A 56,642-nucleotide genomic window follows, 5' to 3' on the forward strand; every position below is an offset into this window, starting at 1 on the left:
CGCCGCCCGCGTCTGCACTACTGCGTTATGCCCGTCACTGATTGCGTGAGAAGAGGCTGCGAATCAGGTTCCAGATCTTGGGGTCCCCGTCAATGGCCTGGCCGACGGCCACGCCCACGAGTACGAAGGCGGCGATGACCGCGGTGTACCAGACGCCCAGGACCAAAAAGACGATGGCTGCCACGAGGCCCACGATGCCACCCCAGAAGGCGCCCTCGCCGCCCGGGAAGGCGCGACGCACCCAGTCGCGCACGCGGCCCAGGCCGTCGCTCGCGGGCTCGCCGGAAGCGGCCCCGTCGCCGGGGGCGTCGGCGGACGGCCGCTGCCCCGCGTCCTTCTCGACCGCGTCCTCGAGCTCCACCTTGAACTCCACCTTGGGCTTGGCGCCCCTCTCGTCTGCCATGGCTCCTACGCCTCCCTCTCGGACTCGCGCGCGGCGCCCATCGACACCGTGATCTCGCTCGTGGAGTCGGGCTCGGCCGCCGCGAGGCCGCCATCGGCGGCAGGCTCGTCGACCTCCGCCAGCGAGACCGTGACCGACTCGGGCTCCACGAACTCCAGACTCACGTCCTCAACCTTGTCGCCGCAGACCTTGGCGAGCCCGTGCAGGAGGTCCTCGTGGAGCTCGGCCCCCTTGGCGACCACGTCCACGCTCTCGTGCGGGAGCACGCGCACGTGGACGCGCACGTGGCCGCGGGCCCTGGCGTCAACGATGACGCGCGCCGCCGAGCACGTGCCGTCGGCCTCCACGATGTGGGAGGCCTGGGCCGCGATGGCGTCACGCGTGACGGAGATGACGCCGCCGTCGACGGAGGCCACCTCGATCGTGCGCACCTTGCGGACCACGAGCGCGCGGACGAGAAGGACCACGAGGCCGAAGGCGCTCACGGCGAGGCACGCCAGAATGGCGATGGAATACGGCTCGAGGTTGAGCAGCGCCGACGCCTCCAGCGTCCACGGGCCGTACCACGTGAGCGCGAGGGCGGCCAGGACGAAGAGGTTCGCCAGCGTGAAGAGGACCATGCAGAGGCGCTTGAAACCGTTCATGCGAGACTCCTAACGGGTGCGAGCGTGCGCATGCACCCTAGGATACCCCTTGCCCCGGACGGTTTGCCCCGTGAGGGCGAGACTTCCTCCCGTGCCCGCCTCCGCGCTCGCGAACGGCCAGCCGCACGAAGGCGTAGCCGAGAAGGGCCGAGGTCACCGACCCCAGCAGGATGGCGCACTTTGCCGCGATGGCGTCGGCCGGGTCCGCGAAGGCGAGGCCGGAGATGAGGATGGACATGGTGAAGCCCACGCCGCCGAGGATGCCCACGGCCACGACCTGGCCCCAGTCCATCCCGCGTGGCAGCCGCGCAAAGCCGAGGCGCACGAGCAGGACGGTCACGAGGATGATGCCCACGGGCTTGCCGACGACGGCGCCGAGGTAGGTGCCGAGCGCCGCCGGGTTGGTGAGGATGGCGCCGAAGTTCTCCCCCACGAGGTGCAGCTCCGCGTTCACGAAGGCGAAGAGCGGCAGCACGAGGAAGTTCACGAAGACGGACACGTAGCGCTCCATGCGCTGCAGCGGCGGGGTCACGTGGTGCATGACGCGCTCCACGCGCCAGGCGCCCTCGGTGAAGTCGTGCTGGCCGAGGACGTGATGCTCGTCATCATAGGCGTCGTCGAGGTCGTGAGCCTGGCGCGAGAGCCAGTCGGAGAGCTCGGGGAGGCGCACGTCGGAGCGGCTCGGCAGCGCGAAGGCGAGAATGACGCCCGCGAGCGTGGCGTGTATGCCCGAGTTGAACATGCACGCCCAGAGCACGACACCCACCGCCACGTACGGCGCCACGGAGTAGACCCGCGCCCGGTTGAGCGCCACGAGGCAGAGGGCGGCCACGAGCGAGGCGGCGCACCAGGCGAGGTCCGGCACCTGCCCGTAGAAGAGGGCGATGACCACGATGGCGAGGATGTCGTCGGCGATGGCGAGCGTCTGGAAGAAGACCTTTGCCTCGGGGGAGATGCGGTCGCCGAGGAGCGACACCACGCCAAGCGCGAAGGCGATGTCGGTGGCGATGGGGACCGCCCAGCCGCTCGCAGTGGGCTGGCCGGCGTTGACGGCGAGGTAGATGAGGGCGGGCGCGGTGACGCCGCCCACCGCCGCGAGCATGGGGAGGATGGCCTGGCGCGGGCGGCGGAGCTGCCCCACCGTGGTCTCGTACTTGAGCTCGATCCCCACGAGCAGGAAGAAGACCGCCATGAGGAAGTCGTTCACGAAGGCCTCGACGGTGAGCGAGACCGCGAACGGCCCCACGCCCACCTCGAGGGGCAGCGCGAGCAGCCGCTCGACGCCCTCGTAGAGCGGGGTGTTGGCAATCACGAGCGCGAGGAGGGCGGCGGCCACCATGACGCCCGCGGCGACGGTGCCGCTGCCGGTCACGGAGGCGAGCGCGCCGCGCCGCTCGAGGCGACGCACGACGGCAGGCTCGCCGTAGATGCTCTTGGCCATGCCTCACGCCTCCCGCTCGCCGAGGAGGAGCACCTGCTCCACCGCGACCTTGTCCGCGAGGGCGTCCATGGCGGCCTGGAGCAGCCACGCGAGCCCCGTCTCGGCAGGGCCTCCGTCCTTGTCGAGAAGAACGAGCGAGGACTCCTGGCCGGCAGGCTCGCCACCGGGCGAGAAGCGCCGCGCAAGCGCTGCCTCGAGCGCCGCGCACGAGCTGTCGTAGAGCGCCTCGAGGTCGAGCTCGGAGGACCAGATGAGGGCGGCGAGCTGACTCACCTGCGAGATGGAGAACACGCGCTTCAGAGCGCACACGAAGAGCAGCGACGCCACGTGCCGGCGCGTGTAGCGCTTCTTGCGCGGCGCGGGGATCACGCCCTGCTTGACGTAGTTGTTGACCATCGACCCCGTGACGAGGGTCTCGCCCGGGACCTGCATGAACTCGAGCTCCTGCGAGACGAGCGTGAGCAGCTGGTCGAGGTAGAGCTCGATGCGCGGCATCTCGCGGATGCGCGAGATGTGCACGGAGCGCATCCGCTCCGCGAGCGACCTGAGGTCCTCCTCGCTTGCCGACGCGGCGCGGAGCTCACGGTTCTTCTCGCCCATGGCACTCCTTTGTTTTTCTCGTAAACAGATAATCTAGTATTCAAGACCATGTGAAAGGGATATAGTCTAGCTAGCATCATACCGGCCAGCGGGGACCTCGTCACGCACCAGGGGGAGAAACCATGAACGAGCAGCGCATCGCCGTCATCACCGACTCCGGCACCGACACGCCCGCCGACTTCGTCGCCGCCCACGACGTGCGCGTCATCCCGCTGCGCATCAACTACTCCGACGGGTCGAGCTACGAGAACGGCGTCGACATCACCACGGAGGACGTGGTCCGCCGCTTTGACGAGGAGATTCCCTCGACCTCGCTCCCCTCGCCCATGAAGATCCGCGACACCTTCGAGCAGGCGCGGCGTGACGGCTACGTTGGCGCCGTCGTGGTGACCATCTCGTCGGGGCTCTCCGCCACCAACGAGACCATGAACATGGTCGCGCGCCAGATGGAGGACTTCCCCATCGTGGTGGTGGACACCAAGAGTATCGGCGTCGCGGCGGGCCTCGTCGTCATGGAGGCCGTGCGCCAGGTTGAGGCGGGCATGCCGCTTGACAGGATCGGCAGCGTGCTGGGCGCCCTCTCTGAGCGCACGCGCGTGTACTTCTCAGTCCAGAAGCTCGACTTCCTGCGCAAGGGCGGCCGTATCAGCGAGGCCGTCTACCGCGTGGGATCCGTCCTCAACATCAAGCCCGTCCTCATGTGCGACGAGCGCGAGGGCAAGTACGTCATCGCCAAGAAGGCGCGCGGGTGGTCTCGCGCGCTCGACGCGCAGGTCAGGCTCGTCGTGGAGAACGCGCGGCAGTGGGGCCGCGTGCGCCTGGCCGTGTGCACGTACGACCCCGCGCTGAGAGACGAGCTCGTGGCGCGCGTCCGCGAGCACGTGGGCGCCGTGGCGGAGATCGTGGAGCTTGTGAGCTGCGGCATCTCCGCCGACCTGCTCGTCCACACCGGCCCCACGCTCGTCGGCATGGCGGTGCAGGGAGTCTAGGCGCGCGCCACCGCGTCGCCGTGCCACTGGCGTCATGCCACTGGCGTCAGGTTTGTTTGGCATGCTAGTGACGTCAGGTTTATTTGGCACACGGCCATCACGCGCGGCCAAGGATTTCCGGACATCCCGGTTTACGCGTGCCGAGAAGGACGCGGAAACCGGGATTTTGTTCATTTTGGACGCGAAATCACAGGCTACGCATCCGAAGGTTTCATCTTTTGCACGCGTGAACGGGGATGTCCGCATATCCCCGTTCACGCGTGCCGCGTACGTTAGAGCGCGGCCACCATGTGCTCGACGATTCTGGCGCAGCGCTCCGCGGAGGCGCGCTCGAAGGTGGCGTAGTCCATGGCCTGACCCTCGGTGCCGGGCTTGTCGGAGATGGCGCGCACCACGACGAAGGGAACCCCGTTGGCCTCGGCCGCCTGGGCAATGGCCGCGCCCTCCATCTCGCAGCAGAGCGCCTCGAAGGTCCCCACGATGCGGCGGCGGTCCTCCTCCGCGGAGATGAACTGGTCACCGGAGGCAACGCGGCCGGACAGCGCGCGCACCTCGGGGGCAACGGCCGCGGCGGCGGCAAGCGCTGCGTCGCGCAGCGCGGCGTCAGCCACGTACTCGGGACGCTCGCGGCCGGGGACGAGGCCGGGCGCGTAGCCGAGCGCGCCCACGGAAAAGTCGTGCTGTACGCAGTCCGTGGAGACCACGAGGTCGCCGATGTCAAGGCGCGCGGCGTCGAGCGAGCCCGCAACGCCCGTGTTGATGAGGTGCGTGCAGCCGAAGTGGTCTGCCAGGACCTGCGCGCAGATGCCGGCGTTCACCTTCCCGATGCCGCACTTGACCACGACCACGTCCTTCTCGCCCAGGCGCCCCGCGCAGAAGTTCGTGCCGGCCACGCGCTCCGAGCGCGCGTCCGCGAGCTCCGCCTTGAGGCGCTCCACCTCGACGTCCATCGCGCCGATGATTCCAATCTTCATTATGTCCCCCTACTCCTGCGGATAGGCGAGATGCGCCTCGTCGATGTTCTCCAACGTGTTCTCCAGGTAGCGGCGCGCCCACCAGCGGGCCTGCGCGAGGTCGGCGTCATGCCAGTTGCCGCACTCCTCCGGGCGCGCGCCGGGAATCTCGCCCGTAAAGTCACGGATGAACTCAAAGGTCTCCCGCACGAGCGGCGCCACCTCGGCGGAGGTGTGCTCGCCAAAGAGGATGAGGTAGAAGCCCGTGCGGCAGCCCATCGGGCCAAAGTAGACCACGCGGTCACGCCAGGCGGGGCTGTTGCGCAGGTAGGTGGCGCCCAGGTGCTCGATGGCGTGGACGGCCGCCGTGTCCATCACGGGCTCGCGGTTGGGCGCGGTGAGGCGCAGGTCAAACGTGGTGACCACGGCGCCGGTGGCGGGATCGGCATCCACGCGACTCACGTAGACGCCCGGCTCGAGCGTGAGGTGGTTGACGGTGAAGCTGGCGATCTTCTCCATGGGACTCCCTGGGGTCGAGGCTCTTCTCGGCAGTTCTTCTCGCCACCAGTGTAGCCGTCTGGGACTCAGACCCGCGACGCGAAAGCGTCGCCAAGCCCCCGCGGAGCCGATGTGCGGGGGCGAGGCGACGCTTTGGCGAGAAGAACCGTCGCCAATCCCCCGCACGGCCGGCCCGCGGGGGATTGGCGACGCTCCGCCCGAGAACGGCGGGCCGCCCGTCACCGCTCCCGCAAGATTGTCTGGGACAAACTGAGTCCTGCCCCGTGTTATAGGCAGAGCCCCCGAGCGAAAGGAGACGCGATGACCCCGAGGGTGGTGAGAGACGACGCCTTCCTGCGGCAAGCGATGCGCGCGCACGGTGCGAGCGTGCTGCGCCTGGCGATTACGCAGACCGGGTCGCGCGCGGACGCCGAGGACGTCTACCAGGACGTCTTTGTGGCGCTTGCCTGCTGTGACACCGCTTTTGGCGACGAGGGGCACCTGCGGGCCTGGCTCCTGCGCACGACGCTCAACCGCTGCCGGGACCTCGCGCGCTCGTGGTGGCGCCGCCACGCGCAGTCCTTCGACGCGCTCGGCCTGGAGGTGGCGGACGCCGAGAAGGACGAGGACCCCTGGACCCCCGCCGAGCTCTGGGCGGCCGTCCAGCGCCTGCCCGAGCGCTACCGCGCCGTCATCCACCTGCGCTACGTGGAGCAGATGCCCGCAGACGCCATCGCCGCGGCGTGCGGCATCTCCGAGTCGGCCGTGCGCACGCGCCTCTCGCGCGCCACGCAGAAGCTGCGATTCTACCTGGGAGGTACGTCATGAGCGAGAAGAACCCTGCTGAGAAGCACCTGCACCGCCTCTACGAGGGCGTCCGGCACAGCGAGGAGCTCGACGACGCCGTGATCGCGCGCGTGAAGGCACTCCGGGAGGAGGAGGCCGCGCCGCGAGCCCTCGTCACGCGGCGCGTGGCGCTCGTGGGGGCGGCGGGCTGCGCCGTCGCGGCCGGGCTCGCCCTGGGGCTGCCCGTCCTCCTAGGCCCTGACTCCGGCGGCAACGCCTTCGGGCTTGTCATCGCCCGGGCCGCGGAGGGGGGCGACGCCGTGGCCGTGAGCGCAGGGTCCAACGGGCTCATGCCCTGCGACGGCACGTACGGAAGCTACATCAGGCTCTCCCTCAACCTCAGCGTCACCGGCGGCGGCGTGGAGTCGGTCACGTACCGGGTGACGGACAGCCCCATGGCAACGATCGACCGCCCCTCCATCCACGAGCCGATGACCGAGCACGCCGTCGTCTCGCTCTACACGGAGGCACCGGACGACTATGGCGACGAGATGCCCCCGGGAGAGATTCCCGAGACGGTGACCATCGACCCGGCGGCATCGGACGCCCCTCCGTGCCTCGACGTCAACGGCAACGTACCCTACCTCACGGTCAACAACCGCGACGCCTTCTGGGCAAGCGACGAGACCATCCAGCTGCTCGGGGCGTGGCTGGACCTGGAGTCACGGCCGTGGAGCGACACGAGCGAGTACGCCTGGCAGGAGGGCGAGACGGACGAGGAGCACATCGACCGCGTGGAGCGCCTCACCGAGGAGGCGTGGGCGGAGTACGACGCGCTGCAGCCCCAGATCCAGGCCGCGCGCGAGGCCTACCTCGAGAGCTTCCACGCGCACGCGGCGACGCAGGAGTCCTTCGAGGAATGGCAGCGCTCGCTCTACGTGAGCGGGTTCGTCTGCGCCGCGGACGCGCTCGGCGAGGCCCGGCTCGAGGCCACGGCCACGTTCTCTGACGGCAGCACGCAGACGCGCCGCTACCGCATCTCGTTCGTGGACGGCTGCGAGCAGGTGCTCTCCGAGCGCTTTGACGCGCTGCTCGCCCTGGATGACGACTTCTCCCAGTGCCTCGAGGAGGAGCTCCCCTGGCACCGCTACCCCACCCCCACGGAGGAGGAGATAGCCGCGGACCCGCGCCTCTCCGCACCGATCTTCCAGATCGAGGACGTGACGGGGGCGTAGGGAGGTTCTTCTCGCCCGTTTTTCTCGCCCGCCCTGCGCGGGCCGGAAGCGTCGCCTCACCTCCGCACGGCCACTCCGCGGGGGCAAGGAGACGCTTTGGCGAGAAGAACCGTCGCCAATCCCCCGCACAACCGGTCCGCGGGGGATTCGCGACGCTCCGTCCGGGCAGCGCCGGGGCGCCCTACAGCGCGCTCGCGAGCCAGGGCCGCCCGGAGAGCGCGCGGGCCAGGCGGTCCTGCGCCGCGGAGAAGACCACCTCGGGCCTGACGTGCAGGCGGACCTCGCCCTGCGTGCCGTAGGCGGTGAAGGCCGTGAAGATGACGTCCGTCTCGAAGGCGGGGTCGAGCAGGTCCGCGAGCTCGCGCGCCGCGATCAGGCAGCACTCGTCCGCCACGGCGGAGAGGTCCGCCCCCGGCACCACGGCGATGGGCACGCCGCAGTAGCCCGCAGTCCAGGGCGTGATGCGCGTGAGGGCCGTCTTGGAGAGCACCGAGTTGGGGATGACCTCCACCGCGCCGCCGCGCATCAGCACGGAGGTGCTGCGCCACGTGACGTCGGTCACCTCGCCGGTGACGCCGCCCACCGTGATGTAGTCCCCGGGCTGGACGGCCTTACTCACCATGAGGCTGATGCCGCCGATGATGTTTGAGATCGTGTCCTGCATGCCGAGGGAGACGGCAAGCGAGACAACGCCGAGGGCGGCCACGAAGCCCGCCGGGTCAACGCCAAAGACCGGCTTCAGAACGCCGAGCAGCGCGAGCACCCAGATGAGCGCGCGGGCGATGTTGATGAAGAGCGACGCGCTCGGCAGCTCCGAGGCGTCGAGCAGCCTGTGCATGAGCCGCACCACCACGCGCTCGATCAGTGCCGCAATGACCACCGCGATGACGAGCGTCACGCTCTTGTCCAGCCAGCCGCCCGCGTCGATGCCCAAAAGTTGTTCCATCACGTCCCCTCCCCCTTCTGTTACGAGCTTGATTTATGCGTTCGCATAAATCAACGGCTGGTGACGCAGAGTTTATGCGAACGCATATGTGACGCGAAGGGACTGCCCCTGCCTCACCCCTCGATCTTGACGAGCGGGGCAAAGCCCTTGAGGAGCTTCTTGGTCTTGCCGGTGCGCGTGAACCTGACCTCGATCGTGTCCCCCGAGACGGCAAGGACCGTGCCAGGGCCGAAGGTCTTGTGGGAAACCTTGTCGCCTGCCGAGAAGGACGTGGAGGGCGCAGGGCGCGCCGGTGCCTGCCGTGCGGGCGCCACCTCGGACGCGCGCGGGGCCACGCCCGTGGAGCGCGTGCGCGAGCCGAAGACGTTGCCGCCGTAGACCGAGGAGCCGCGGCCGCTACCGAAGGTGCCGCGACGGTCCCCGCGCTTCTCCCAGCCCACGCCCGTGAAGCCCGAGGAGCCCACGCCCGTGCGTTCCACGTCGGCGGCGGGAATCTCGTTCAGGAAGCGGCTCGGCGGGTTGGCCTGGGTGGAGCCGTACGTGCGCCGTGTGGCGGCATGCGTGAGGTAGAGCTTCTTGCGGGCGCGCGTGATGGCCACGTAGGCCAGGCGGCGCTCCTCCTCCACAGCGGCCGGGTCGCCCTCGTAGGAGGTGTGCGGGAAGATGCCCTCCTCCATGCCGGCGACAAACACGACCGGGAACTCCAGACCCTTGGCCGAGTGGATCGTCATCATCGTGACCGCGTGCGTCTGTCCCGCGAGCGAGTCCAGGTCAGAGCGCAGCGCCAGCCACTCGATCAGCGCCGGGAGCTTCTCGGAGGCGACGGGGGGCCTGACGCCCGGGGCGGTGCCCCCGAGCTCAGCGCTCGTTCGCTGCGCGAAGTCGCTCGGGGGCACCGCCCCGGGCGTCAGGCCTGCGGGCGCGAAAACCCCCTCGCCCGCGGGCTGGCCCTGCGCGCCGGCCTCGGCTACGCCGACAGCCGCCACGCTGGCGGAAGGGCTCGGCTCGAGGGCGCCTGCCGCTCGCAGCTGGGCCAGGGACTCGAGGGTCTCCACGGCGTCGTGCGTCTCGTCGAACTCGGCGGCGACGCCCATGAACTCGCGGATGTTCTCGATGCGGCCGTCCGCCTCCACGGAGTGCTCGGCCTCGAGGGCGCGGATGAGGCCGGAGCGGTCCACGATCGCGTCCACCACGTCGGCGAGCTCGCCCGTGAAGTGCCGACCCGCCTCGATGACGCCCGTGAACTCCGCCAGCGCCGAGCGCACCTTCGCGCCCAGAAGTCCCGTCTCGGCGATCGCCAGCTCGCAGGCCGAGAAGAACGAGATGCCCTCGTCAACCGCAAGCTCGCGGATCTTGTTGATGGAGGTGGTGCCGATGCCGCGCCTCGGCGTGTTGACCACGCGCAGGGCGGCCACGTCATCATCCGGGTTCACGACGAGCTTGAGGTAGGCCATGACGTCGCGGACCTCGGCGCGGTCGAAGAAGCGCGTGCCGCCCACGATCTTGTACGGCACGCCCGCGCGCAGGAACATGTCCTCGAGGATGCGCGACTGCGCGTTGGTGCGGTAGAAGACGGCCATGTCGTCGTAGCTCGTGCCGCCATCGTGGAGCTTCTCGATCTCGGAGCCGATCCATCGGCCCTCGTCACGCTCGTCGGAAGCCTGGAACACGCGGATCTTCTCGCCGTCCCCGGCATCGGTGAACAGGCGCTTGGGCTTGCGGCGGGAGTTGTTGGCCACCACGGCGTTGGCGGCGGCCAGGATGTGGCCCGTCGAGCGGTAGTTCTGCTCGAGGCGCACCACGTGGGCGTCCGGGTAGTCCTTCTCGAAGTCCAGGATGTTCTGGATGTCAGCGCCACGCCAGGAGTAGATGGACTGGTCGTCGTCGCCCACGACCATGAGGTTTCTGTAGCGCGCGGCCAGGAGGTTGGTGATCGCGTACTGGACGTGGTTGGTGTCCTGGTACTCGTCCACGCTGATCTGGCGGAAGCGGTCCTGGTAGCGCTCAAGCACCTCCGGGCGCTTGGAGAGCAGCTCGAAGGTCTTGACGAGCAGGTCATCGAAGTCCATCGCGTTGGCCTTGGCGAGGCGGTGGTCCAGCTCGCGGTACACGCGCGCCGCGGCGCGGTCCGCCGGGTTGGAGGAGCTCGCCATCTCGTCCGGCCCCACCATCGCGTTCTTGGCCGAGGAAATCTTGGCGCGGATCGAGTTCATCGGGAACTGCTTCTGGTCGATGTCCAGGTCCGCCATGATGGTCTTGACCAGGCGGCGCGAGTCGTCGTCATCGTAGATGGTGAAGTTGGGGCGGTAGCCCACGAGCTCCGGGTCCTCGCGCAGCATCCGCACGCACATGGCGTGGAACGTGCAGACCCACATGCCGCGCGTGCCGCCGGGCAGAAGGGCGTCCAGGCGCTCGCGCATCTCGGCGGCGGCCTTGTTGGTGAACGTGATGGCCAGGACCTGCCAGGGGCGCACGCCCTCGTCCGCGATCATGTGCGCGATGCGCACCGTGAGCACGCGCGTCTTGCCCGAGCCCGCGCCCGCGAGCACGAGCAGCGGGCCGCGCGTGCACTCCACCGCCTCACGCTGGGCCGGGTTGAGGCCGTCGAGGTCGATGACGGGCGCCGGGGCCGGGATGGGCGTCGGCGAAAAGAGGGTCTGCTGGTTCTGGGTCATGAAGCCCCCACGTTCTTCTCGGTGACTGCGTGCCCTACGAGTGTAGCGGCATGACCGGACAGCAATTGCCGGGATCTGGCGACCCGACAAATGCTGACAAAGGTGTCAGGGCAGTTTGTCATGAAAAACATGACGAACTGCCCTGACACCTTTGTCAGCATCCGGCAGGTCGGCTACTTGTGCTTCTTGACGCCGCCGAGGATGTCGTCCTTGTCATAGGTGAGGCTGTAGGCAATCTCGAGGCCGCGCAGCAGCTCGCGTGCATCGTGCTCCCCCATCTTGCTCAGCGTGGCGGCAAGGCTCGAGACCCCGTCGGAGCTGTGGTCGTTGGCATGGCGGCGGCCCTCGTCGGTGCAGTAGACGAGCACGCGGCGCCGGTCCTCCTTGTCCTGCTCGCGGACCACGTAGCCCTTCTCCTCGAGCGAGTCGATGATGCGGGTCATGCGCGGCCGCGTGTACCCGAGCGTCTTGGCAAGCTCGGAGGGCGTCATCGCCTCGTCCTGGCGCGAGATGTACTCGAGCACCGGGTCCTCGCCCATCGACATGCCGTATGCCGTCCCGATGGAGCCCTTGGCGACCCCCCCGGGAGTACATGATGAGCTTCTTTGCAGCGTCCTCGTAGTCCATCTGCCTGCAGCGGGCCCCTTCATCGAAGCGCGGCGCTACGGCCACGCCAAACACGTCCTCTGACTGGTTAATAGTAGCAACTTTCCCCGCGCCCCGCATTTTATTCACCTCTTTCAAATAAGTGAGAAGATTGTCTCGGCGAGGCCGTCGTGGTCGTTGTCGAGCGCCGTCACCCGCGACGCGGCGTCGCGCACCTCGGCGGGCGCGTTTGCCATGGCCCAGCTCTCCCCCACCGCGCGCAGCATGTCGATGTCATTGCGGCCGTCGCCAAAGGCGGCCGCGTCCGCGGCGCTCACCCCCAGATGCCGGCAGACGGCCTCGACCCCCTCGGCCTTGCTCACGCGGCCGTCCATCACCTCGCAGAGGATGGGTGACGAGCGCACCACGGCGAGGTTGGGGAACGCCGCGCCCAGCTCGCGCTCCGCCCGCTCCACCGAGGCCGGCTCCCCCACGAGGAGGAACTTGTGGAGGCCCCGCTCCGAGAAGTGCTCCTCGAGCGTCCCCTCGACGGACTCCACGCCCACGATGCGCTCCTCGCGCGCCACGCGCGGGTCCGAGCGGTCCGACGTCACCCACGTGTGATAGCCATACGCCATGCAGCAGACGTCCGGCAGGGCGCAGACCACGTAGTCACGCACCTCGAGCGCGCACCCGAGCGCGATGGGCCTGCTCAGGAGCTCCGCCCCGGCGGCATCGAGCACGTAGGCGCCCCCGTAGCACACGACGGGCCCCGCGTTGCCGAGCTCGCGGCGGATCTGGTCGAGCGCCTCGGGCATGCGCGCCGAGACGAGCACGAACGGGACGCCGCGCGCCCCGAGCCCGCGCACCGCCGCGGCCGTGCGCGGGCTCACGCGATGCGAGCCGTCGAGCAGCGTCCCGTCAACGTCGCTGAACACCACCGCGGGCAGGCTGCCCCCACGCTCTTCTCGCCCGCCGTCAGCCCTCTTCGTCATGGTGACCACCTTCCGTCCCGCGCACGCTCGCGCGCACGAACATGATTGGACCCTCGCAGCCGGCCGCGGGCCTGACCTCGTAGGCCCCCACGGCGGCCGGCACGATGAAGGTCTCAGCATAGTGCACCGTCAGGGGCTCAAAGGCGCCCCCGGGGCTTCTGACCACCGCCTCCGCGCCCGCCACCAGGTTGAGCACGTTGAGCGTCCCACGCGTGTCCAGGCGCGCCGACCCGCCGGGCGCCACCGTGTAGCGCCGGCACAGGATGGGCTCGAGCTCATGCAGGCCCGTCACCTCCACGCGGTCCGCGCCGCAGGGCTCGTCGACGTCATGCGCGCGGTTAATGAGGTTCTTCTCCACCCACTCCGTCGTGCGGTCCCAGCGGATGACCTCGCGGCCACGCGCGAGGTGCACCGGGCGGGGACGCCCGTCGAGGCCGAGCCGCCCCCAGTCCCAGAGCTTGAACGTGAAGAGGTACGGCGTGGCGCTGATCTCCAGCACCATCGTCCCCGCCCCCGAGCAGTGGGGCGTGCCCGCCGGGATGAGGACGTGGTCGTGCGGCCGCACCGGGACGCGGTTGGCGTAGCGCCCGGCATCGAAGGGAACGCCGCCGGCGTTGGCGCCCTCGAGCGCGGCCATCATCTCCCCTGGGTCCACCCCCTCGCGAAGGCCCAGGTAGACGCAGGCACCCTCCTCGGCATCCAGGATGTAGTAGCTCTCGTCCTGCGTGTAGGCCATGCCGAACTCCCGGCGGATGTAGTCCGTCGTGGGGTGGACCTGCAGGCTCAGGTTCTGCCCGCCCATGGTGTCGAGCAGATCAAAGCGAATGGGGAACTCCGCCCCGTAGCGCGCGTAGACGCCCTCGCCAAGAAGGGCGCGCGGGCGCAGGAGCGTGAGGTCCATGGCGGGCAGGCGCACGACGCCGCCGTCCAGCTCAAAGGCGAGCGCGTTCTCCTCCGGCACGCCGTCGAAGGACCAGGCGTAGTTGGGCGCGTCCGCGGGCAGCCCAAAGTGCTCGCGCATCCACTGGCCGCCCCAGACGCCCGGGTCGAAGTAGGGCTCGGTCCTGAAGGGACGGCTGGACGCCACGTCGAGGGCGGCTCGGAAGGCCTCCCCGTCCATGGCGCGCGGCAGGTCGCGCTCATCGGTCCCCACCACATAGTCCGCCCGCTCGAGCAGGCGCGCCTTGTGCCGGTCCGCGAGGCGCCACTCCACGAAGTAGCCGCGCTTGACCTTGCGCAGCACGTCCTCATCCCCGTTGTCGCAGCCGTAGTTGGGCATGCCGGCTCGATAGCGCAGCTGAATCTCCCAGCGTGTCGCGTCCAGGTAGACGAGCACGTCACCGGGGTGCACGAGCGCCGCCCCGAAGCCGCAGACGAGCACGAGGCCGCTCACGCCCTCGACGCACCAGCGCGCGGCGAGAAGGGCGCGGGCGTCCATGAACTCCTCGAGCTCGCCGAAGCACATGCGACCGAAGACCCGGTCGTCCGTCAGGAAGGGCACCATGCGGCGCGTGAGCTCGGCGGGCTCGGGAAAGAGCGTCCGCGTGTCCACCATCACGTCCGGGTGCAGGCGCCCCATCTGCGAGATGACCTCGTCATCCCAGACGCCGGGATAGGAGTCGCACACCAGGACGCAGCTCCCGCCATTCTGCGCGCGGACCTCCCCCACGCGCGCCGAGAGCTCGGCGAGAAGGGCGTCGTAGCCCACGATCGCCCGGTGCCCGGGCACGCGGATGGTCGGATGCCTGTCGTATGCCATGATCTCCTCCTTGCCGTGGTGCCCTTCGGCCACGCCCGCGTCCGGGCGCCGCATGGGCGCCCAGGCGCGGGCCGGCCGCGGCGCGCGGGCATCAGTCCCGCGCGCCAGCCGGCAGGTCGGGACGCCCCAGAAGGACGCCCCGACCTCGCTACTTCCTCTTGGACCTGCCGAGAAGGACGCCCGCGCCCGCGGTCACGGCGCCGAGCGCCGCGATGCCGCCCACGGCGACCGTGGCGTCACCGGTGTCGGGGACCCTGCCGGAGCCGCCGGACGCCTGGTGGGTGCCGCCCTTGTCCTCGGAGCCCGTGCCGCCAGGCCGCTGGCCCTCATCGCCGCCGGGCCGCTGGTCGCCGCCGGGCAGCTGGTCGTCGCCGGGCTGCTGGTCGTCGTCGCCGGGTTCCTCACCCGTATCGGCCCGCTCCAGCGCCGCGAAGGCGTCCCGGACGGACTGTGCCGCCGCTGCCATGTCCGCGGAGGTCGCGTTCTTGTCCGCCAGCAGAGCCCGGGCCTCCGCCAGCGCGTCCTGGAGCGCCGCCCACGAGTCGGCGGTGTAGTCGGAGGCGTCGAGCCCCTCGACCTTCTCGCTCACCTCGTCGATGGCGCCCTGGAGGTCCTGGGCGGGTCCCTCGGTCGCCGATCCGCCCACGTAGAAGTTCTCGAAGGTGGTCTGGTCGGAGTCCCACATGCCAATGGCAACGTAGCCCTCGGTATCGGTGTAGTCGGGATCGCCTTCCTGGAGGGTGTAATCAAGGTACTGCTTACCGTTGATCTCGACCTTGATGGTCTTGCCCTCCACCGAGATCTTCACGTGGTAGTTGCCCTCGGGGTCAACCGCAACCGCGTGGTCGTCCTGGTAGAGCGTCTTGTCGCCCTTGAAATCGAACAGGCGAATCTTGCCCGCGCCGTCGAGCTGGATGGCATAGCAGCCCTGGTAGGCATCCTGCACCTGGCTGCCGAAGATGAGGTTCTCCAGGCCGGTCTTGTGGTGGACGTCAATCTCGTACGTCAGGCCGTCCACCGGGTACTTCTCGCTCGAGAACAGGAAGCTGTTGGCGCCCACGCCGTCCACGTGGAGCACCGGGCCATCGACATAGAACGATCCCGTCGGCCGAGAGACGCCTGCGACGTTGGTCTGGAGCTCGCCCTCGTACACGCTCACCGTAATGTCCCGGCTCACGTTCGGGTCGCTCTCGCTCGCCACGGTGATCGTGGCGGTGCCGCGGGTGTTGCACGTCACGCGCAGCCCGCCCTCGGTCTGCTCGGCAGATGCGACGGAAGGATCGCTCGAGGTGATCGTCAGGTCCTGCGGAGCGGCGGCGGGAGACACCCACGCGCTGATGTCCGCCGTGGTGCCCGCATAGCCCGTCACCGTGTCGCGAGAAAGACCGATGCTCTGGGCAGCGGAGCTCGGGTTGCCCGTCTGCTCGTCGTCCCAGATGGTCTCGAGCGGGTACACCGTCGCATCGAGTGTGGCGGTGCCGTTCTCGCTGAACGCCTGCAACCCGTCAGCAAGCGGCGACGGGAAGATCTGGTTGGCTCCGGCGGCAACGTAGTCGCCGGTGAAGACCTCGACGCTCATGCGGTCCACGTACACGTGCAGGGTCACGGACCCGTCCTCGTTGTGGTCGACGTTTGCCTGGGAGCGCGGCTGGGCGAACGCGTCGTTCAGGATGGAGCCGGACTTGCTGCGGTCGAGCGTGATGGTGTCCGTGGCAAAGTCGTAGGAAACCCGCGTCTTCTGGCCTGCACCCACGCGCACGTCAAAGCCCACGGTAGGCTGCTCGCCCTTCCCAGGCGTGAACGTAGCCTCGATCTCGTAGGAGGTTCCGTTGAAGTCGATCGGGGTCACCGCATCGTCTCCGCCGAGCTTCAGCCCGTCAACGGTCACCTTGCCGCTCTCGTCGCGCAGGTCATCGAGCTTGTCGACCGGATCTTGCGTGAGCCGGTACGCGCCGTCTGAGTCCCGGGTGAGACCCAGCTTGACGGGAAGGTTGTAAGTGCCGTTGAAGCGCCAGTTGCCGGTGTTCTGAACGAGCTTGTTGTAGTCCCAGGTGTTCATCCAGTTCATGGCAACAAGCTCCGGACAGTTGACGCTGCCCGACGTGCCGAAGTCGCTGCCCGCGTTGAAGTAGGTCATTGCGGCGTAGGCGTCGCGCCCGAAGTTCATCGTGTAGTCGGGCGTACCCTCGTCCTGCACGAAGGCGTACTGGCCGCCCTCGACGTTGGTGAAGTCCACGTTCTTGAACTCGCCGACCTTGTAGCTCGTACCGCCGCGGGAGAGAATCCACTTGACGGCGCCGTCCTCGGCCTTAACAGGGTAGAGATCGGGGCACTCGGTGTACACGTGGTTCTCGGTCCCCGGCTCGTTGAGATAGCTCTCGCCCTTCCAGTGAACGAGGTCGTCGGAGGAGTAGAAGCGCACGGGGCCGCCGGCAACGATAAGGAACCACTTGTCGTCGAAGCGGAAGACCTTTGGGTCGCGGAAGGCGCCGTCGGCGGGCTCGATGATGTCGTCGGTGCTGTAGTCGAGAAGGACGTCGTCGTACTTCTGGTAAGCGCCCATGGTCTTGGTGGCAGGGTCGTAGGTGGCATAGGCGAGCGTCAGGCGCTGCTTGCCGTCCTGCCCCGCCCGTCCGTTGGCCGTGACGATGAAGACCATGCCCTCCTCGCCCTCGGCAAAGATCTCAGGCGCCGTAGTGTGGTCGGCGTACACGCCGCAGCCGGAGAACTGCGCGCCGTACTCGTCCGGGTAGAGGGCGATCGGCTGCTCCTTCCAGTGCACGAGGTCGGTGCTCGTGGCGTAGCCCCAGTGCATGGGACCCCAGTCGGTGTCGGTGTAGGCCTGGTAGTAGAAGTGGTACACGCCGTCCGAGGTCCTCACGAGACCGCACGGGTCATTGCCCCAGCCGTTCTTGACGCTGTAATGGAACTGACTGCGCTGATCCTCGTAGTAATACGTGTCGTCCGGCCCCTCGCAGAAGACGCGCAGCTGGTAGACGGCAACGGCGCCCGTATCGGGATCCTCGACGGTAAGCGAGTACTGGTTGAGGCCCTCGTTGCGCGCGTCGGTTCCGCGATTGGCTACGGGAACGCTCACGACCCCGCCCTTGGGTTCGTAAACGTTTCCCGCCTCGTCGGCCACGCTCACGCGCGCATCCGCGTTGGTCGTCTCATACGCGATGTTCACGCTATCGGCCGAGTTCCGCACGTATCCCACGTACACGTAGGCCGTGTCCTGGAACGCAAAGGGCATGTCAACCGCATCGCCCGTGATGTTGAGGCTCGTGAGCTGCGGGGTGTTGCCCTCGGTGAGCGGCGTGGCCGTCACGTTCTGATAGGTTACGGCAGCGTTGAACGAGAGCAGGCCGCAGTACCCCTCGCGCAGGGCGGTGTTCTGCCCATAATGCGCGTAGACCTCTTCGTTGTTGGCCTCGGTACCCAGGGTGTAGTCCGCCGTGCTCGCCGTCTTGGTAACGGCGTTGCCCTCGGCGTCCTCGTAGGACACCGAGAAGACCATGTGCTTGCCGATGGTCGTGACGCTCAGGTGGAAGGCGTCAGAGACGCTCGCGCCAAGCTGGATGGGGGACAGCATGTCGTATGCGATGCGCCCCTCGTTGGCGGTCTGCTCGAACTTGAACAGGCGGCACTCGCCCGTCTTGGGGTTGATGTTGGCCACGTAGGACTGCATGGCACCGAGGTCGCCCTCGTCGCTGTGAAGCACGAGCGACGCGGCGCCGTCCACGTCGGCGCTCTCGAAGGACACGTCCGCTGAGTAGACCATGTCACCAAGGGATGCCGCCTCGCCCTGCCAGCGAACCATGTAGTCGCCACCCGAGGATGCGACCCACAGCCCATCCGCCGTCTCGACCGTCTGGCCGTTGCCGAACTTCGTGCAGTCACCCGAGAGACTGGTCACGAAGCCGTCTCCCTCCTCGGGGACGCCCGGGTCGGGCAGCTCGAGTCCGGCGTCCTCGCTGATGGTCACGTTGGAGAACGTCGCCGCGGAATTGAAGGTGAGAAGCCCCACGCAGCCTCCCTGCCAGCCCTGGATGGTGGCCGATCCGCTGACCTCGTGGCCCGCGGCATCGGATGCCGTCACCCTGCAGAGGCCCGTCTCGTCGATCTGGACCCTCAGGTGGACCGTGCCCGTCGTGTCAAGGCCCGCGGAATCGACCTGATCTTGCGAGACCGTTATCAGGTCCATGCTATCATTCACGCGGAAGAGGCGTACACGCTGGTCGGTGCTCTCGTTGTTGAAGTTGAAGCCGTACCACGTGCCGCTTCCCGGCTCCGCCGCGTTTGTCGCCCCCACGACGAGCGCGGCGGATATGCCGTCGGTCACCTGCACGTCGGCCTGGTAGTCAAGGCTCTTGTACGCCTGCCCGCCCTCGAGCATGGCAAAGTGGTCGCCGTCGCGACGCGAGACGTCCACCGTCCCGTCCTCGCAGGTGACCGTGCCCCCGCTTGCGCTCACGAACTGCGTGAGCGTCGTCAAGTCGGACGCCCCGGCATCCTGCCGCGCAACGACGGGAGCCGGCGACTCCGCCGCAAGGGCGATCGCCGGTGCGCCGGCGCCTAGGGCACAGACCGTCCCCAGAATCACCGCCAACCGTGCGGGCCGCATTGCTGAATCCATGTCAAGCATCTCCTTTCCAGTGTTTCGCCAAATTAGTGGGCCAGGCAACAACCGCCGTGGTTACCTGGCCTTCCCGCTGTTCTTCTCGCCTTTCGCGTTCTTCTCGCCGCCCTTGCCCCTCCCGTGCTCGCGCGCCCACTCGTCGAGGTCCACGCCGGCAGCCGCAAGGATGTTCCTCACGTTCTTCTTGGCGTTGGTCGTCCCCACCTTGAGGACCACCGAGACGAGCGCCCCCACGACGAGAAGGGCAATGCCCAGCACGCCGAAGCCCGTCCCTCCTCCGCCATAGAAGCCCCAGTAGCCGACGATGAAGCCGGCGGCGACGAGCGAGTAGCCGATGCGCAGCCACACGTTCAGGCGCTGGATGGCGTCGGTCTGGAGCCTGGCCTCGCGGATGAGGTCGTCGCGGGTCCAGTTGGAGGTGTTGAGTGCCATGAGGGTTCCTCATCTCTAGAGACGCGCCCGGGCCGCAGGGGAGATTCCGCGGCCCGGGCTTTGAAGGAGGGAAACTATCTTGCGTGCGGTCGCGCGGGCCTTACGCGGCCGTGGCGATCGTGGCGGCACCGAAGAAGCCGCAGCACGCGCCGATGAAGGCGATGGCAAGCAGGATCAGCATCGTGATGATGGGGCTGACCTTCTTCTTGGCCATGAGCCACCAGCAGAAGACCGTGAAGATCAGCGGCAGGAGCTTGGGGTAGATGCCGTCGAGCGTGCCCTGCAGGGTTCCGCCGCCCGGGAGCGTGAGGGCCGTGGTGATGGAGACCCACGTGGCGTCAACCGCGCCGATGACGATCGTGCCGACCATCACGATGGCCTCGCGCAGGGCCTGGGCGTTGGGGCCCACGAGGGCCTCCACGGCGTCGCCGCCGAGCTTGTAGCCCTGGTAGTAGGCGAAGCGCATGCCGAAGTAGGCGAGCAGGTTCCAGACCACGATGTAGAAGATCGGGCCGAGCACGGAGCCGCCCTCGGAGAGGCCCATGGCGATGCCGAGCAGGATCGGGATCAGCGTGCCCACGATCAGGGAGTCGCCGATGCCGGCGAGCGGGCCCATGAGGCCGGCGCGGATGCCGTTGATGGTGTCGTCGTCGACGGGCTGGCCGTTGGCGCGCGCCTCCTCGAGGCCCACGGTGACGCCGACGATCATGGTGCCGATCTGCGGCTCGGTGTTGAAGAACGCGGAGTAGGTCTGGAGGGCCTTGGTCTGGTCGTCCTTGTTGTCGTAGAGGTCCTCGACGATCGGCAGCATGGAGACCAGGTAGCCGAAGGTCTGCATGTGCTCCTGCGAGAAGCACGTGAGATTGCCGTAGTACCAGTTGCGGAAGGACTTGGCGAGGGCCTTCTTGGAGACCTTGCGGCCGTCCTTGGCGGTGACGGTGTTCTCTGCCATTAGATGTCCTCCTCATCCTCGTCGTCAATGGTGGAGGCGCTGAGCGCACCTGCGGCGCCCACGCGCTCGACCTTCAGGCGCAGCGTGGTGATCTCGTAGTTGATGAGCGCGAAGAAGCAGGCGATCGCGGAGGCGGCGATGAGGTTGCAGCCCATGACCGCGGCGAGCGTGAAGCCGAAGAAGAACGGCAGGAAGTCGGTGGCCTTGGTGATGACCTGCTTGAGCAGGATGGCGATACCGACGCAGGGGAGGAGCGAGCCCACGGCGAACAGGGTCTTCATGGGGATGCCGTCCATGGGCAGGCTCGCCAGCAGGTTGTTCACCGCGTCGCCACCAAAGTAGACGAGCAGGAACGTGGGCAGGAAGGAGCAGATGATGTGGGAGATCCAGGGCAGGACCATGTCAACGAGGTAGAGCTTGTGGGTGTCGCCCTTCTCGAGCCACTTCCAGCCCATGGCCTGCCAGGCCAGGTTGATCGTCGCGGTGCCGTAGAACAGGATGGCGCCCAGGGTGCCGCACGTGGCGCCGAGCGAGGTCGCGAGGGCCGCAGCCTCCGCGCTGCCGGCGTCGAGCCCCTGGGCCTTGACGGCGATGAGGGCGAGCGGGATGCCGATGTAGCAGGCCGCGCGGACGTCGGCCGAGACGGTGCCGCCGGGGGTGACGAGGGCGATGTAGACCACCTGGATGGCCATGCCGACGAGGATGCCGTCGGTGATGTCGCCCAGGATGATGCCAACCACAAGGCCGGCGACGAGCGGGCGGCCGAGCGTGTAGTTGCCGATGGACGTGCCGCCGAGGCCGGGCATCGAGGCTAGGCAGGCGAACAGTCCGAGCAATGCGGCCTGGAACGCGTTGATTACCATACGTACCACCTTTCTAGTGCGTGGGCCCGTAAGGGCTCTTGCAGCCTGTCACCAGGCGCCCTCCCGGGCGGGCGCCTGGTGTCGTGCACGAAGCGGGGCTAGTCGGTGTAGCCGAACTGGCCGCGGAACTTGTCCCAGGTGCCCGTCTCCTTGTCGGGGATCAGGCGGAAGTCCACGGTGTAGCCCTTCTTGGAGATGGCCTCCAGGGCGTCGGCTTCCTCCTGGGTGATGGACTGGTTGTTGCCGATCTTGGTGGTGCCGGGGCGGTCGTTGCAGGGGCCCACGATGACGGTCTTGACGTCATCGGGCACAAAGCCGAAGTTCACGAGGATCTCGGCCATGTCCACCGGGTTCTTGGTGATGAGGAAGTAGCGGGTCTTGGAGTCGCGGACGGTCTGGGCCTTCTCCTTGAAGTGCTCCATCGTCCAGACGAAGGTCTTCTTATCCGGCGCGGCGCTCTTGTAGGCGCTCTTGAGCACCGAGTTGGTGGCCGCGGCGTCGTTGACGGCGATGATGCCGTCGCAGGGGTACTCGACCGCCCAGCGGGTGACGGTCTGGCCGTGGATCATGCGGTCGTCGATGCGGACAAACGAAACTGCCATGTTCTTCTCCTTCTCTCAGGCGGCGGACATCCCGCCGCGCTTCTTGCTAGAGCTCCTCGTCCTCATCATCATCGTCGAGGTCGAGCTCGACCTCGCGCATGGCCGCCTGGCCCTCGGAGACCGCGGAGGCGCAGAGGGCGGCCGGGTCGTCCGCCTGGAGGTCGAAGGCCGCGGTGAGGGCCATCGGCAGGCTCACGCCGCCGAAGGCGCGCGTCCGGGCGAGAAGCCCGCGGCCGGCGAGCACGTTGAGCGCGTTGGTGAGGGGCGACCCGCCGATGATGTCGCCCATGACGATGACCTCGTCGTCCTCGGCGATGGGGGCGACGACCTTCTCCAGCTCGGAGACGTACTCGTCGGCACCCTCGCCGTCGCGCAGGCTGCAGCTCAGGATGTCCTCGCGCTTGCCCACCAGCATGTCGAGCACGCTGTGCAGGCCCGGAGCAAACGTCCCGTGGCTGACCAGAAGCAGGTACCTCATGTGTCTTCCTCTCTCTCCTCGGCCGGACGCCCCGGGCCTCCGCCCCCGCCGGCCCCTTCCGTCGAAATTGATTGTCGTTATTAACTATTAAGGTAGCAATCAGATAGTTGTCAGCGGTAACTATTCATCGGTTAACGGTAGCAACTATTGCCGAGCGCAACTATCACCGAGGCCCCCGCTGACGGATGCCGGCAAATGCTGACAGAGGTGACAGGGGCGTTTGTCATGAAAAAACATGACAAACGCCCCTGTCACCTCTGTCAGCATTTGCCGGTGGGCGGCCCCGACGAGCCAAATCGCGTACACTGTCCCAGGCATTCTTGATAGAAGGAGCGTCATCCCATGTCACAGGTCTTGGAACTCGTCCGCCGCGACCCGGTGCTCGCGGCGGCAACCGTGCTCGCCGTCGCGTCCTGCGCGCTCGTGCCGCCCGACGCCGGCTACCTCGCCTACGTGGACGTCCGGACGCTCGGGCTGCTCTTCTGCCTCATGGCCACGATGGCGGGGCTCTCCCGCGCCGGGGTCTTCCAGGCCGCAGGCCGCGCGCTCGTGGCACGCCTGCGCTCGGGCACGAGCGTCGTGATGGGGCTCGTCCTGCTCCCCTTCCTCGCGAGCATGCTCGTCACCAACGACGTCTCCCTTATCGCCTTCGTGCCGTTTGCCCTGCTCGTCCTGCGCATGCTCGGCATTGCCGACGCCTCGGTCTTCACCGTGGTCATGATGACGGTCGCGGCAAACCTCGGCAGCATGCTCACGCCCATCGGCAACCCGCAGAACCTCTACCTCTACTCCGCCTCCGGAATGGGCGTCGGCGAGTTCGTGGGGCTCATGCTCCCGTACGCGCTGCTCTCCGCCGTGCTGCTCGTGGCCTGCGTCCTCGCCTACGGCGCGCACCGCCGCGGCCTGCCCGTCCGCCGCGGCGACCACGACCTCCCCGCGGCGGACGGGCTCGAGCCGGGCCGCGTGCGCAGGCGCGCCGTCGCCCCCTGGGCGGCGCTCTTCCTGCTGAGCCTGCTCGCCGTCGCGCGCGTGCTCCCCGTGCCGGCGCTTCTCGCCATCGTGGTGGCCGTGGCGCTGGTGGCGGACCGAGGCGCCCTGCGCGAGGTGGACTACGGGCTGCTGCTCACCTTCGTGGCGTTCTTCGTCTTCGTGGGCAACGTCGGGCGCGTGGGCGCGGTGGACAGCCTGCTCTCGTCACTCGTTTCCGGAAACGAGCTTCTCGCCTCCGTTGCGGCGAGCCAGGTGGTCTCCAACGTACCGGCGGCCCTTTTGCTCTCCGGCTTCAGCTCCGCCTGGCCCGCCCTCATCGTGGGGACCAACATCGGGGGCCTGGGCACGCTCATCGCGTCGATGGCGAGCCTCATCTCCTACAAGCAGGTCATCGCCGAGGGGGCGGGCACCGCGGGCGCGTACCTGCTGCGGTTCACGGTCGTGAACGTGGCGTTCCTCGCGGCGCTCGTGGGGCTGGCGGTTCTTCTGGGGTAGACGCCCTCCGGCGCGCGGCGGGATGATGACAAAGGTGTCAGGGTCGTTTGTCATGTTTTTTCATGACAAACGACCCTGACACCTTTGTCATCAATGCGCGGCAGCGCTACATCCAGCGCCCGAGGAACTCGAGCACGCAGCCCCAGTAACGCTCCGGGTCGGCAAAGACGGCGCAGCAGTGGCCGGCGCCGGGGAAGACCTCCAGCTGGTGTCCGCCGCCCGCCGCGGAGAGCTCGCGGGCCATGTAGGCGGGCACCACGCGGTCGACCTCGCCGTGGATGATCAAGACCGGCACCCGCGTGCGGGCGAGCGCGTCCACCGGCCGCGCGAACCGGAGGTCATAGCCGCCCGGCTCCCTCATGAGCCTCCGGCGCGCCACGTCCACGAGCGGGTGCGCGGCGACAGGGGGCGTGCCGAGCGAGCCCGACTCCACGACGTTTTCCGCCGTGCGCCAGAAGTCCGTGTAGCCGGAGTCCGCCACGCAGGCGCGGACCTGGGGCGGCAGGTCCTTCTCGCCGCAGGCCATGAGGCACGAGGCGGCCCCCATCGAGATGCCGGCGAGCGCCACGCGCGCGCCCTCCCCCGCCCGGGCCACCACCCAGCGGCACCACGCCACGAGGTCGCGGCGGTCGAGCCAGCCGGCGCCCACCCACTCGCCGCCGGACTCGCCGTGCGCGCGCAGGTCCACGAAGAGCAGGTTGAACCCGGCCTCCGCGTAGCGACGCGCATAGGTGAGGCCGGTGCGCCAGTTGTCGTGGTAGCCATGGACAAAGACGAGCCAGCGCGGCGAGTCCGGGCGGCACGCGAGGGCGTGCCCCACGAGCCGCGTGCCGTCGTCCGAGGCGGCCTCCACGCGCTCGAAGCCCTGCGGCTGCGCCTGGAGCCAGCGCCACGTGCGGTTGGCCTCCTCGGCGCGGTCCCATTCGAGCACCTCGCCCTCGTGGGCGCTCACGCCGGGGGACATCTCACGCACGCGCGCGTCTCCCCCGCCGCCCAGGTATGGGCCCAGCTCCTCGTGGCCCGCATCGGGCTGATGGCCCAGGACGGCCGGCAGCAGCCTCGACACGAGCACCGAGGCGGCAAGGCCGCGCACCACGGACAGGCCCCGACATCCTGCCATTGCGTCACCCTCCCGTCGCTTTTCACGAGTCGCCGAACGGCCCCTGCAGGCGACTGCATCCCAACTCGTAGAATCGCAAGGTCGCATAACCTGACAAATTTGCGAGAAAACCGGCAAAAATGTCGGGTTATGCGGCATCAGGATTCCGCCTACGCGCCCCTCATCCCCTACAACGCGGCCAGCAGGGCCTCACAGCCCTCCAGGACGTCACGATACGTGGCGTCAAAGTCCCCGGTATACCAGGGGTCGGCCACGTCGCCGGGCCGCGAGGTCCAGTCGAGCAGGCGGCTCACCTTGCCGTCCGGGTCCCCACCAAGAATGCGCGAGAGCCCTCGGGCGTTCTCCGCATCCATATATATGATGTGGTCCCAGCCGGCATACTCGTCGCGGGTCACGCGCCGGGCGCGGTGGCGGCCCACGGGCACGCCCTCCGCGCGCAGCTTGGCCACCGTCCCGCGGTGCGGCGGGTTCCCCAGCTCCTCCGAGCTCGTCGCGGCGGAGTCAACGAGAAACTCGCCCTCTCGCCCGGAGCGCCGGACGAGCTCCTCCATCACGAACTGTGCCATCGTCGAGCGGCAGATGTTGCCGTGGCAGACGAAGAGTATGCGGGTCATGGCCCCTCCTGCCCCGTCACTTGAAGTGCTTGCCGCTCTTTGCCGAGGGCGGCTTCAGGCGCTGGCCGCCCGGGCCGGGAGTGATGGTGCGCCGCTCGCCCACCGCGATGGTGAACTGCTCGTGCCGGCGGCGCCTCCTGCCCGCCGCGGCCGAGACAAGCCCGATCACCACGAAGACCGCCACGACGACGCCCGCCACGATGCCCATGTGGACGGGGTCCGACGTCACCCACCAGAGGGCATAGTCCACGAGCGAGAGCTCCATCGTACTCGCCGCGGAGACGCCCACCGTGCCGAGGGCGCGGCCGTCGAGCGAGATGGCGGCCTCTCCGAGGGCGTCCCCCTCCTCGATGGGCGCCTGGAACGCCCCCTCCCAGGAGGGCTCCACGGTGAGGTCCGCGATCGTCGTCCCGCGGGGGAACGTCGTGACAATCGCGTCGTCCGAGCGCGCGTCTACCGCGTCGCCGTCGGAGGAGAGCGTCACCTCAGCGGAGGCGACCACGTCCCCGGCGGACACGACCTCGCCCGTCTCCCACGCGCCGAAGCCCCACGCAAGCAGCGAGCGCATGTCGTAGTAGTTGGGCGTCACGCCGTCGGCGTCCTCCTCGTCCGAGCCGCCGAGGATGACGGCGACGAGGCGCATGCCGTCCTTCTCGGCGGCCACGATGAGGCACTTGCCGGCGTCATAGGTAAATCCGGTCTTGCCCGCCACGATCTCGTCGCCCATGTAGACGGGGCTCTCGGGGTCGAGCAGCAGGTCCGTGGTCGTGATCGTGCGCGCGGGGTTGTCCCCCGTGGCAGGCATCTGCCACGTGGAACTTCCCGCGATCTCCTGGAACGCGGGGTAGGCCAGCGCCGCCTCGAAGATGGTCACGAGGTCGCGCGCCGTGGTGTAGTGGTTCTCCTCGGCAAGGCCGCACGGGTCGGAGAAGTGCGTCGAGGTGCACCCCAGCTCGGCGGCGCGCTCGTTCATCATCCCCACGAAGGTCTGCCAGTCGCCGCCCACCGCCCGGGCGAGCACGTAGGCCGCGTCGTTGCCGGAGGGCAGGAGCAGCCCGGCCAAGAGGTCACGCACCGTGAGCACGTCCCCGGCCTTGAGCCCCGCCGTCGTACTCTCGGCGGTCACGTGCTCGAAGTCGCCCTCCTCGACCGTCACCACGTCGTCGAGGTCCATGTTCTCGAGGACGAGAAGCGCCGTGAGGATCTTGGTGATCGAGGCCGGGGTGCGCTGCTCGTCTGCCTCCTGCTCAAAGAGCACGTAGCCCGTGTCGCGGTCCACGAGCAGGGCCACCGGGGACGAGAGCGCGGGCGGCTCGTCGGCGGAGTAGGCCGGTGCGTCGGCCGCCGGGGCCTCGGTCGCGGCCCCCGTCGCCGGGGCCTCCGCGGACGTGGTCGCGGGCTCGACGCCGTCCTGCGCCCAGGCGGCACGCGGTACGCCCGCCACGCCAACGGCCAATGCGAGCGCCAGCGCGAGCGCGAGCGCCCTTCTCGCCATGCGGTCCTCCCTCATGCGCCCCCCTATCCCACGAGCGCGAACCATGCGATCACGGCCGCGCCAAGCACGATGCGGTACCAGCCGAAGGGCTTGAAGTCGTGCCGGCGCACGAAGCCCATGAGGAAGCGGATGACCGCTATGGAGACCGCGAATGCCACGACGCAGCCCACGCCGAGGACCGCCGCCTCGGTGCCGGAGAACACGTTGCCGGAAAGGAAGTACTTCACGAGGCGCAGCGCGCTCGCTCCGAACATCACGGGGATGGCGAGGAAGAACGTGAACTCCGCCACCGCGGTGCGCGAGCAGCCGAGCAGGAGGCCGCCGATGATCGTGGAGCCGGAGCGCGAGGTGCCGGGCACGATGGAGAGCACCTGGAAGAGGCCGATGCCGATGGCGGTCTTCCAGTCGATGTCGTCGACGGTCTGGACGCGCGCCTCGGCGTCCGCGAGGGCAGACGCGCCGGCGCCCTCGGGCAGCTCGGGCTCGGCGAAGTGCCTGCCGCCGCGCGGGCCTCGCGCGGCGAGCTCGGAGGCGCGGCGCTCGCGCACGGTCTCGATCGCGATGAACGCGATTCCGTACACGATGAGCGCGGCCGCGATCACGAACGGGCTCCCGAGGTTGGCCTCCATCCAGTCGTCGATGGGGATGCCGATGGCGGCCGCCGGAACGCACGCCACGACCGTCTTGGCCCAGAGCGTCCAGGTGGCGCGGCGCTCGAGGGCGTCCTTCTTCCGAGAGAACGGGTTCAGCTTCCCGAAAAAGACCACGCAGACGGCAAGGATGGCGCCGAGCTGGATGACCACGAGGAACATGTTCCAGAAGTCCTCGGAGACGTCCAGCGTGAGGAACTGGTTGAGCAGCAGCATGTGACCGGTCGAGGAGATGGGCAGCCACTCGGTCACGCCCTCCACGAAGCCGAAGACCGCCGCCTTGACGAGCTCGATAAGATCCACGGTTTAACCTTCCCACTCGATTCAGACCGGACCTATTTTCGCCCGAGGGCGCCCATCGGGGCGGGGCAACATGGCCGCCACCGAAAAACTACGCCGTTTGGCGAGAAGAACCTCACGCCTGCGGAACATCGGGCATAAGAGAGGCAACCCGCAGCACAGAGCCCGCGGAAAAGGAAAGGAACCACCATGGCCGACACCGCAGCCCAAACCTATGAAGACCTCGGCTACGACAGGATCTTCGTCTCCCTGGACGGCTCCGACCAGCAGGACAAGGTGCTCGACCGCGCCATCCTGCTCGCGGCGAACGACAACGCGGAGCTCTACATCGGCCACGTCATCGACTCGACGGCGCTCGAGGCCGCGGGCACCTTCCCGGTGGACGTCGTGCCCTCGCTCGAGAAGGCGTTCCGCGAGTCGATCGACGCCAAGGTGCGCGCCGCCGAGGCCAACCCGAGCATCAAGAAGGTTGAGGTCATCGTCCGCGCCGGCAGGATCCGCGAGACCATCAAGGACGAGATGCTCGACGTCATCAACCCCGACCTCGTGATCTGCGGGGCGCGCGGCCTCTCCTCGATCAAGTACGCGATCCTCGGCTCCATCTCCACCTTCCTCACGCGCAACACCGAGTGCGACACCCTCGTCATCAAGTAGTCACGCCGCCGCGGCCGCACCCCCCGGCCGCGGCGCGCCCATGAGCCTCCCTCGCCCCGCAGGCCCCCGACCCGCGGGGCGAGCCGTGTCACGAGGCGCCGCGTCCCGAAACGACGGCCCAAACCCTCAACCAAGTCATGAAGGTTCAGTGATATGCGTAAGCGCACCGTAAAATAGGAGCGTTTCATTGTGTGAAGCCCGCCGCGCGGGACCCTACTGAGGGGGATTCTGCCCTTGTCGTCCGAGACACGCATCCGTCAGCACGTCCGCACCGCCCTCGTCGCCGGAGCGCTGGGCGCCGCCCTCGCCATCCCGCTCGCCGCCTGGCCCACCGTGGCCCGAGCCGACGCGACCAGCGAGCTCCAGAGCGTCCAGCAGCAGATCCAGGAGGGCAACCAGGCCTACGAGGAGGCCACGGCGCGCGTCGAGGAGCTCCAGGCCCAGATCGACGAGAACGAGGCCCGCATCGCGGAGCTCGAGGCGGAGCTGCCCACGCAGCAGGCGCGCGCAGAGGACTCCCTGCGTGCCCTCTACAAGATGCAGCAGGGCACCGGCAGCCTGGTCGACCTGCTTCTCTCCGCCAGCGACTTCTATGAGCTTCTCTCCACCATCCAGTACCTCGACGTCATCCAGTCCAGCAACAACGACGCCATCGAGGAGCTCCAGGCCTCCATGAAGGAGCTCGATCAGACGCGCTTCTCGCTCAACTCCCAGATGGAGGAGGCGGAGCAGGAGCAGCAGCGCGCCGAGGACGCTCTCGCGCAGGCGAACGAGGCCCGCGCGGAGCTCGAGGCGCAGATCGCCGCTCAGGCGGCGGCCGAGGAGGCCGAGCGCCTCGCCGCGATCGAGGCCGCCCAGCGCGCCGCAGAGGAGGCCGCCGCGCAGGCCGCGGCAGCCGCCGAGGACGAGCAGGACGCGACCTTCACCACCGAGTCCGGCTCACAGGCCCCCATCGAGGTGCCCTCCTCCCCCGACGCGGGCAACGTCGACTGGAGCAGCGACAAGGCCGCCTTCGTCGCCGAGTGGTCCGCCCGCATCGACGCCTACCTTGCGGGCTCCCCGCTCGCCGGCCAGGGCACCACCTTTGCCGAGGCTGCCTGGGAGTACGGCGTGGACCCGCGCTTCTCGCCCGCCATCTCCATGATCGAGAGCACCCAGGGTCGCTACTGCTTCCTCCCCCACAACGCCTGGGGCTGGGGCAGCTCGAGCTGGGACAGCTGGGAGGAGGCCATCTGGGACCACGTGGAGGGCCTCGCCATCGGGTACGGTGGCCAGCTCACCTACGCGGGCGCCAAGAAGTACTGCCCGCCCAACGCCGACTACTGGTACGCGGGCGTCCTCGCCAACATGGAGCGGATCTAGGGACCCGCCGTTCTTCTCGCCCTAAACGGCACGGCTCAGCATGCCCCCGCGCACGGAACCCGCCCCCTCGGGCCACAGATCCGTGCGCGGGGGCATGCTCGTCACCGCATGATGACGTGACGCCGGAACCACCCGCTAGGCCGTGAGATACACCATCGCGATAATGAGGCCAAAGCCCACGATCTCCGCGGGAGAGAAGGACGTGCCCAGCCACGCGACGGTGGCCACCGTCGCCGTGACCGGCTCGATGGTCCCGAGCAGGCTCGCGCGCATGGAGCCCGCGTCGTGCACCCCCTGCAGGTAGAGCGCATACGCCCCGAACGTGCCCACCACGACGCAGCCCACGAGCACCGCCACCGCGAGCGCGTCGAGCTCCGGCATGTGCTCCCAGGGCCGGTACGCCGCGGAGAGGATGAGCCCCGAGACGAGGAACGCGAGCCCGTTGACCGTGAAGTTTCCCCATCGCGCCATCGGGCGCGCCGGCAGGATGGAGAGGCACGCCGCGGCCCCCGCGCAGGCGAGGCCCCAGAAGAGCCCCTCGGGCGGCAGGCTCAGCGAGCCGGGGTTGCCGCCCGTCGCCACGAGGTAGGTCCCCACCAGGGCAAGGGCCACGCCGAGCGCCTCGCGGCGGCGGGGGCGGCGGCGCGTGCTCACGCACACGAACGCGAGCACGAGCACCATGCCCAGGCTCTGCATGATCGTGGCCGTGGCGGAGTTGGTCCAGTCGATGGCCTCGAGGTAGGCCACCTGCGAGAAGAGGATGGCCCCCAGGCTCACGCCCAGGATGGCGAGCAGGTCGCGCGGGTGGCGCCACACGCCCGCAAGCTGCTCCCGACCACGTGAGGTGACGGCCGCGGCCGCGAGGAAGAGCCAGCACGCGGAGAGCTCGCGCACGCAGACGAGCCAGAGCGGGTCGATGGCGTAGGCGTCCATGAGCCACTTGGAGACGGTGCCGTTGAGGCCCCAGAAGGTCCCTCCCACGAGCGTCGCCACGATGCCGCGGCGCACGCGCCGACGGCGCTCGAGGTCTCTCTCAGACAGCTGGTTCTTCTCGGCCACGCGCCCTCCCCTTGCTCGAAACGGCCCGCGATAGCCTACCATCTTCCGACCCGACTCAGCACATCAAATCTCTCCGCGGTTCTTGGCGGCCTCGGGCTGTCGGGCGCGCCCGCCTGCGCTATGCTCAGCTGAGAGAAAACGACAAGGGAGGAACCATGAGCGAGAAGGACTTTCTCGCGGCGGACCCCGCGCTCGCCGTCGGCACGCGCCACGCGGGGTTCACCGTCACCGGCGTCGAGCGCCTGCCCGAGATCTCCGGCCACGCCTACCTCATGCGCCACGACGCCTCCGGCGCGCGGGCGCTCTGGCTCGCCTGCGCGGACGTGAATCGCGCCTTCGCCATCGGCTTCAGGACGCCCCCGGTCGACGACACGGGCGTCTTCCACATCATCGAGCACTCGGTGCTCTGCGGGTCGGATCGCTACCCGGTCAAGGAGCCCTTCGTCAACCTGCTCAAGACGAGCATGCAGACCTTCCTCAACGCCATGACCTTCCCTGACAAGACGGTCTACCCGGTGGCCTCCACCAACGTGGCCGACCTCGAGAACCTCATGGGCGTCTACCTGGACGCGGTGCTGCACCCGGCCATCTACCGTCGCCCGCGCATCTTCGAGCAGGAGGGCTGGCACCTCGAGGCGGCCGACGACGGCTCGCTCAGCTACAACGGCGTGGTCTTCAACGAGATGAAGGGCGCGCTCTCCGACCCCGACGACGCCCTCTACCAGGCCGTCGGCCGCGCGCTCTTCCCCGACACGTGCTACGGGCACGAGTCCGGCGGAAACCCGCGCGCCATCCCCTCGCTTACCTACGAGGCCTTCCTCGACGCGCACGCGCGCCACTACGCCCTTCCCAACAGCTACACGGTGCTCTACGGCGACCTCGACATCGACCGCGAGCTCGCCTTCATCGACGAGCGCTTCCGCGGGGCCGATCGGCGCGGGGCCGGCGCTCCCAACCCGCTCGAGCTCCAGGCCCCGGTGCGCGCCGAGCGCACGACCCTCGAGATGGCGACCGCCCCCTCCAACTCCTCGGTCGGGCTCGCCTACGTCGTGGGCACCGCGGCGGAGCGCACGCGCGTCCTCGGCGCGGACATCCTGCTCGACGCGCTCTGCGGCTCCAACGAGGCGCCGCTCAAGCGTCGGGTGCTGGACGCCGGGCTCGCCGACGACTTCTCCGCCATCCTCGTGGACGGCGTGCTCCAGCCGCACGCGCTCCTCATCCTCCGGGGCCTTCGCGATGGCGCGGGCGAGAGGTTCCGCGCGCTCGTGGAGGAGACGTGCGCCGAGCTCGCCGAGGGCGGCATCCCTCGCGACAAGCTCGAGGCCTCGCTCGCCCAGGCGGAGTTCAACCTGCGCGAGGGCGACTTCGGGGGCTACCCCGACGGCGTGGCGCTCTCGATTGCCGCGCTCTCCGGCTGGCTCTACGACGACGAGTGCGCCCTCGACTACCTGCGCTACGAGGACGCGCTCGCCGAGCTCAAGCGCGGGCTCGACGAGGGCTACTTCGAGCGGCTCCTGCGCGAGCTCGTCTGCGAGAGCAAGCACGCCGCCGAGGTCGAGCTCATCCCGGTGGAGGAGGGCGACGATGCGGAGGAGGCCGCGGAGCTCGCGCGCCTGCGCGCGGGGATGGGCGAGAAGGACCTGGAGGCCGTGCGCGCTGAGGTCGCGGCGCTGCGCGCCGAGCAGGAGGCGCCGGACGCTCCCGAGGCGCTCGCCGCGCTCCCGCAGCTCACGCCCGCCGACATAGAGCCGCCGGCGCCCGAGCCCGCCCCGCTCGAGGTGGAAGCGCCCCTGCCCTGCGTGGCCCACGAGCTGGACACCCACGGCATCGACTATGTCTACCACTACTTTGACCTGCGCCGCCTCTCCCTGGAGGAGCTCTCGTGGGCGGGCGTGCTCACCGACCTCCTGGGCCGGCTCGACACGGCGCGCCACACGGCCTCGGACCTCGACACCCTCGTGGAGACGAACCTCGGGAGCCTCGACTTCTTCTGCGAGACCGCCACGCGCGACGACGACCTCTCCTTCGCCGCCCCACGCCTCGTGGTGGGCGCCTCGGCGCTCTCCGAGAAGGTGGGGTCGCTCGCCACGCTCCCCTCGGAGGTCTGGGGCGAGACGAGCTTCGGGGACCTCGGGCGCATCCGGGACGTCCTCACGCAGCGCAAGGTGTCCCTCGAGCAGTACTTCGTGGGCTCGGGGCACGCGGCGGCGAGCCAGCGCGCCAACACGTACTTCTCGGCCGCCGCCGTGGCGTCGAGCCGGATGGGCGGCCTGGACTACTACCTCTTCCTGCGCGAGCTCCTCGCACGCTGGGACGAGCTCTCGCCCGAGCTGCCGGGGCGCCTCTCGGCGCTGGCGGCGCGCGTCTTCACGGCGGACGAGGTGACCGTGAGCTTCACGGGCTCGGCCGCCGACCGCGCGCGCTTCTGGGAGACGGGCGGGACGCTCGGCCTCGCGCACGCGGGGAGCGTGGCCCACGCCCTCGAGATCCCGGCCCCCGAGCCGAGAAACGAGGGATTCGTCATTCCGTCGCCCGTGTGCTACGTGACGCGGGCGGCCGGCCGCTCCGCCGCGGACGCCGGCGCCCCGGGCCAGTGGGCCGTCGCCGCACGCGCCCTCTCCTACGACTACCTCTGGAACGAGGTCCGCGTGAAGGGCGGGGCATACGGCTGCGGGTTCAGGCGCTCGACGGAGGGCCTCACGCTCTTCTGGTCGTTCCGCGACCCGTCCGTGGACGCCACGCTCGCCCGCTACGACGCCGCGGCCGCATGGCTTGCCGGCTGGGAGCCGACCCCCGAGGAGCTGGACGGCTACGTGGTGGCCACCGTCGCGGCGCACGACGCCCCGCTGAAGCCGCGCCAGCTCGCGCGGCGCCAGGACGCGGCGCGCTTCGACGGGCGCCCGGACGGCTGGCGCGACGCCGTGCGCGAGCAGGAGCTCTCGGCAACGGCCGAGGGCCTGCGCGGGCTCGCCGCCGCCCTCGCGGACGAGGGGGCGCCGCGCGGCGTCTGCGTCTTCGGTGGGCGTGAGGCCCTCGAGGCGAGCGGGCTCGAGCTCCAGATCACCGAGCTCGTGAGCGAGTGATGAGACGGGACGGCCCCCTCGCGTCGCTCCTCGTGACCGCGGGCCTGCTCGCGGGCGCCACGCTGGTCGGATCGGCGCTGCGCGCGGCAGGCCTCCAGGAGGCCACGGTCGTGGTGACCTACGTGCTTGCCGTCATCGGCGTGGCGCTCGCCACGCCGGGCGGGCCGTGGTGCCTCGTCGCCTCCGCGCTCGCCGTCCTCGCCTTCAACTTCTTCTTCGCCGCGCCGACGCTCTCCCTCGCGGCGCTTGACCCCGCCATGCCCGGGACCTTCGCGGTGATGTTCGTCGTGGCGCTCGTGGCGGGGCACCTCGCCGCGCGCCTGCGCCTCCAGGCGCGCGCGGCGGAGGCGGCCCGCGAGCGCACCCAGGCGCTCCTGGACCTCTCGCGGCGCCTCCAGGACTGCACCACGGGGCCGGACGTCGTTGCCGCCATGGCCGCGACCGCCAGGGAGGCGCTGGGCTGCTCGCTCGCCTGGTACCCGGCCGCCGGGGGCGGGCGTGCGCTCGGCGCGCCAACGCTCTTCTCGGCAGATGGCTCGTCAGTCGTAGAGGAGGGCAGCGTCGCGCTGCGCGCGCTCGCGAACGGCATCCCCGCCGGGGCCGGAACGCCGGCCTTCGGCTCTGCCTTCGGGTTCTACCGTCCCGTCGGCCCTGCGGCCCATGCGCACGGCGTGGCGGGAGTCGTCCCCGCCGCCGGCCTCTCGGCGGAGGAGCGGGGGCTCTGGGGATCCGTCTGCGGGCTCGCCGCCCTTGCGCTCGACCGCGTGGAGGCCCTCGAGCAGCGCGAGGAGGAGGCGGTGCGCGCCCGCGACCAGAAGACCCGCGCCGACCTCCTGCGCTCCATCTCGCACGACCTGCGCACGCCGCTCACCTCGATCGCGGGCACGGCGGACGTCCTTTTGGAGGCGGGAGACGCGCTCGACGGCGCGACGCGCGGGCGCCTGCTCGCCGCGATCCGGGACGACGCCCGCTGGCTGCGCGGCACCGTGGAGAACCTCCTCACGGTCACGCGCCTCGAGGAGGGAGGGGTGAGCCCGCTCGCGGACGTGGAGCTCGTGGACGACCTCATCGAGGAGGCCCTGCGGCACGCCGCAACCGACCCCGCGCACCCCGTGAGCTTCGAGCCCCCCGCAGAGCCCCTGCTCGTGCGCGCCGACCCGTCGCTCGTAGTGCAGGCGCTCGTGAATCTGATCAACAACGCCGTGGCGCACACGCCGGCCGGCTGCGCCGTCACGGTCTCTGCCGCGCGCTCGGGACCGAGCGTCGGGCTCTGCGTGGCGGATGACGGCCCGGGCATCCCGGATTCCGAGAAGGACCGCATCTTCGAGGCCTTTCACAGCGGCTCGGGCGGGCTGCCCGACGGGACCCGCAGCGTGGGCCTCGGCCTTTCCGTCTGCCGAGCCGTCGCGCGGGCCCACGGGGGCGGCATCTGCGTTCGCGACCGGAAGCCCCACGGCTCCGTCTTCGTCCTCTCCCTTCCCGCCGAGGAGGTCCCCGATGTCTGATGCCGCAAGCGAGTCCGTGCTCGTCCTCGTCGTGGAGGACGACCCGGCGATCGCAAACCTCGTCCGCACCGCGCTCGAGTCGCACGGGGCCCAGGTGAGCGTGGCCGAGACGGCAGCGGGGGCCATCGCGCGCGCGGCCGAGCTCTCCCCCCAGGTCATCCTGCTTGACCTAGGCCTTCCGGACGCAGACGGCATCGAGGTCGTCCGGCGGGTGCGCACCTGGTCCCAGAGCCTCCCGATCATCGTGGTCTCCGCGCGCGCGGAGGACGCGGACAAGATCGGCGCCCTCGACGCCGGCGCGGACGACTATCTCGTAAAGCCCTTCTCGGTGGGAGAGCTCCTCGCCCGCGTGCGGGTGGCGCTGCGCCGCGCGAGCCACGAGCCCGGCCCGCCCGAGTCTGCCACCTTCGAGAACGGCGGGCTCATGATCGACTACGCGGCCGGAATCGCCCGCGTGCGCGGGGAGGAGCTCCGGCTCACGGCCATGGAGTACCGGCTGCTCGCCCTTCTCTCCAGAAACGCCGACAAGGTCCTCACCCACCAGTACCTGCTGGAGCGCGCCTGGGGAGAGGGGCAGGTGGGGGACCTCGCGTCACTGCGCGTGCTCATGGCGTCGCTGCGCAAGAAGCTCGCCCGCGCCGGGGCGGACGGCCTCATCCAGACCCACGTGGGCGTGGGCTACCGCCTGCTCCGCTCCTCCTGACGGGGCGACCTGACAAAGGTGACTGACAAAGGTGACAGGGCCAACTGTCATGAACCATTCATGACAGTTGGCCCTGTCACCTTTGTCAGGTCGCCCCACCTGCGGCGTTAATGCGGTCTTTATGCCGTCGCACCCCTTCTTAACAGGGTCTTTATGCTTGTGACGTGACGTTTTGACCGTATGCCCGCTCGCCGCGGACAGGCCTCGCGCGCTGACCTACCCTAGCCGCGTACGACAGCAGCGAGTAGGGAGGGCGCGATGATGGCCAGTGGTCAGACGCAGCCCGTCGCCGTTCAGAGGCTCACGGCGGACAGGGTCTTCTCGGCGCTGGGGACCTCCGCGGCGGGGCTCACGCAGGCCGACGCCGAGGCCCGTCAGGCAAGGCAGGGCAAGAACCTCATCCAGACCGAGAGGAAGAAGTCCCCGGTCCTGGCATTCCTCTCCAACTTCACCCACCTCATGGCATGCCTTCTGTGGGCTGCGGGAATCATCGCCTTCGTGGCGGGACTGCCGGAACTGGGCGTGGCGGTGTGGATGGTGAACCTCATCAACGGGTGCTTCAGCTTCTGGCAGGAGTATCGCGCCGGAAAGGCGACGGACGCCCTCAAGAAGATGCTCCCCTCCTACGCCACCGTCATCCGCGACGGCCAGGAGCAGAAGATCCTTGCCGAGGACCTCGTGCCCGGCGACGTGATGGTGCTCGCGGAGGGCGACAAGATCTCCGCCGACGCCCGCGTGGTGCGTGCGAGCGACCTGCAGGTCAACCAGTCCACGCTCACCGGTGAGTCCAACCCCGTGCGCAAGACGGCGGACGCCGTGCTCGAGGAGGACCTCACGCAGGCGGAGACGCCCAACCTCGTGTTCGCGGGGACCTCGGTCTCGGGGGGCAACGGGCGCGTCGTGGTCACGCGCATCGGCATGGACACGGAGTTCGGCAAGATCGCGCACCTCACGCAGAACATGGAGGAAGCCGAGAGCCCGCTGCAGCTGCAGCTCAACCGCACGACCAAGCAGATCACGGTCTTCGCCGCCTGCATGGGCGTGGGCTTCTTCGCCCTTGACCAGCTCTTCGTGGGAAGCGAGTTCGCGGCGGCCTTCATCTTCTCTCTCGGCATGGTCGTGGCCTTCATCCCCGAGGGGCTCCTCCCCACGGTGACGCTCTCGCTCGCCATGGCCGTCCAGCGCATGAGCAAGAGAAACGCCCTCGTGAAGAAGCTCAACTCTGTGGAGACGCTCGGGTCGTGCTCGGTCATCTGCACGGACAAGACGGGCACGCTCACGCAGAACGAGATGACGGTGAACCGCCTCTGGGCCGTGACGGCCGAGTACGAGGTCACAGGCGTTGGCTACGGACCCGAGGGCGAGGTGCGCGTGGCGGGCCACCGCATACAGGCCGCCTACGACGACGACCTGCGCCTGCTCGTGGCCGGCGGGGCGCTCTGCTCCAACGCGCGCCTGCTCCCGCCCGAGGAGGAGGGCGGGCGCTACACCGTGCTCGGTGACCCCACCGAGGCCTGCCTGCTCGTGGCCGCCCAGAAGGCGGGCGTGGACCCCGCCGAGCAGGAGCGGGCATGGCCGCGCGTGCGCGAGCTCCCCTTCGAGAGCCGCCGCAAGCGCATGACGACGATCCACCAGCTGCCCGAGCCGCTCGACGGCGCGAGGCGCGTGGCCTTCGTCAAGGGCGCCCCGAACGAGATACTTCGCCTCTCCACCCGCTGCCGCGCCCACGAGCAGACCGTCCCCATGACCGACGAGCTGCGCGAGAAGATCACGTCGGCCAACGACTCCTACGCCGCCGAGGGCCTGCGCGTCCTCGCCGTGGCCTACCGCCCGCTGCGCGCCGACGACGAGACGCTGCCTCGCTCCGTGAGCGCCTACGAGCCGGACAGCATCGAGCGCGACCTCGTCTTCGTGGGCCTCGAGGTCATGCAGGACCCACCACGTCCCGAGGTCGCCGACGCCGTGGAGCAGTGCCGGCGCGCCGGCATCCGCGTCATCATGATCACCGGCGACTACGGCCTCACCGCCGTCTCCATCGCGCGCAAGATCGGCATCGTGCGCGGCGAGCGCCCGCGGGTCCTCTCGGGCGTCGATCTCGAGCGCATCAGCGACGAGGAGCTCAAGGAGGCCCTCTCCGGCGAGGTGGTCTTCGCCCGGATGGCGCCCGAGCAGAAGCTGCGCGTGGTCGAGAACCTCCAGCAGATGGGAGAGATCGTGGCCGTCACGGGCGACGGCGTGAACGACTCCCCCGCCCTCAAGAAGGCGGACATCGGCGTGGCCATGGGCATCACGGGCACCGACGTGGCCAAGGAGGCCGCCGACATGGTCCTCACCGACGACAACTTCGCCTCGATCGTCCATGCCATCGAGGAGGGCCGCGCGGTCTATGCCAACATCCGCAAGTTCATGCTCTACATCCTGAACTCCAACATGCCCGAGGCCGTGCCCTCGGCCGTCTACCTGCTCTCCGGGGGCGCGGTGCCGCTGCCTCTCACCACGATGCAGATCCTCACCATCGATCTCGGCACGGACATGCTGCCGGCCTTGGGCCTGGGGTGCGAGGCGCCGGAGGCAGACGTCATGAACCGCCCGCCGCGAAACCCCAAGGAGCCCCTGCTCACGGGCAAGCTCATGCGCAAGGCCTTCCTCTGGTACGGCCTCATGGGCGGCGTGGTCTCCATGGCGGCCTACCTCTTCGCGCAGCTGGAGGCCGGATGGGGCCCGGGAGCCGAGATGTTTGGCGTGGGCGCCGACCTCGACCCCGTCTACGTACGCGCGACGACCATGTGCCTCGCGGCAATCGTGTTCGCCCAGATCGGCCAAGTGCTGAACTGCCGCACCGAGACCGCCTCGGTCTTCTCGCGAGGGCTCTTCTCCAACCGGCACATCAACGTCGGCATCGTCTTCGAGGTCTGCCTTATCGTGTTCATAACGCTCTTCCCGCCCTTCCAGGCAGTGTTCCACACGAGCCCGCTCGGGGTCTGGGACTACGCGTTCCTCTGCTGCCTGCCGCCAATCGTGCTCGCGGTCGAGGAGGCACGGAAGGCCCTGTTCCGTCACGTCAAGCGGCGCCGCACGGGCGTCGAGGGGAGGTAGTGCCATGAACGTCATCGTAGTGGGCGCGGGCCACATGGGACGCGGGCTCGCGGAGCGCCTCAGCCGCCAGGGACACGACGTCACCGTCATAGACCGCGACGCCGAGGAGCTCGAGGAGCTCGACGAGGGCTTTGCCGGCAGGCGCGTGGTCGGCGTGGGGTTTGACCGGGCGGTCCTCGCCGAGGCGGGGGTAGAGCGCGCGAGCGCCGTCATCGCCTGCACCTCCTCCGACGAGGCCAACGTCGTCATCGCACGCATCGCCCGCGGGACCTACCGCGTGCCGCGCGTGATCGCCCGCCTCTACGACATCAGCAAGGCCGAGACGTACCGCCGCCTGGGCATCCAAACCATCTCAACCACCGACTGGGGCATCCGTCATGCCTGCGAGCTGCTCACCTACCAGGAGATGGACACGGTGCTGGAGATCGGGTCGGGAGACGTCCAGCTCGTGCGCAGCGACGTTCCCGCCCTTCTCGAGGGGCGTCCCGTGCGCGAGGTCACGGCCATCGGAGAGGTCGAGGTCGTGGCGGTGTCGCGCAGCAACGAGACCTTCATCCCGACCCTAGGAACCGTCCTGGAGCACGGGGACGTCATCTATGCGGCCGTGGCGTCGAGCGCCTCGGCGAAGTTCCGCTACATGCTCGGCACGAACGCCTAAGGAGGGGCCATGGACATCATCATCGTTGGCGGAGGGAAGACCGGCACCCATCTCGCGACGCTGCTCACCGAGGATGGCTACCGAATTCGCATCATCGAGTCCCGCAAGGGACTCATGCCCCGCCTGCGCGGCCAGTTCGGCGAGCGCGACGTCATCCTCGGCAACGGCGCCGACCCGCTCACCCTTGAGCGTGCGGGCATCCTCCACGCGGACGTCGTGGTGGCGGCGACGGGCTCTGACGAGGTCAACCTCGTGGTCTCCACCCTCGCCAAGATGGAGTACAACGTGAGCCGCGTGGTGGCGCGCGTGAACGACCCGGCCAACGCCTGGATGTTCAACGAGTCCATGGGGGTCGACGTGGGCATCAACCAGGCGGACATTCTCGCGCGCTCCGTTCAGGAGGGGCTCGACCTGAGGGACGTCTTCACGATCCTGCGCCTCGGCAAGGACGGCCATGCCGTCGTGCGCGTGGAGGTGCGGCCCGGCTCGCACGTCGTGGGCGAGGCGCTGCGCGACGTCGAGCTGCCCGGCCAGACCATCCTCGTGGCCATCGACCGCGCGGGCGACATCATCGTCCCCAAGGGGGGCACCCGCTTCGCCGCGGGCGACAAGATCATCGCCTTCACCAACGCCGAGGGCCGCTCGCGCCTCCACCGCGCCTTCGCCTAGGCAGGGGGTGCCGGGAGGAGGCAGCCCCCTCATCAGCCCCCGCCCCAACCTTGCGAAAGCGTAAGACGCGAGCAACCTTGCGCGATGGCGCCCTGTCGGCCGGCGTCGGACAATGGTCCCAACAAGCCGGGGAAAGGGGTCCATGATGGTCCAGCAGCTCTACGTCCTTCTCGCCACGCTCGCCACCCTGCTCGTGCTGGGGCCCATCGCGCTCTGGCCCATCATCCAGGAGCGCCTGGACGGAGGCAGGTAGCGGGACCCTTGCCGCACAGCCCGACATCTTTGGCCACATCTCGCCGTTTTTTGTCGGGCTGTGCGACCAATTCGGCACAGCCCCTAGACAAGCAGGTCCTCCAGCCGCAGCTTGGGCACGCAGTGGGTGCCGTCGGGCTCGCGCCAGTAGGAGAGGCCGTGCTCGGTGTCGGGCCCCTCGAGCGAGACGTGCTCGCCGCGGCCGCCCACCGCGAGCACGAGGGCGGGCACGAGGCCGTCCGGCAGGGAGAGCTCCTCGGCGAGGCCCACGTCGAAGCTGCGGATCATGCAGCAGCCAAGGCCCCGCGCACAGGCGGCGAGCGCCATCGTCTGGGCGGCGATGCCGACGTCGATGAGGCGGACGGGGTTGTCCGCGAGCTGGGCGGGCAGGCAGACTACCACGTATCCGTGCGGGCGCTCCTCCGGGGAGGGCCCGTCCCAGTCCCGGTAGAGCGCCGCCCAGCGCAGGTGGCCGAACACGGCCTCGCAGGCGTCGCGCTCCCCGACCACGCGGAAGCGCAGGGCCTGCGCGTTGTTGCCGCACGGGGCGAGGCGCGCCGCGTCGACGAGCCCCTCGAGCACCGTCTGACCCACCCGGCGGTCGCTGAAGCGTCGATAGGTCCGCGACGCCGCCACGAGATCCCTGAGCTCCATCCCGTTCATCGCACCCTCCCCTCTGCAAATTGGGGACAGTCCCCAATTTGCAGAAAACATTTATGTGAATTGGGGACTGTCCCCAATTTGCAGAACGCGCCCCTCCTCAGATGAGGCCCAGGCGCACGCAGGCGTTCCAGATGCCGTCGTCGTCGACGTGATCGGTCACGTAGGTGGCCGCGGCGCGGGCCTCAGGGTTGCCGTTGCCCATGGCCACGGACGTCCCCACGACGCGGAACATGTCCACGTCGTTGCCCCCGTCGCCAAAGGCCACGCACTCCTCGGGCGCAAGCCCCAGCTCCTCCATCACGATCCGCACGCCCGCATCCTTGCCGCCGGCGTCCGGCATGATGTCGGCGAAGACGTCAGACCAGCGCGTCGCCTTGCAGTGACGCGCGCGGTCGAGAAGAACGCGCTCCTCGCCGGGGTCAACGAAGAGGTTCAGCTGGTAGACGTCGTTCCTGAGCGCCTGCTCGACGTCCCCCGCCTCGTAGTGGTTGTGCGTGAGCTCGGTCATCTCCCTCAGGCGGTCGTCCTCGGCGTGCGCGTACATGCGGTCGCGCTCCATGAAGAGGCAGTTGTAGAGGCCGGCCTGCGTCTGGCGCACCGCCGTCTCCACGTCGCGCGGGTCGAGCGGGTTGGAGTGCACCGTGCGCCCGCCCACCTCGACGAGCTGCCCGTTGAAGGTCACGAACGCCCTGAAGTCAGTGAGGTCGACCTTGTCGAGCAGGTAGTGCGTGCGCCCCGTGGCCAGGATCGGCATGACGCCGGCCTCCGAGAGCCGTCGGATCGCCTCGCGCGTGGAGGCGGGCTCGGCATCCTGCGAGAGGCTGAGCATCGTGCCGTCAACGTCGAAGAAGGCGGCGCGGATCGGGGCCGGCGCAACCCAGGCCCCGGGCGCGGGGCAGGGGCCCTTCTTGCCCACGCGCATCACATCCCCGCCGCGGCGATGGCGGCCACGGCCTCGCGGAGCTCGTCGGGCGGCATCACGAGAGCCATGCGGACATAGCCCTCGCCCGAGGGGCCAAAGCTCGCGCCCGGCGTCACGATCACGCCGGAGCGCTCCATGAGCTCGAGCGCGAAGGACATCGAGTCGGTCCGCCCGCCCGGGATGCGCGCCCACACGAACATCGAGCCATGGGCGTTGGGGCGCTCCCAGCCGATCGCCTCGAGGCCGTCGCAGAGGGCGTCGCGACGCTCCTGGTAGAGCAGGCGCTGGCGCTCGACGGAGTCGCGCGGGCCCGTGAGCGCCGCGATCGCGGCGTCCTGCTCGGGGTAGAACATGCCAAAGTCCACCTGTCCGCGAAGCTTGCGCGCGGCAGCCACCACATCGGGGCGGCCCACGAGGAAGGACAGGCGCGCGCCCGTCACGTTGAAGGACTTGGAGAGCGAGAGGAACTCCACGCCCACCTCGGCCGCGCCGGGATACGCGAGGAAGGAGCCGCCCGGCTCTCCGTCGAAGACGATGTCGGAGTATGCGTTGTCGTGGATCACGATGAGGTCGTGCTCGCGAGCGAAGGAGATTGCCTCCTCGTAGACCTCGGGCGTGCCCACCGAGCCCACGGGATTGGCGGGAAGCGAGAGGATCAGGTACTTGGCGGCGTCGGCGACCTCAGCCGGTATCTCCGAGAGGCACGGCAGGAAGTCGTGCTCCGCGGTGAGCGGATAGTAGGCGGGGCGCGCGCCGGCGAGCAGCGTGGCGTTCTGGAAGACGGGATAGCACGGGTCGGGAACGAGGCCCACCTCGCCCGGGTCGGCGAGCGCGGCGCAGACGTATCCCAGGCCCTCCTGCGTGCCGCGGCAGCTCATGACCATGTCTGGCGTCACGCCCGCCACGCCGAAGCGGCCCTCGTAGTAGGAGCAGACGGCGGCCAGAAGCTCGTCCTTGTCGTGCAGCGAGTACTTCCAGTTGGCGGGGTCCGCCGCGCTCTCGCGCAGCGCCTCGACCACGTGCGCCGGCGGCTCGAAGTCGGGCGTGCCCACGGAGAGGTCGTACACGCGCCGCCCCTCCGCCTCGAGCGCGCGCCGCCGCGCGTTGAGCGCCGCGAACACCTCGTCGCCGAACAGGTCAAGTCGCCTGGAGAAATTCATGTGGCCCCCCTCTCGTGCCGTCCTGACAGGGGCGGCCGGGTCATCTGCCAGGTCACCTTCGGGCGTCGCGAGCGAGCACCTGCTCCCAGAACCTGACAAACGACCCGGTCGCCTCCGTCAGAAAACTGTACTCCTTGGACGGCCCCCGCCGCTCGCCGTCCTTCTCACAGAAACATCAATGTCAATTTGAGCCAATGCTTTTTCCCGACGCGTTTTTCCTACCTGCACGGATATGGCTTATCTACAGCATTTCGACCGGTTATCAACAATATCTTGTGTTTTTGTTAATGCCACACCACCACCAGTTGTGCCATAGTAGTCCGTGCACAACTACGAGGACATACGCGCCGAGCTGGGCGCGCCCACAGGGAAAGCGAGAGGGACGGCCATGAAGATCATCAAGCGCAACGGCTCGGAGGTCACCTTCGACATCTCCAAGATCGAGAACGCCATCCGCGCCGCCAACAGCGAGGTCCCCGCGGAGGAGCGCCTCACCGAGCGCGAGGTCAAGTTCGCCTCCCTCAACGTCACCGACGAGTGCATGGAGGCCGGCCACACCGTGACCGTCGAGGAGGTCCAGGACCTCGTCGAGGACCAGCTCATGGGCCTGCACCACTTCGAGGTGGCCCGCAAGTACATCATCTACCGCTACGTGCAGAGCCAGAAGCGCCACAAGAACACGACCGACGACAAGATCCTTGCCCTCATCGAGTGCAACAACGAGGAGGTCAAGCAGGAGAACTCCAACAAGAACCCCACGGTCGTCTCCGTGCAGCGCGACTACATGGCCGGTGAGGTCTCCAAGGACCTCACCATGCGCGAGCTGCTTCCTGCAGAAATCGTCGAGGCGCACAACGAGGGCATCATCCACTTCCACGACTCGGACTACTTCGCGCAGCACATGCACAACTGCGACCTCGTGAACCTCGAGGACATGCTGCAGAACGGCACCGTGATCTCCGGCACGCTCATCGAGCGCCCGCACAGCTTCTCCACCGCCTGCAACATCGCCACGCAGATCATCGCCCAGGTGGCCTCCTGCCAGTACGGAGGTCAGTCCATCTCGCTCACGCACCTCGCGCCGTTCGTCGACGTCTCGCGCCAGAAGATCCGCCGCCAGGTGGAGGCCGAGATGGCCGCCATCGGCATTGACCCAGGCGAGGAGAAGATCTCCGAGATCGTCGAGGGCCGCGTCCGCGAGGAGATCTCGCGCGGCGTGCAGACCATCCAGTACCAGGTGGTCACCCTCATGACCACCAACGGCCAGGCGCCGTTCATCACGGTCTTCATGTACCTCAACGAGGCCAAGAACGAGCGCGAGAAGGCCGACCTCGCCATGTGCATCGAGGAGATGCTGCGCCAGCGCTACCAGGGCGTCAAGAACGAGGAGGGCGTCTGGATCACCCCCGCCTTCCCCAAGCTCATCTACGTGCTCGAGGAGGACAACGTCCGCGAGGGCACCCCGTACTTCTACCTCACCAAGCTGGCGGCCAAGTGCACGGCCAAGCGCATGGTGCCGGACTACATCTCCGAGAAGAAGATGAAGGAGTACAAGCTGTCGGCGGGCGAGACCGAGGGCAACGGCGACTGCTACACCTGCATGGGCTGCCGCTCCTTCCTCACGCCGGACCGCTCGGGCAACGGCTACGACAACGTGGCCAACGCCGGCAACTACGAGCCGGGCAAGCCCAAGTACTACGGCCGCTTCAACCAGGGCGTCGTGACGATCAACCTCGTGGACGTGGCGCTCTCGGCCAAGGGCAACATGGACGAGTTCTGGAGGATCTTCGACGAGCGCCTGGAGCTCTGCCACCGCGGCCTGCGCTGCCGTCACGAGCGCCTGCTCGGCACCACCTCTGACGCCGCGCCGATCCTCTGGCAGTACGGCGCCCTCGCGCGCCTCAAGAAGGGCGAGACGATCGACAAGCTCCTCTATGGCGGCTACTCCACGATCAGCCTCGGCTACGCCGGCCTCTACGAGTGCGTCAAGGCCATGACCGGCCACAGCCACACGGACCGCGAGGCCACGCCGTTCGCGCTCGCCGTCATGCAGCACATGAACGACAAGTGCGCCGAGTGGAAGGCCGCCGAGAACATCGACTACTCGCTCTACGGCACGCCGATCGAGTCCACCACGTACAAGTTCGCCAAGTGCCTGCAGCGCCGCTTTGGCATCGTCCCCGGCATCACGGACAAGGGCTACATCACCAACAGCTACCACGTCCACGTGACCGAGCCGATCGACGCCTTCACGAAGCTCCGCTTTGAGTCCGAGTTCCAGCGCCTCTCCCCCGGCGGCGCCATCTCCTACGTGGAGGTCCCAGACATGCAGGACAACCTCGAGGCCGTCATCTCCGTCATGCAGTACATCTACGACCACATCATGTACGCCGAGCTCAACACCAAGAGCGACTACTGCCAGGTGTGCGGCTACGACGGCGAGATCCAGATCGTGGAGGACGACGGCAAGCTCGTCTGGGAGTGCCCGCACTGCCACAACCGCGACCAGTCCAAGATGAACGTGGCGAGAAGGACGTGCGGCTACATCGGCACCCAGTTCTGGAACCAGGGCCGCACCGAGGAGATCAAGGACCGCGTGCTGCACCTGTAGGACTTCCGCGGACCCTGGGAAAAGGTCCGGCGCTCAGACAGCTTCGCCGCGCTACGCGCGGCTGCAGAACTCGCGGCGGACCTTTTCCCAGGGTCCGCCGCGAGTCTTTCTGTGCGGCACGCGGGCGTGCCTCATCTGCGGCCCTCACGGTTCTTCTCGGTGATTGAGCGGCTCACCGAGAGCAGGCCTGCCTGTCGGCGCGCCTCAAGCGCAGACCGGCTTGAGTCGGATGTTCGCGCGCGCAATCAACCTGCTCGACCTCGTCTACCGATACGGCCGAGAGAGTGATACGGTCTATCTCCACGGCCTCATCAACCAGAGGATGGCGCGACGGGCGCCGGCCGGGCGGCCCTTTGTCAACGTCCTCGTCAATGGGAGCGAGAATGAACTACGCCAACATCAAGTACTGTGACATCGCCAACGGCGTGGGGGTGCGAACAACGCTCTTCGTCTCGGGCTGCCGCCTGCACTGCCCCAACTGCTTCAACGAGGAGGCGTGGGACTTCGACGCCGGCGAGCCGTTCACCGACGAGGTCGCCGAGAAGATCATGAGCTCGCTTGACACGCCCTATATTGACGGCCTCACCATCCTCGGCGGCGAGCCCATGGAGCCGGAGAACCAGGTCGGGCTCGTAGGCTTTCTCGAGGCGGTGCGCGAGCGCTTCGGTGACACCAAGAGCATCTGGCTCTTCTCTGGCCACACCTGGGAGCAGCTGGCGCCGGGCGGCGCGTGGAACCTGGGCGAGGTGACCGACCGCCTGCTCGACACGCTCGACGTGCTCGTGGACGGGCCCTTCGTACAGGATAAGCACGACATTACGCTCCGCTTCCGCGGCTCGTCCAACCAGCGGCTCATCGACGTGCCTGCCACGCTCGAGGCGCCTAGGGGCGAGGTCGTGTGGTGGCACGATGACCCGGTCTTCTCGACGCACGCGATGGAGTAGCGGCGCGGTCGGCATGGGCATGGGGGATGTGCCCGGGCTGTGAAGCCGGTTGCCCGGGCGACCGGCATGCGGCATACTGGCCGCAGCAGAGCGGGCACGCGCCCCGACCCGAGGGAGGTGGTTTCCATGTGTGACAGTTGCGGCCATAGACGTACGACGCAACAGCCCATGGGAGAGACGCCTGCCGGTCGGGACGACGGGCGCCGCCGCGCATAGCGCACGCTCACAGAGCACTCCCTCGGGCCGCCGGAGCGCGGCCCGTCTCATGTCCCGGGATTGCGAGGTGAGCCATGCTGCTGGCCACCCTCCTCGCGCGCGCCCTCGCGCGCCCCTCTCGCCCCGCCGCGACCGTGTCCCCGGCGGGGGTCGACTGGCTGCGGCACGCGGCCGAGATCTCGCCGTCCCAGCTCCTCGACGAGCTGGGGGCCCACGAGGAAGGCCTCTCTGAGGAAGAGGTCACATCCATGCGCGCCTTCTGGGGCGAGAACCGCCTCGCGCGCGCGGAGCGGCCCTCGCTCGCGCGACGGGCGCTCGCCGCGTTCGCGGACCCCTTCGTGGGCATCCTCGTGCTCATCGCCGCAGTCTCCGTGCTCACGGACTGGGTCTTCGCCCGCCCCGGCGCCCGCGACCTCACCACGCCCGCGATCATCGCGGTGATGGTGCTCGTCTCCGGGGCGCTCCGCTTCGTCCAGGGGGAGCGCAGCGACAACGCGGCCGCGGCGCTCTCCAAGATGGTCGAGACCACCTGCGACGTCCGCCGTGTCGACGTGGGCCGCGTCGAGGTGCCGGTCAACGAGGTCGTGGTGGGCGACGTCGTCCACCTCTCCTCCGGAGACCTCGTCCCGGCCGACCTACGGCTCATCTCCTCGCGTGACCTCTTCGTGAGCCAGTCCGCGCTCACGGGGGAGTCCGAGAGCGTCGAGAAGCGCCGCGAGCTCGGCGCCGCCGCGCCCGAGGGTGCTGCCGTGACCGACCTCGACGACCTCGTGTTCATGGGCAGCAGCGTAATCTCGGGCAGCGCCGTGGGGGTCGTGGTCGCCACGGGCGCGGCCACGCTCCTCGGCGAGACCGCCTCCGGACTCCCCTCGGGCGGGGGGTGCCGCGCGACGGCGTCCGAAGAGGGGGTCGCCCGGACGAGCCGCCTGCTCGTGGCCCTCATGCTCGTCATGGTCCCGACGGTCGTGCTCGTGTCGGGCCTCACCAAGGGCAACTGGCTCGACGCCCTGCTCTTCTCGCTCTCCGTCGCCGTGGGCCTCACGCCGGAGATGCTCCCCGTGATCGTGACGTGCTGCCTGGGCAAGGGCGCGGTCGACCTGTCGCGCGACAGGGTCATCGTGAAGCGGCTCGACGCCATCTCTGACCTCGGCGCGATCGACGTGCTCTGCTGCGACAAGACCGGGACGCTCACCGAGGACCGCGTTGCCCTCGAGCTCCACCTCGACGTGCTCGGCCGCGAGGACGCGGAGGTGCTGCGCGCGGCGTTCGTGAACAGCTTCTTCGGGACCGGAATGAAGAACCTCGTGGACTCGGCCATCCTGCGCCGTGCGCTCGAGGTCGACCCGACCGTCGAGGAGCTCTGTGACCGCTACGACCTCGTCGATGAGCTGCCCTTTGACTTCGAGCGCAGGAGGCTCAGCGTCGTGGTGGGCGACGGGTCGGGCTCGACGCTCATGATCTGCAAGGGGGCGCTGGAGGAGATGCTCAGCATCTGCTCGCATGCCGAGGTCGACGGCGAGGAGGTCCCGCTCACGCGCGAGATCGCCGCGGGCGTCGCGGAACGGGCGACCGAGCTCGCCGAGCGGGGCATGCGCGTGCTCGGGGTGGCGCTGCGCCGCGAGCCCGCCGGGGTCGAGCGGCTCACGACCGCCGACGAGCGCGATATGACGCTCGTGGGGTGCCTCGCGTTTCTCGACCCGCCCAAGGCGGGCGCGGCCGACGCGGTGGAGGCGCTCAGGGCGCACGGCGTCGAGACCAAGGTGCTCACCGGGGACTCCGCGCGCGTCGCCGCCCACGTGTGCCGCTCCATCGGCATCCCCGCCGACTCGGTCATCGAGGGCGCGGAGCTCGAGGGCCTCGATGACGCCGAGCTTTCCCGCCGCGCGCGTCAGGCCTCGGTCTTTGCCAAGCTCTCCCCCTCCCAGAAGGCGCGCGTGGTGGCGGCGCTCAGGGGTGACGGCCACGTCGTGGGCTTCATGGGGGACGGCGTGAACGACGCGGCCGCCATGGGGGCGTCCGACTGCGGGATCTCGGTGGACTCCGCCGTGGACGTGGCGCGCGAGGCCGCGGACCTCATCCTCCTGGAGAAGGACCTCATGGTCCTCGAGCGCGGAATCGTCTGCGGGCGGCGCACGCTCGCCAACATGACGAAGTACGTGAAGATGACCGTGAGCTCCAACTTCGGCAACATCTTCTCCGTGCTCGCCGCCGCCACGCTGCTGCCCTTCCTCCCCATGAGCGCGGTGCAGCTGCTCCTGCTCAACCTCGTCTACGACGTCACCTGCACGGCGCTGCCCTGGGACGGGGTGGACGACGAGCTGGTTCGCGCGCCGCGACGCTGGGACGAGGTCTCCGTGCGGCGCTTCATGGTCGCGATGGGCCCCGTGAGCTCCCTCTTCGACCTCATCACCTTCGCGGCCCTCTTCTTCGTGGTGTGCCCCGGCGTCACCGGCGCCCCGTGGGCGGAGCTCGACGGGGCGGGCAGGGCCCTCTTCGTGGCAACGTTCCAGGCCGGCTGGCTCGTCGAGAGCATGTGGACGCAGACGCTTGCCGTCCACCTCGTCCGCACGCAGCGCGCGCCGTTCGTGGAGAGCCGCGCGGCGACGCGGCTCACCGCGCTCGGAGCCGTCGGGGTCGCGCTCGTCACGGCGCTGCCGTTCACCCCGCTCGGGGCCGCGCTCGACCTCGCCCCGCTGCCCCCGACGTACTTCGTCCTGCTCGGGGTGGTCGTCGCGCTCTACGCGGCCGCGCTCCTTCTCGCCCGCCGGCTCTTCGTCCGGCGCGGTGGGACGCTCCTGTAGGTGCCCGTCGTATTCCCATAGGTTCCCGTCGTATGATGGGTGGTCGAGAGGAGACCACATGACCGTTCTCGACACGAGCATGCCCCACATCCCCGTGATGATGACGCTCGGCCCCCACGAGCCCATAGCTGACGTCACGCTGCCCGAGGGCTATCGCTTTGCCCCCTGGGAGCCGCGCTTCCGCGAGCCGTGGGTGCGGCTGCACGTCCTTCTCGGCCAGCTGCCCTCGTACGAGGAGGGGGTCGCGTACTTCGGGCGCACCTACGAGTCGGATCCCGCCGCCCTCGAGCGTCAGATGGTCCTCGCGGTCGATGCGAACGGCGTCCTTGCCGGGACGAGCTCTCTCTGGCGCGGCGACCACTTCGGCAAGCCGCGCCTGCGCGTGCACTGGGTCGGGGTGGACCCCGCCCATCAGCGCCGCGGCCTCGCCCGCGCGCTGATGCTCCGGACGATCGCCCTCTACGACGAGCTCGTCCCCGCGGGCGAGCCGCCCCTCTACCTCACCACGCAGACGGAGAGCTGGGTCGCCTGCGGAATGTATCGCAAGCTCGGGTTTGTTCCCTACCGAGGCCCTATGCCCCCAAACTTTGGCTCCGACCCTGAGACGTTTTGTGACAAAAATGACAAGGCCTGGCGCCTCATCGACGACAGGCTGAGAAACTGCGCCCGCTCGCCGCGCTAGCGCAACCGCCCACGAACTCCCTCCTCTCCCCGATGGCGGAAAGGGGCCTCCGACCTCGCCCCGCAGCAACGCGTCAGCAGGTGGGAAGACAACTCGCGCGCCAAAGTTGGTAGGCTCCTTCGCACCCGATCGAAGGAGGTTCCCATGCGCAGGCAGCAGACCGTAGGAGACGTCCTCCTCGAGGCACGCGCCCCCTACTCCCACATGGACGAGGACGACTCGAGGCTCTTCTACTCCACGATGAACGCGCTTCTCGTCTATGCCAACAACCGACTGCACGTCATCAGCCCCAAGAGGCTCAGGGCGCGCCCCGGAGACCCGTGCATGCTCTACGAGAACGGCGGTCGGGTCTCCGAGGAGCTCTGGAAGCACCGGGCGCTCGTGGACGACTTCGTGCGGGAGAACCCCCTTGGCCTCAGCGAGCGACAGCTCGAGGTGGCGCGACCCTGGCGACACGCGCTGCGTGACATGTTCACCGTCGTGGACGCGGACGCCGACCGCGCCATCTACATGAACCAGGACCGCCTCTTCGTGGTGGGAGCGTCCCAGGACCCGGCCGACTCCCACGTCCACCACATCCCCTCGCTCATGCTCCTCACGCTCGTGCCCTTCAAGGGCGGCATCGTGACGAGCGGCATCACGCTGCACCTCTCGCCCAGGCCGCATCCCTGGGCGGTTCCGCTCATCGCCCGCCAGGCCGCCGAGCTCGCCGTGCGACCGCTCGTCTCCACGGCCAACGACCTGCTCCTCTACGCATCCGGCGTCTCCGACGACGAGAACCGCGTCACGCCGCGCTTCCAGAGGGAGGTCGACGAGTCATTTGCGACGGGGGCCATCGCGTAGGGGGGCAACGATGCGCAGAGGGGGAAAGCGGCACACGGCAACTCATCTCAGATTGATACAATCTGAGATGAGCGCATGGCCAGTAGAGCACGTCGAGGTACACGACCGCGTCCACGAGCGTCATCCCGAGATTCTGGCCGAGGATGTTTGCAGCGCCTGGAAGAACGCCTTTCTCTCCAGACCTAGAACTGACGACGGAACGGTTCGCCAAGTCGCAATAGGGCAAGACGGAAGGGGGCGTCTCCTCGAGATGGTCGCCCAGCGCATCGGACCCTCAACCTGGCTCGTCTATCACGCCATGACGCCGCCGGGCGATAAGATGCCCAAAGAGCTGCGAGCACTTTGGAGGGAGAAGTAGGACATGTCGCTGACGGACGAGGAGATTTACGAGCTGACCGGGCTGACGAGCAAGGACTTTGACCGCATGGCCCGACCCTTTGAGGACGGCTCGTGGATCGATGACGACGGCAACCCCATCCACTTTGACGGCCCCATCGAGTACGGGCCGCCGCGCCTCTACCTGGAGGACCGTGCCATGTGGACCTTTGACATCCCCGGCGCCCACATCGCGGCGGTGGACCGAGCGATCAAGCGCCTCGGCATCACCAAGTCCGAGTTCATGCAGAGCGCCGTCCGCCGCGAGCTCGAGCGCGTGGGCGAGAAGATCGAGGATCCCGATGACACGGACCGCGTGAAGGCGTAGACGCGGGGTCGCGGCGCGCAGAGGCGATCCCCACACGCCGCGACCCCTCAGAAGGACGCTACCGGAGCCCCGCCTCGGCGGAGAAGAGCTCGGCCACACGCTCGCCCGCCTCCTCGGGCGTGACGAAGCGCTCGCCCAGGCACGCCGGCGCGCCGTAGCGCCCGTGGAAGTCCGAGCCGCCGGTGACGAAGAGGCCGAACTCCCCCGCCACGCCGAGCGCACGCTCCTCGTCCTTCTCGTCATGGTCCGGATGGAAGGCCTCGATGCCCTGCAGCCCCTCGCCCACGAGCTCGGCCACGGCGGACCACGAGTCCATCTGCCCGGGGTGCGCGAGCACCGCCACGCCGCCCTGCTCCCGGATGGCGCGCACGACATCGGTGGCCGCCGGGTACGCAATGTCGCGCGCGGCGACGCCGCCGCCCTTGAAGAGGCTGCGGTAGAGGGCCTGATAGTCGCGTTCGGTGTACGCCTGCCCGCAGAGCGCCTCCATGACGTGCTGCTTGTAGACGGCCGTGCTTCTCCCCGCCACGCGCGCGACGCGGCCGAGGTCGAGCTCGCGCCAGCCGGAGCGGGCGATCGCCCACGCCTGCCAGAGCGAGTTGGCGGTCCGGGCGGCAAGCGTCTCGGCGACGATGCGCTCGAGCGGGCCCGACCCGTCCGCGGTGGCCTCCAGCCCGTAGCCCAGCACGTGCACCTTGCGTCCCGTCCCCGGGTTCCACGCCGAGACCTCGACGCCGGCAAGGACGGGCAGGCCGAACGCCCGCGCGACCTCTCGCACCTCGGAGAGCTGCGAGAGGCTGTCGTGGTCGGTCACTGCAAGGCCCGCGAGCCCGGCCTCCCACGCCTCGCGCACGAGCTCCGCCACGCCCTTCGACCCGTCCGAGAAGGTCGAGTGCGCGTGCAGGTCATACGACCCCACCACGTCACGGTGCGCCGACCTGCCGCGTGCCGCCGCCATCATCATCGAAGGCCCCCTTCGTCCGGAGGCATGCTCAGACGCACGTGCGTCCGCCGCATGCCCATCCTCTCGTAGAACCGGTGCGCCTCCGCGCGGTGAAGCTTGGAGGTCACCTCAAGCACCTCGCAATCGCGCTCGACGGCAAGCCGGCGAGCGGCCTCGAACAGCTGCGCCCCCAGCCCCTCGCCCCGGCGTCCCGACGCGACGACGAGCTCCATGACCTCGGCCGCCGGACGGGCATGGTGCAGCTGGTCCTCGATGCGCAGGTTGAGCATCCCCAGGACCTCATCGCCCTCTTCGCAGACGAGGCACGCGTGGCGCCCGTCCTCGAGCTGCGCCGCAAGGCGACGGGAGAAGGCCTCCGGGTCGAGCGCCGCGCCCTCCATGTCGCTCACGAGCGCGCAGAGCGCCGACGCGTCCTCGGCCGTTGCCCGCCTCACAACGGCGCCGTCCTTCTCGCCTACGCGCATACGAACCCACCGGCCTGCATGTTGTACTCGCGGTCGCAGACGCCCTCCATGAACTCGAGGTCGTGGAAGATGCCGAGCATCGTGGTGCCGCCGGCCTTGAGCTGCTCGATGAGGTCGCGCACCTTGAGCTTGCTCGCGTTGTCGAGGCTCGCCGTCGGCTCGTCGAGCAGGAGCAGCCGCGGGCGGCGCACCATGGCGCGGGCGATGTTGAGCCTGAGCTTCTCACCGCCCGAGAACGTGTTGGGATAGAGGTCCCAGAGCGGCCGGGGGAAGTCGAAGTGCTCGAGCATGCGCGTGGTCTCGGACTCGACGTCCCTCTCGTCGGCGAAGGCCTCCGCGGCACTCGCCGCGACGATCTGGCGGGCCGTGGTGCGCGGCACCACGTCGAGGAACTGCGAGACGTAGCCGATCTCGTAGTTCCTCAGGTAGATCACGCGCCGCTCGTCGAGCGTGGCCAGGTCGACCATCCCGAAGGCCTCGGAGTCGTAGAGGATGCTCCCGGACTCGGGGAGGTTCGTGCGGTAGAGGCACTTGAGGATCGTCGACTTGCCCGATCCGGAGCGGCCCGTGATGCCCACGAACTCTCCCTGCTCGACCACGAGGGAGACGTCCTCGCAGCCTCGGACGCGACGGTCGGCCGCGTGCAGCGTGAACCCCTTGGAGAGGTTCCTGATCTCGAGCATCGCGCTCATGCGCGCACCCCCTCGTCGGATAGCGTCTCCGCGCGCGTCGCCGCGTCCACGGCAAAGCGCGCCGACATGCTCGGCAGCGCCGGATACCACATGCGGGAGACCACGCGGCCGTCCACGAGCGTCGCCGTGATCACGGGATAGGATCGCTGGCCCTCCTCGACCTCGCGCACCACCAGCACGTCCGCCTTCTTGCCCTCCTCGAGGCTGCCGAGCTCGCCGTCGATCCCCACGGCGCGGGCAGGGCTGATGGTGAGCATGGCGAAGGCCTGCTCGAGCGGCAGCTTGAAGTCGTGGTGCAGGACGAAGGCGCTCTGGAGCATGGCCGTCGGGTAGTAGTCCGAGCACAGGCAGCGGGCCACGCCGGCGCGCACCGCGTCCCGCGCGGAGAGGTTGCCCGAGTGGCTCTTGCCCAGCAGGATGTTGGGCGTCCCCATCACCGTGTACATGCCGCGCTCGCAGGCGGCCGCGGCCACCTCCTGAGAGATGGGGAACTCCGAGATGGTGCAGCCGAGCTCGCGCATGAGGTCGAGCTTCTCCACCGAGTCGTCATCGTGGCTCGCCAGCGCCACGCCCATCTCGCGCGCGACCGCGGCAAGGCGGGAGAGCTGCTCGAATGCGAGCTTGGGAGACCCCTGCTGCTGCTCGATCATGCGCGCGGCGTCCTCGTCCGTGACCTCGCGCGTGAACGAGCGCCTCCAGACCTCTATGTCGCGATACTGCCCCTGACCAGGGGTGTGGTCCATGAAGGACAGCTCGTCGATCTCGCCGGCGCGCAGGTGGCGCTCCACCTCGCCCACCAGGTCGACGTTGTCGATCTCGAGGCGCAGGTGCAGGCGGTGACGGATGAGGTGGGCGTTTCTCCCCTCGGTCGCCTTGGCGGCCGCGACGAGCGCCATGATCTTCTCGGTGTTCTCCCAGCGCCTCACGGGCTTGAGGTCCATCTCGGCGTGCCCGTAGGCGGAGAGCGAGTGGAACATCGTGGTCACGCCGTGGGCGAGAAGCTCGCGCTCGGCCTCGAAGAGCGCCGTGGGGAAGTCCATGAGGACGGTCGGGCGCGGCGAGATGACCGTCTCGATGTAGTCCGAGTGGATGTCCACGAGGCCGGGGGCCACATAGCCCCCGTGGGCGTCAATCACGCCGAACCCCGCCGCCTCGGCGTCGAGGGCGCCCTGCCGCTGGATGGCGGCTATGCGGTCCTTCTCGACCACGAGCTCGTAGCCGAAGAGCAGCCGGTCGGGCTGCACGATGATGCCGTTTCTGATGACGTACAACGTTCCTCCCAACGGTATGTGGAAAAGTGACTGTCCCCTTTCCACGTCAGAGCAGCGAGTAGACAAGTTCCTGGGTGTAGGCGTGCTGCGGGTCCTGCATGATCTGGTCGGTGAGGCCGTGCTCGATGACGCGGCCGTCGAGCATCACGATCGTGCGGTCCGCGAGCAGGCGGATGACGCCCAGGTCATGGCTCACCACGACCATCGAGACGCCGAGGTCGCGCCTGAGCGAGAGAATCAGGTCGAGCACGCGGGCCTGCACGGACAGGTCGAGGCCCGTGGTGACCTCGTCAAGGAAGAGCACCGGCGGCTCGTTGGAGAGCGCCTTGGCGATCTGCACGCGCTGCTGCATGCCGCCCGAGAAGTCGCGCGGGGCGTCCTGGGCGCGTCGCAGCGGGATCCGCACGCGCTCGAGCAGCTCCTCGCCTCGCGCGACCATGCGCTCGACGCTCCTGCAGCCGGCCGCGATCTGCTTCTCGGCGATGTTGGAGAGCGCCGAGAAGGACATGCGCAGGCCCAGGTAGGG

At 68.9% G+C, this 56,642-nt stretch carries 48 protein-coding genes (1 of these 48 running past the window's edge); 18 read left to right on the forward strand and 30 right to left on the reverse strand.

What is annotated here, in order from left to right; all coding sequences use genetic code 11:
• Nucleotides 1-34: 34 nt before the first annotated feature.
• From BQ7391_RS11900 to BQ7391_RS00040, 4 genes are read right to left on the reverse strand one after another with little or no spacing between them, the layout of a single operon-like run.
• A complete protein-coding gene (locus BQ7391_RS11900; protein WP_083662002.1) occupies nucleotides 35-403 on the reverse strand; it encodes a DUF2273 domain-containing protein in 369 nt (122 codons plus the stop codon).
• A 5-nt stretch (nucleotides 404-408) separates the two neighbouring features.
• A complete protein-coding gene (amaP, locus tag BQ7391_RS00030) occupies nucleotides 409-1,047 on the reverse strand; it encodes an alkaline shock response membrane anchor protein AmaP (protein ID WP_075278743.1) in 639 nt (212 codons plus the stop codon).
• Between the two features lie 37 nt (nucleotides 1,048-1,084).
• A complete protein-coding gene (gene nhaA / locus BQ7391_RS00035) occupies nucleotides 1,085-2,488 on the reverse strand; it encodes a Na+/H+ antiporter NhaA (RefSeq protein ID WP_075278744.1) in 1,404 nt (467 codons plus the stop codon).
• Between the two features lie 3 nt (nucleotides 2,489-2,491).
• Complete coding sequence (locus BQ7391_RS00040) at nucleotides 2,492-3,088, reverse strand: DUF1836 domain-containing protein (RefSeq protein WP_075278745.1); 597 nt, start codon at nucleotides 3,086-3,088, stop codon at nucleotides 2,492-2,494.
• 122 nt (nucleotides 3,089-3,210) lie between these two features.
• Between BQ7391_RS00040 and BQ7391_RS00045 the strand changes: the two genes are divergently transcribed.
• Nucleotides 3,211-4,077 (forward strand): DegV family protein, encoded by an 867-nt coding sequence (locus BQ7391_RS00045; RefSeq protein ID WP_075278746.1) that lies wholly within the window; start codon nucleotides 3,211-3,213, stop codon nucleotides 4,075-4,077.
• Between the two features lie 272 nt (nucleotides 4,078-4,349).
• Here BQ7391_RS00045 and BQ7391_RS00050 read toward each other — a convergent pair whose 3' ends face one another.
• Both BQ7391_RS00050 and BQ7391_RS00055 read right to left on the reverse strand, forming a co-directional pair.
• Nucleotides 4,350-5,051, reverse strand: a complete 702-nt coding sequence (locus BQ7391_RS00050; protein ID WP_075278747.1) for a 5'-methylthioadenosine/adenosylhomocysteine nucleosidase — start codon at nucleotides 5,049-5,051, stop codon at nucleotides 4,350-4,352.
• A 9-nt stretch (nucleotides 5,052-5,060) separates the two neighbouring features.
• Entirely contained in the window at nucleotides 5,061-5,549 is a 489-nt protein-coding gene (locus BQ7391_RS00055; RefSeq protein WP_075278748.1) for an S-ribosylhomocysteine lyase, read from the reverse strand.
• Nucleotides 5,550-5,849: 300 nt separating this feature from the next.
• On the opposite strand from BQ7391_RS00055, the gene BQ7391_RS00060 reads away from it, so the two are divergent.
• Entirely contained in the window at nucleotides 5,850-6,356 is a 507-nt protein-coding gene (locus BQ7391_RS00060; RefSeq protein WP_075278749.1) for an RNA polymerase sigma factor, read from the forward strand.
• A complete protein-coding gene (locus BQ7391_RS00065) occupies nucleotides 6,353-7,549 on the forward strand; it encodes a hypothetical protein (protein WP_075278750.1) in 1,197 nt (398 codons plus the stop codon). Before BQ7391_RS00060 ends, BQ7391_RS00065 begins: the two co-directional genes overlap by 4 nt.
• A gap of 181 nt (nucleotides 7,550-7,730) precedes the next feature.
• Here BQ7391_RS00065 and BQ7391_RS00070 read toward each other — a convergent pair whose 3' ends face one another.
• The 11 genes from BQ7391_RS00070 to BQ7391_RS00120 all read right to left on the reverse strand — a co-directional run bounded on the left by BQ7391_RS00070 (nucleotide 7,731) and on the right by BQ7391_RS00120 (nucleotide 22,475).
• Nucleotides 7,731-8,495: a mechanosensitive ion channel family protein gene (locus BQ7391_RS00070; RefSeq protein ID WP_075278751.1), complete on the reverse strand. Its 765-nt coding sequence runs from the start codon at nucleotides 8,493-8,495 to the stop codon at nucleotides 7,731-7,733.
• A gap of 113 nt (nucleotides 8,496-8,608) precedes the next feature.
• Nucleotides 8,609-11,170: an ATP-dependent helicase gene (locus BQ7391_RS00075; protein WP_075278752.1), complete on the reverse strand. Its 2,562-nt coding sequence runs from the start codon at nucleotides 11,168-11,170 to the stop codon at nucleotides 8,609-8,611.
• A 173-nt stretch (nucleotides 11,171-11,343) separates the two neighbouring features.
• Nucleotides 11,344-11,820: a MarR family winged helix-turn-helix transcriptional regulator gene (locus tag BQ7391_RS00080; protein WP_083662003.1), complete on the reverse strand. Its 477-nt coding sequence runs from the start codon at nucleotides 11,818-11,820 to the stop codon at nucleotides 11,344-11,346.
• Between the two features lie 90 nt (nucleotides 11,821-11,910).
• Nucleotides 11,911-12,750, reverse strand: coding sequence for a Cof-type HAD-IIB family hydrolase (locus BQ7391_RS00085; protein ID WP_075278754.1), 840 nt, complete (start codon nucleotides 12,748-12,750; stop codon nucleotides 11,911-11,913).
• Nucleotides 12,734-14,509, reverse strand: a complete 1,776-nt coding sequence (locus BQ7391_RS00090; protein ID WP_075278755.1) for a class I mannose-6-phosphate isomerase — start codon at nucleotides 14,507-14,509, stop codon at nucleotides 12,734-12,736. Before BQ7391_RS00090 ends, BQ7391_RS00085 begins: the two co-directional genes overlap by 17 nt.
• 148 nt (nucleotides 14,510-14,657) lie before the next feature.
• The gene (locus BQ7391_RS00095; protein WP_129583872.1) at nucleotides 14,658-19,145 is read right to left on the reverse strand and encodes a GH32 C-terminal domain-containing protein; all 4,488 of its coding nucleotides are present in this window, start codon (nucleotides 19,143-19,145) and stop codon (nucleotides 14,658-14,660) included.
• A 60-nt stretch (nucleotides 19,146-19,205) separates the two neighbouring features.
• The gene (locus BQ7391_RS00100; protein ID WP_075278757.1) at nucleotides 19,206-19,580 is read right to left on the reverse strand and encodes a hypothetical protein; all 375 of its coding nucleotides are present in this window, start codon (nucleotides 19,578-19,580) and stop codon (nucleotides 19,206-19,208) included.
• Nucleotides 19,581-19,680: 100 nt separating this feature from the next.
• On the reverse strand, nucleotides 19,681-20,532 hold the full coding sequence (locus tag BQ7391_RS00105) for a PTS system mannose/fructose/sorbose family transporter subunit IID (RefSeq protein WP_075278758.1): 852 nt from the start codon (nucleotides 20,530-20,532) through the stop codon (nucleotides 19,681-19,683).
• A complete protein-coding gene (locus tag BQ7391_RS00110; protein WP_075278759.1) occupies nucleotides 20,532-21,395 on the reverse strand; it encodes a PTS mannose/fructose/sorbose/N-acetylgalactosamine transporter subunit IIC in 864 nt (287 codons plus the stop codon). Before BQ7391_RS00110 ends, BQ7391_RS00105 begins: the two co-directional genes overlap by 1 nt.
• Nucleotides 21,396-21,493: 98 nt before the next feature.
• Complete coding sequence (locus BQ7391_RS00115; RefSeq protein ID WP_075278760.1) at nucleotides 21,494-21,997, reverse strand: PTS sugar transporter subunit IIB; 504 nt, start codon at nucleotides 21,995-21,997, stop codon at nucleotides 21,494-21,496.
• A 46-nt stretch (nucleotides 21,998-22,043) separates the two neighbouring features.
• A complete protein-coding gene (locus BQ7391_RS00120) occupies nucleotides 22,044-22,475 on the reverse strand; it encodes a PTS sugar transporter subunit IIA (RefSeq protein WP_075278761.1) in 432 nt (143 codons plus the stop codon).
• Nucleotides 22,476-22,817: 342 nt separating this feature from the next.
• On the opposite strand from BQ7391_RS00120, the gene BQ7391_RS00125 reads away from it, so the two are divergent.
• Nucleotides 22,818-23,960 carry an SLC13 family permease gene (locus tag BQ7391_RS00125; protein WP_075278762.1) on the forward strand — a complete coding sequence of 381 codons (1,143 nt, stop codon included), beginning with the start codon at nucleotides 22,818-22,820 and terminating at the stop codon, nucleotides 23,958-23,960.
• 106 nt (nucleotides 23,961-24,066) lie between these two features.
• Here BQ7391_RS00125 and BQ7391_RS00130 read toward each other — a convergent pair whose 3' ends face one another.
• From BQ7391_RS00130 to BQ7391_RS00145, 4 genes are all read right to left on the reverse strand, one after another.
• The gene (locus BQ7391_RS00130; RefSeq protein WP_075278763.1) at nucleotides 24,067-25,080 is read right to left on the reverse strand and encodes an alpha/beta hydrolase; all 1,014 of its coding nucleotides are present in this window, start codon (nucleotides 25,078-25,080) and stop codon (nucleotides 24,067-24,069) included.
• A 167-nt stretch (nucleotides 25,081-25,247) separates the two neighbouring features.
• Nucleotides 25,248-25,694, reverse strand: coding sequence for a low molecular weight protein-tyrosine-phosphatase (locus BQ7391_RS00135; RefSeq protein WP_075278764.1), 447 nt, complete (start codon nucleotides 25,692-25,694; stop codon nucleotides 25,248-25,250).
• Nucleotides 25,695-25,710: 16 nt separating this feature from the next.
• Nucleotides 25,711-27,204, reverse strand: a complete 1,494-nt coding sequence (locus tag BQ7391_RS00140; RefSeq protein WP_075278765.1) for a D-alanyl-D-alanine carboxypeptidase family protein — start codon at nucleotides 27,202-27,204, stop codon at nucleotides 25,711-25,713.
• Nucleotides 27,205-27,212: 8 nt separating this feature from the next.
• Nucleotides 27,213-28,142: an undecaprenyl-diphosphate phosphatase gene (locus tag BQ7391_RS00145; RefSeq protein WP_075278766.1), complete on the reverse strand. Its 930-nt coding sequence runs from the start codon at nucleotides 28,140-28,142 to the stop codon at nucleotides 27,213-27,215.
• A 186-nt stretch (nucleotides 28,143-28,328) separates the two neighbouring features.
• Here BQ7391_RS00145 and BQ7391_RS00150 point away from each other — a divergent pair, with 186 nt between their 5' ends.
• Together BQ7391_RS00150 and BQ7391_RS00155 are read left to right on the forward strand one after the other, a co-directional pair.
• On the forward strand, nucleotides 28,329-28,793 hold the full coding sequence (locus BQ7391_RS00150; RefSeq protein ID WP_075278767.1) for a universal stress protein: 465 nt from the start codon (nucleotides 28,329-28,331) through the stop codon (nucleotides 28,791-28,793).
• 234 nt (nucleotides 28,794-29,027) lie between these two features.
• Complete coding sequence (locus tag BQ7391_RS00155; RefSeq protein ID WP_235858593.1) at nucleotides 29,028-30,155, forward strand: coiled-coil domain-containing protein; 1,128 nt, start codon at nucleotides 29,028-29,030, stop codon at nucleotides 30,153-30,155.
• A 135-nt stretch (nucleotides 30,156-30,290) separates the two neighbouring features.
• On the opposite strand, the gene BQ7391_RS00160 is transcribed toward BQ7391_RS00155, so the two are convergent.
• Nucleotides 30,291-31,214, reverse strand: a complete 924-nt coding sequence (locus BQ7391_RS00160; RefSeq protein WP_075278768.1) for a DMT family transporter — start codon at nucleotides 31,212-31,214, stop codon at nucleotides 30,291-30,293.
• Nucleotides 31,215-31,369: 155 nt separating this feature from the next.
• On the opposite strand from BQ7391_RS00160, the gene BQ7391_RS00165 reads away from it, so the two are divergent.
• The 6 genes from BQ7391_RS00165 to BQ7391_RS00190 all read left to right on the forward strand — a co-directional run bounded on the left by BQ7391_RS00165 (nucleotide 31,370) and on the right by BQ7391_RS00190 (nucleotide 40,928).
• Nucleotides 31,370-34,297 carry an insulinase family protein gene (locus BQ7391_RS00165; RefSeq protein WP_075278769.1) on the forward strand — a complete coding sequence of 976 codons (2,928 nt, stop codon included), beginning with the start codon at nucleotides 31,370-31,372 and terminating at the stop codon, nucleotides 34,295-34,297.
• Nucleotides 34,297-35,802: an ATP-binding protein gene (locus tag BQ7391_RS00170; RefSeq protein WP_075278770.1), complete on the forward strand. Its 1,506-nt coding sequence runs from the start codon at nucleotides 34,297-34,299 to the stop codon at nucleotides 35,800-35,802. The genes BQ7391_RS00165 and BQ7391_RS00170 overlap by 1 nt, the downstream gene beginning before the upstream one ends.
• On the forward strand, nucleotides 35,795-36,505 hold the full coding sequence (locus tag BQ7391_RS00175) for a response regulator (RefSeq protein ID WP_075278771.1): 711 nt from the start codon (nucleotides 35,795-35,797) through the stop codon (nucleotides 36,503-36,505). Before BQ7391_RS00170 ends, BQ7391_RS00175 begins: the two co-directional genes overlap by 8 nt.
• A 258-nt stretch (nucleotides 36,506-36,763) precedes the next feature.
• Entirely contained in the window at nucleotides 36,764-39,601 is a 2,838-nt protein-coding gene (locus BQ7391_RS00180; RefSeq protein WP_075278772.1) for a cation-translocating P-type ATPase, read from the forward strand.
• A 4-nt stretch (nucleotides 39,602-39,605) separates the two neighbouring features.
• Nucleotides 39,606-40,259 carry a potassium channel family protein gene (locus BQ7391_RS00185; protein WP_075278773.1) on the forward strand — a complete coding sequence of 218 codons (654 nt, stop codon included), beginning with the start codon at nucleotides 39,606-39,608 and terminating at the stop codon, nucleotides 40,257-40,259.
• A 9-nt stretch (nucleotides 40,260-40,268) separates the two neighbouring features.
• Nucleotides 40,269-40,928, forward strand: a complete 660-nt coding sequence (locus BQ7391_RS00190; protein WP_075278774.1) for a potassium channel family protein — start codon at nucleotides 40,269-40,271, stop codon at nucleotides 40,926-40,928.
• 336 nt (nucleotides 40,929-41,264) lie between these two features.
• On the opposite strand, the gene BQ7391_RS00195 is transcribed toward BQ7391_RS00190, so the two are convergent.
• The 3 genes from BQ7391_RS00195 to BQ7391_RS00205 all read right to left on the reverse strand — a co-directional run bounded on the left by BQ7391_RS00195 (nucleotide 41,265) and on the right by BQ7391_RS00205 (nucleotide 43,925).
• Nucleotides 41,265-41,843, reverse strand: coding sequence for a nitroreductase family protein (locus tag BQ7391_RS00195; RefSeq protein WP_159437332.1), 579 nt, complete (start codon nucleotides 41,841-41,843; stop codon nucleotides 41,265-41,267).
• Nucleotides 41,844-41,940: 97 nt separating this feature from the next.
• Complete coding sequence (locus BQ7391_RS00200; RefSeq protein WP_235858594.1) at nucleotides 41,941-42,759, reverse strand: Cof-type HAD-IIB family hydrolase; 819 nt, start codon at nucleotides 42,757-42,759, stop codon at nucleotides 41,941-41,943.
• A 5-nt stretch (nucleotides 42,760-42,764) separates the two neighbouring features.
• Nucleotides 42,765-43,925, reverse strand: a complete 1,161-nt coding sequence (locus BQ7391_RS00205) for a pyridoxal phosphate-dependent aminotransferase (RefSeq protein WP_075278776.1) — start codon at nucleotides 43,923-43,925, stop codon at nucleotides 42,765-42,767.
• Nucleotides 43,926-44,313: 388 nt separating this feature from the next.
• On the opposite strand from BQ7391_RS00205, the gene nrdD reads away from it, so the two are divergent.
• The 6 genes from nrdD (at nucleotide 44,314) to BQ7391_RS00240 (ending at nucleotide 52,725) form a co-directional block, all read left to right on the forward strand.
• The gene (gene nrdD, locus BQ7391_RS00210) at nucleotides 44,314-46,536 is read left to right on the forward strand and encodes an anaerobic ribonucleoside-triphosphate reductase (RefSeq protein ID WP_075278777.1); all 2,223 of its coding nucleotides are present in this window, start codon (nucleotides 44,314-44,316) and stop codon (nucleotides 46,534-46,536) included.
• 383 nt (nucleotides 46,537-46,919) lie between these two features.
• Complete coding sequence (nrdG, locus tag BQ7391_RS00215; protein ID WP_075278778.1) at nucleotides 46,920-47,480, forward strand: anaerobic ribonucleoside-triphosphate reductase activating protein; 561 nt, start codon at nucleotides 46,920-46,922, stop codon at nucleotides 47,478-47,480.
• Between the two features lie 290 nt (nucleotides 47,481-47,770).
• The gene (gene mgtA, locus BQ7391_RS00220) at nucleotides 47,771-50,497 is read left to right on the forward strand and encodes a magnesium-translocating P-type ATPase (RefSeq protein WP_083662009.1); all 2,727 of its coding nucleotides are present in this window, start codon (nucleotides 47,771-47,773) and stop codon (nucleotides 50,495-50,497) included.
• Between the two features lie 58 nt (nucleotides 50,498-50,555).
• Nucleotides 50,556-51,179 (forward strand): GNAT family N-acetyltransferase, encoded by a 624-nt coding sequence (locus BQ7391_RS00225; RefSeq protein ID WP_075278779.1) that lies wholly within the window; start codon nucleotides 50,556-50,558, stop codon nucleotides 51,177-51,179.
• A gap of 144 nt (nucleotides 51,180-51,323) precedes the next feature.
• A complete protein-coding gene (locus BQ7391_RS00230; protein WP_075278780.1) occupies nucleotides 51,324-52,022 on the forward strand; it encodes a hypothetical protein in 699 nt (232 codons plus the stop codon).
• Between the two features lie 361 nt (nucleotides 52,023-52,383).
• On the forward strand, nucleotides 52,384-52,725 hold the full coding sequence (locus BQ7391_RS00240; RefSeq protein ID WP_075278781.1) for a hypothetical protein: 342 nt from the start codon (nucleotides 52,384-52,386) through the stop codon (nucleotides 52,723-52,725).
• A gap of 58 nt (nucleotides 52,726-52,783) precedes the next feature.
• Here BQ7391_RS00240 and BQ7391_RS00245 read toward each other — a convergent pair whose 3' ends face one another.
• The 5 genes in view from BQ7391_RS00245 to BQ7391_RS00265 are tightly spaced (at most 46 nt apart) and all read right to left on the reverse strand, a layout consistent with a single transcriptional unit that may run on beyond the window.
• Nucleotides 52,784-53,689: a PHP domain-containing protein gene (locus BQ7391_RS00245; RefSeq protein ID WP_129583873.1), complete on the reverse strand. Its 906-nt coding sequence runs from the start codon at nucleotides 53,687-53,689 to the stop codon at nucleotides 52,784-52,786.
• Entirely contained in the window at nucleotides 53,686-54,123 is a 438-nt protein-coding gene (locus BQ7391_RS00250; RefSeq protein WP_159437333.1) for a GNAT family N-acetyltransferase, read from the reverse strand. Before BQ7391_RS00250 ends, BQ7391_RS00245 begins: the two co-directional genes overlap by 4 nt.
• 20 nt (nucleotides 54,124-54,143) lie before the next feature.
• Entirely contained in the window at nucleotides 54,144-54,845 is a 702-nt protein-coding gene (locus tag BQ7391_RS00255) for a phosphonate C-P lyase system protein PhnL (protein ID WP_075278783.1), read from the reverse strand.
• Entirely contained in the window at nucleotides 54,842-56,116 is a 1,275-nt protein-coding gene (locus BQ7391_RS00260; RefSeq protein WP_075278784.1) for an alpha-D-ribose 1-methylphosphonate 5-triphosphate diphosphatase, read from the reverse strand. The genes BQ7391_RS00255 and BQ7391_RS00260 overlap by 4 nt, the downstream gene beginning before the upstream one ends.
• A gap of 46 nt (nucleotides 56,117-56,162) precedes the next feature.
• Nucleotides 56,163-56,642 carry the 3' portion of an ATP-binding cassette domain-containing protein gene (locus BQ7391_RS00265; protein WP_075278785.1) on the reverse strand. It continues 408 nt past the right edge of the window, so 480 of the gene's 888 nt are visible here — the last part of the coding sequence; its start codon lies beyond the right edge, outside the window — the gene reads right to left on this strand; the stop codon is at nucleotides 56,163-56,165.

Source organism: Thermophilibacter provencensis, assembly GCF_900128445.1.
GTDB classification, from domain to species: domain Bacteria; phylum Actinomycetota; class Coriobacteriia; order Coriobacteriales; family Atopobiaceae; genus Thermophilibacter; species Thermophilibacter provencensis.

Coding starts and splice junctions, on each gene's coding strand:
- BQ7391_RS11900 (WP_083662002.1), bottom strand. CDS start 403: ATGGCAGACGAGAGGGGCGCCAAGCCCAAGGTGGAGTTCAAGGTGGAG.
- amaP (WP_075278743.1), bottom strand. CDS start 1,047: ATGAACGGTTTCAAGCGCCTCTGCATGGTCCTCTTCACGCTGGCGAAC.
- nhaA (WP_075278744.1), bottom strand. CDS start 2,488: ATGGCCAAGAGCATCTACGGCGAGCCTGCCGTCGTGCGTCGCCTCGAG.
- BQ7391_RS00040 (WP_075278745.1), bottom strand. CDS start 3,088: ATGGGCGAGAAGAACCGTGAGCTCCGCGCCGCGTCGGCAAGCGAGGAG.
- BQ7391_RS00045 (WP_075278746.1), top strand. CDS start 3,211: ATGAACGAGCAGCGCATCGCCGTCATCACCGACTCCGGCACCGACACG.
- BQ7391_RS00050 (WP_075278747.1), bottom strand. CDS start 5,051: ATGAAGATTGGAATCATCGGCGCGATGGACGTCGAGGTGGAGCGCCTC.
- BQ7391_RS00055 (WP_075278748.1), bottom strand. CDS start 5,549: ATGGAGAAGATCGCCAGCTTCACCGTCAACCACCTCACGCTCGAGCCG.
- BQ7391_RS00060 (WP_075278749.1), top strand. CDS start 5,850: ATGACCCCGAGGGTGGTGAGAGACGACGCCTTCCTGCGGCAAGCGATG.
- BQ7391_RS00065 (WP_075278750.1), top strand. CDS start 6,353: ATGAGCGAGAAGAACCCTGCTGAGAAGCACCTGCACCGCCTCTACGAG.
- BQ7391_RS00070 (WP_075278751.1), bottom strand. CDS start 8,495: ATGGAACAACTTTTGGGCATCGACGCGGGCGGCTGGCTGGACAAGAGC.
- BQ7391_RS00075 (WP_075278752.1), bottom strand. CDS start 11,170: ATGACCCAGAACCAGCAGACCCTCTTTTCGCCGACGCCCATCCCGGCC.
- BQ7391_RS00080 (WP_083662003.1), bottom strand. CDS start 11,820: ATGAAGGGGCCCGCTGCAGGCAGATGGACTACGAGGACGCTGCAAAGA.
- BQ7391_RS00085 (WP_075278754.1), bottom strand. CDS start 12,750: ATGACGAAGAGGGCTGACGGCGGGCGAGAAGAGCGTGGGGGCAGCCTG.
- BQ7391_RS00090 (WP_075278755.1), bottom strand. CDS start 14,509: ATGGCATACGACAGGCATCCGACCATCCGCGTGCCCGGGCACCGGGCG.
- BQ7391_RS00095 (WP_129583872.1), bottom strand. CDS start 19,145: ATGGATTCAGCAATGCGGCCCGCACGGTTGGCGGTGATTCTGGGGACG.
- BQ7391_RS00100 (WP_075278757.1), bottom strand. CDS start 19,580: ATGGCACTCAACACCTCCAACTGGACCCGCGACGACCTCATCCGCGAG.
- BQ7391_RS00105 (WP_075278758.1), bottom strand. CDS start 20,532: ATGGCAGAGAACACCGTCACCGCCAAGGACGGCCGCAAGGTCTCCAAG.
- BQ7391_RS00110 (WP_075278759.1), bottom strand. CDS start 21,395: ATGGTAATCAACGCGTTCCAGGCCGCATTGCTCGGACTGTTCGCCTGC.
- BQ7391_RS00115 (WP_075278760.1), bottom strand. CDS start 21,997: ATGGCAGTTTCGTTTGTCCGCATCGACGACCGCATGATCCACGGCCAG.
- BQ7391_RS00120 (WP_075278761.1), bottom strand. CDS start 22,475: ATGAGGTACCTGCTTCTGGTCAGCCACGGGACGTTTGCTCCGGGCCTG.
- BQ7391_RS00125 (WP_075278762.1), top strand. CDS start 22,818: ATGTCACAGGTCTTGGAACTCGTCCGCCGCGACCCGGTGCTCGCGGCG.
- BQ7391_RS00130 (WP_075278763.1), bottom strand. CDS start 25,080: ATGGCAGGATGTCGGGGCCTGTCCGTGGTGCGCGGCCTTGCCGCCTCG.
- BQ7391_RS00135 (WP_075278764.1), bottom strand. CDS start 25,694: ATGACCCGCATACTCTTCGTCTGCCACGGCAACATCTGCCGCTCGACG.
- BQ7391_RS00140 (WP_075278765.1), bottom strand. CDS start 27,204: ATGAGGGAGGACCGCATGGCGAGAAGGGCGCTCGCGCTCGCGCTGGCG.
- BQ7391_RS00150 (WP_075278767.1), top strand. CDS start 28,329: ATGGCCGACACCGCAGCCCAAACCTATGAAGACCTCGGCTACGACAGG.
- BQ7391_RS00165 (WP_075278769.1), top strand. CDS start 31,370: ATGAGCGAGAAGGACTTTCTCGCGGCGGACCCCGCGCTCGCCGTCGGC.
- BQ7391_RS00170 (WP_075278770.1), top strand. CDS start 34,297: ATGAGACGGGACGGCCCCCTCGCGTCGCTCCTCGTGACCGCGGGCCTG.
- BQ7391_RS00175 (WP_075278771.1), top strand. CDS start 35,795: ATGTCTGATGCCGCAAGCGAGTCCGTGCTCGTCCTCGTCGTGGAGGAC.
- BQ7391_RS00180 (WP_075278772.1), top strand. CDS start 36,764: ATGATGGCCAGTGGTCAGACGCAGCCCGTCGCCGTTCAGAGGCTCACG.
- BQ7391_RS00185 (WP_075278773.1), top strand. CDS start 39,606: ATGAACGTCATCGTAGTGGGCGCGGGCCACATGGGACGCGGGCTCGCG.
- BQ7391_RS00190 (WP_075278774.1), top strand. CDS start 40,269: ATGGACATCATCATCGTTGGCGGAGGGAAGACCGGCACCCATCTCGCG.
- BQ7391_RS00195 (WP_159437332.1), bottom strand. CDS start 41,843: ATGAACGGGATGGAGCTCAGGGATCTCGTGGCGGCGTCGCGGACCTAT.
- BQ7391_RS00205 (WP_075278776.1), bottom strand. CDS start 43,925: ATGAATTTCTCCAGGCGACTTGACCTGTTCGGCGACGAGGTGTTCGCG.
- nrdD (WP_075278777.1), top strand. CDS start 44,314: ATGAAGATCATCAAGCGCAACGGCTCGGAGGTCACCTTCGACATCTCC.
- nrdG (WP_075278778.1), top strand. CDS start 46,920: ATGAACTACGCCAACATCAAGTACTGTGACATCGCCAACGGCGTGGGG.
- mgtA (WP_083662009.1), top strand. CDS start 47,771: ATGCTGCTGGCCACCCTCCTCGCGCGCGCCCTCGCGCGCCCCTCTCGC.
- BQ7391_RS00225 (WP_075278779.1), top strand. CDS start 50,556: ATGACCGTTCTCGACACGAGCATGCCCCACATCCCCGTGATGATGACG.
- BQ7391_RS00230 (WP_075278780.1), top strand. CDS start 51,324: ATGCGCAGGCAGCAGACCGTAGGAGACGTCCTCCTCGAGGCACGCGCC.
- BQ7391_RS00240 (WP_075278781.1), top strand. CDS start 52,384: ATGTCGCTGACGGACGAGGAGATTTACGAGCTGACCGGGCTGACGAGC.
- BQ7391_RS00245 (WP_129583873.1), bottom strand. CDS start 53,689: ATGATGATGGCGGCGGCACGCGGCAGGTCGGCGCACCGTGACGTGGTG.
- BQ7391_RS00255 (WP_075278783.1), bottom strand. CDS start 54,845: ATGAGCGCGATGCTCGAGATCAGGAACCTCTCCAAGGGGTTCACGCTG.